The 55146-nt window shown below is 68.9% G+C and carries 60 protein-coding genes (1 of these 60 only partly in view); 22 read left to right on the forward strand and 38 right to left on the reverse strand.

Annotated elements, in window-relative coordinates; genetic code table 11:
* Positions 1 to 327: transposase (locus BLW84_RS15800; RefSeq protein WP_177226496.1), on the forward strand; the 327-nt coding region annotated here is incomplete at its 5' end.
* Between the two features lie 127 nt (positions 328 to 454).
* Here the strand turns inward: BLW84_RS15800 and BLW84_RS15805 are convergent.
* The 3 genes from BLW84_RS15805 to BLW84_RS15815 form a co-directional block, all read right to left on the reverse strand.
* Complete coding sequence (locus BLW84_RS15805; protein WP_143060964.1) at positions 455 to 715, reverse strand: DUF1737 domain-containing protein; 261 nt, start codon at positions 713 to 715, stop codon at positions 455 to 457.
* 95 nt (positions 716 to 810) lie between these two features.
* Positions 811 to 1941 carry an acyl-CoA dehydrogenase family protein gene (locus BLW84_RS15810; RefSeq protein ID WP_093266089.1) on the reverse strand — a complete coding sequence of 377 codons (1131 nt, stop codon included), beginning with the start codon at positions 1939 to 1941 and terminating at the stop codon, positions 811 to 813.
* On the reverse strand, positions 1938 to 4307 hold the full coding sequence (locus BLW84_RS15815; RefSeq protein WP_093266091.1) for a bifunctional salicylyl-CoA 5-hydroxylase/oxidoreductase: 2370 nt from the start codon (positions 4305 to 4307) through the stop codon (positions 1938 to 1940). Before BLW84_RS15815 ends, BLW84_RS15810 begins: the two co-directional genes overlap by 4 nt.
* Positions 4308 to 4390: 83 nt before the next feature.
* On the opposite strand from BLW84_RS15815, the gene BLW84_RS15820 reads away from it, so the two are divergent.
* Together BLW84_RS15820 and BLW84_RS15825 are read left to right on the forward strand one after the other, a co-directional pair.
* Positions 4391 to 5146, forward strand: a complete 756-nt coding sequence (locus BLW84_RS15820) for an SDR family NAD(P)-dependent oxidoreductase (protein WP_093266093.1) — start codon at positions 4391 to 4393, stop codon at positions 5144 to 5146.
* Positions 5143 to 5562 carry a RidA family protein gene (locus BLW84_RS15825; protein ID WP_093266095.1) on the forward strand — a complete coding sequence of 140 codons (420 nt, stop codon included), beginning with the start codon at positions 5143 to 5145 and terminating at the stop codon, positions 5560 to 5562. The genes BLW84_RS15820 and BLW84_RS15825 overlap by 4 nt, the downstream gene beginning before the upstream one ends.
* Here BLW84_RS15825 and BLW84_RS15830 read toward each other — a convergent pair.
* Positions 5549 to 6367, reverse strand: a complete 819-nt coding sequence (locus BLW84_RS15830) for a PaaX family transcriptional regulator (RefSeq protein ID WP_177226508.1) — start codon at positions 6365 to 6367, stop codon at positions 5549 to 5551. The genes BLW84_RS15825 and BLW84_RS15830 overlap by 14 nt on opposite strands.
* 217 nt (positions 6368 to 6584) lie before the next feature.
* On the opposite strand from BLW84_RS15830, the gene BLW84_RS15835 reads away from it, so the two are divergent.
* Together BLW84_RS15835 and BLW84_RS15840 are read left to right on the forward strand one after the other, a co-directional pair.
* A complete protein-coding gene (locus BLW84_RS15835; RefSeq protein ID WP_093266097.1) occupies positions 6585 to 7361 on the forward strand; it encodes a cyclase family protein in 777 nt (258 codons plus the stop codon).
* 22 nt (positions 7362 to 7383) lie between these two features.
* Positions 7384 to 9027, forward strand: coding sequence for a thiamine pyrophosphate-binding protein (locus tag BLW84_RS15840; RefSeq protein ID WP_093266098.1), 1644 nt, complete (start codon positions 7384 to 7386; stop codon positions 9025 to 9027).
* 317 nt (positions 9028 to 9344) lie between these two features.
* On the opposite strand, the gene BLW84_RS15845 is transcribed toward BLW84_RS15840, so the two are convergent.
* Positions 9345 to 10523: an RNA-guided endonuclease InsQ/TnpB family protein gene (locus BLW84_RS15845; protein WP_342743152.1), complete on the reverse strand. Its 1179-nt coding sequence runs from the start codon at positions 10521 to 10523 to the stop codon at positions 9345 to 9347.
* Here BLW84_RS15845 and tnpA point away from each other — a divergent pair.
* The 4 genes from tnpA (at position 10470) to BLW84_RS15865 (ending at position 12855) form a co-directional block, all read left to right on the forward strand.
* Complete coding sequence (tnpA, locus tag BLW84_RS15850) at positions 10470 to 10889, forward strand: IS200/IS605 family transposase (RefSeq protein WP_093266100.1); 420 nt, start codon at positions 10470 to 10472, stop codon at positions 10887 to 10889. The genes BLW84_RS15845 and tnpA overlap by 54 nt on opposite strands.
* Before the next feature lie 75 nt (positions 10890 to 10964).
* On the forward strand, positions 10965 to 11540 hold the full coding sequence (locus BLW84_RS15855) for an amino acid permease (protein WP_281247407.1): 576 nt from the start codon (positions 10965 to 10967) through the stop codon (positions 11538 to 11540).
* Positions 11541 to 11601: 61 nt separating this feature from the next.
* A complete protein-coding gene (locus BLW84_RS15860) occupies positions 11602 to 12534 on the forward strand; it encodes a lipid kinase (protein ID WP_093266101.1) in 933 nt (310 codons plus the stop codon).
* Between the two features lie 30 nt (positions 12535 to 12564).
* Entirely contained in the window at positions 12565 to 12855 is a 291-nt protein-coding gene (locus BLW84_RS15865; RefSeq protein ID WP_143060965.1) for a hypothetical protein, read from the forward strand.
* 45 nt (positions 12856 to 12900) lie between these two features.
* On the opposite strand, the gene BLW84_RS15870 is transcribed toward BLW84_RS15865, so the two are convergent.
* The 6 genes from BLW84_RS15870 to BLW84_RS15895 form a co-directional block, all read right to left on the reverse strand.
* Positions 12901 to 13866 carry an EamA family transporter gene (locus tag BLW84_RS15870; protein WP_245761173.1) on the reverse strand — a complete coding sequence of 322 codons (966 nt, stop codon included), beginning with the start codon at positions 13864 to 13866 and terminating at the stop codon, positions 12901 to 12903.
* Between the two features lie 303 nt (positions 13867 to 14169).
* Positions 14170 to 15105, reverse strand: coding sequence for an acyl-CoA desaturase (locus BLW84_RS15875; protein WP_093266105.1), 936 nt, complete (start codon positions 15103 to 15105; stop codon positions 14170 to 14172).
* A gap of 421 nt (positions 15106 to 15526) precedes the next feature.
* Positions 15527 to 16867, reverse strand: a complete 1341-nt coding sequence (locus BLW84_RS15880) for a M1 family metallopeptidase (protein WP_093266107.1) — start codon at positions 16865 to 16867, stop codon at positions 15527 to 15529.
* Positions 16864 to 20784 (reverse strand): Pls/PosA family non-ribosomal peptide synthetase, encoded by a 3921-nt coding sequence (locus tag BLW84_RS15885; protein ID WP_425441720.1) that lies wholly within the window; start codon positions 20782 to 20784, stop codon positions 16864 to 16866. Before BLW84_RS15885 ends, BLW84_RS15880 begins: the two co-directional genes overlap by 4 nt.
* Positions 20785 to 21170: 386 nt before the next feature.
* Complete coding sequence (locus BLW84_RS15890; protein ID WP_093266111.1) at positions 21171 to 22217, reverse strand: glucose 1-dehydrogenase; 1047 nt, start codon at positions 22215 to 22217, stop codon at positions 21171 to 21173.
* Positions 22218 to 22494: 277 nt separating this feature from the next.
* Complete coding sequence (locus BLW84_RS15895) at positions 22495 to 22992, reverse strand: Asp23/Gls24 family envelope stress response protein (protein WP_093266113.1); 498 nt, start codon at positions 22990 to 22992, stop codon at positions 22495 to 22497.
* A gap of 114 nt (positions 22993 to 23106) precedes the next feature.
* On the opposite strand from BLW84_RS15895, the gene BLW84_RS15900 reads away from it, so the two are divergent.
* Positions 23107 to 23358 carry a hypothetical protein gene (locus tag BLW84_RS15900; protein WP_093266115.1) on the forward strand — a complete coding sequence of 84 codons (252 nt, stop codon included), beginning with the start codon at positions 23107 to 23109 and terminating at the stop codon, positions 23356 to 23358.
* Between the two features lie 123 nt (positions 23359 to 23481).
* Here the strand turns inward: BLW84_RS15900 and BLW84_RS15905 are convergent, their stop codons facing one another.
* Together BLW84_RS15905 and BLW84_RS15910 are read right to left on the reverse strand one after the other, a co-directional pair.
* Positions 23482 to 23943, reverse strand: a complete 462-nt coding sequence (locus BLW84_RS15905) for a hypothetical protein (protein ID WP_093266117.1) — start codon at positions 23941 to 23943, stop codon at positions 23482 to 23484.
* A gap of 140 nt (positions 23944 to 24083) precedes the next feature.
* Positions 24084 to 24497 carry a hypothetical protein gene (locus tag BLW84_RS15910; protein WP_143060966.1) on the reverse strand — a complete coding sequence of 138 codons (414 nt, stop codon included), beginning with the start codon at positions 24495 to 24497 and terminating at the stop codon, positions 24084 to 24086.
* Between the two features lie 847 nt (positions 24498 to 25344).
* Between BLW84_RS15910 and BLW84_RS15915 the strand changes: the two genes are divergently transcribed.
* On the forward strand, positions 25345 to 25548 hold the full coding sequence (locus tag BLW84_RS15915; RefSeq protein WP_093266121.1) for a CsbD family protein: 204 nt from the start codon (positions 25345 to 25347) through the stop codon (positions 25546 to 25548).
* 97 nt (positions 25549 to 25645) lie between these two features.
* Here BLW84_RS15915 and BLW84_RS15920 read toward each other — a convergent pair whose 3' ends face one another.
* From BLW84_RS15920 to BLW84_RS15965, 11 genes are all read right to left on the reverse strand, one after another.
* Positions 25646 to 25972: a gas vesicle protein K gene (locus BLW84_RS15920; protein ID WP_093266123.1), complete on the reverse strand. Its 327-nt coding sequence runs from the start codon at positions 25970 to 25972 to the stop codon at positions 25646 to 25648.
* Positions 25965 to 26192, reverse strand: coding sequence for a gas vesicle protein (locus BLW84_RS15925; protein WP_093266352.1), 228 nt, complete (start codon positions 26190 to 26192; stop codon positions 25965 to 25967). Before BLW84_RS15925 ends, BLW84_RS15920 begins: the two co-directional genes overlap by 8 nt.
* An 8-nt stretch (positions 26193 to 26200) precedes the next feature.
* Entirely contained in the window at positions 26201 to 26977 is a 777-nt protein-coding gene (locus tag BLW84_RS15930) for a GvpL/GvpF family gas vesicle protein (protein ID WP_093266125.1), read from the reverse strand.
* Positions 26970 to 27440 carry a gas vesicle protein gene (locus tag BLW84_RS15935; protein ID WP_093266127.1) on the reverse strand — a complete coding sequence of 157 codons (471 nt, stop codon included), beginning with the start codon at positions 27438 to 27440 and terminating at the stop codon, positions 26970 to 26972. Before BLW84_RS15935 ends, BLW84_RS15930 begins: the two co-directional genes overlap by 8 nt.
* The gene (locus tag BLW84_RS15940; RefSeq protein WP_093266129.1) at positions 27437 to 27751 is read right to left on the reverse strand and encodes a gas vesicle protein GvpO; all 315 of its coding nucleotides are present in this window, start codon (positions 27749 to 27751) and stop codon (positions 27437 to 27439) included. Before BLW84_RS15940 ends, BLW84_RS15935 begins: the two co-directional genes overlap by 4 nt.
* 146 nt (positions 27752 to 27897) lie before the next feature.
* A complete protein-coding gene (locus tag BLW84_RS15945) occupies positions 27898 to 28149 on the reverse strand; it encodes a gas vesicle protein GvpG (protein WP_093266131.1) in 252 nt (83 codons plus the stop codon).
* Between the two features lies 1 nt (position 28150).
* A complete protein-coding gene (locus BLW84_RS15950; RefSeq protein WP_245761175.1) occupies positions 28151 to 28948 on the reverse strand; it encodes a GvpL/GvpF family gas vesicle protein in 798 nt (265 codons plus the stop codon).
* The gene (gene gvpJ / locus BLW84_RS15955; RefSeq protein WP_093266133.1) at positions 28945 to 29364 is read right to left on the reverse strand and encodes a gas vesicle protein GvpJ; all 420 of its coding nucleotides are present in this window, start codon (positions 29362 to 29364) and stop codon (positions 28945 to 28947) included. Before gvpJ ends, BLW84_RS15950 begins: the two co-directional genes overlap by 4 nt.
* A 4-nt stretch (positions 29365 to 29368) precedes the next feature.
* A complete protein-coding gene (locus tag BLW84_RS15960) occupies positions 29369 to 30556 on the reverse strand; it encodes an SRPBCC family protein (RefSeq protein ID WP_245761176.1) in 1188 nt (395 codons plus the stop codon).
* Between the two features lie 2 nt (positions 30557 to 30558).
* Entirely contained in the window at positions 30559 to 31311 is a 753-nt protein-coding gene (locus BLW84_RS46200) for a hypothetical protein (RefSeq protein ID WP_143060967.1), read from the reverse strand.
* Positions 31312 to 31632: 321 nt separating this feature from the next.
* The gene (locus BLW84_RS15965; RefSeq protein WP_143060968.1) at positions 31633 to 32154 is read right to left on the reverse strand and encodes a hypothetical protein; all 522 of its coding nucleotides are present in this window, start codon (positions 32152 to 32154) and stop codon (positions 31633 to 31635) included.
* A gap of 235 nt (positions 32155 to 32389) precedes the next feature.
* Here BLW84_RS15965 and BLW84_RS15970 point away from each other — a divergent pair, with 235 nt between their 5' ends.
* The gene (locus BLW84_RS15970) at positions 32390 to 32707 is read left to right on the forward strand and encodes a hypothetical protein (RefSeq protein ID WP_093266137.1); all 318 of its coding nucleotides are present in this window, start codon (positions 32390 to 32392) and stop codon (positions 32705 to 32707) included.
* Between the two features lie 387 nt (positions 32708 to 33094).
* Here BLW84_RS15970 and BLW84_RS15975 read toward each other — a convergent pair whose 3' ends face one another.
* Positions 33095 to 33367 carry a GlsB/YeaQ/YmgE family stress response membrane protein gene (locus BLW84_RS15975; RefSeq protein ID WP_093266139.1) on the reverse strand — a complete coding sequence of 91 codons (273 nt, stop codon included), beginning with the start codon at positions 33365 to 33367 and terminating at the stop codon, positions 33095 to 33097.
* Between the two features lie 711 nt (positions 33368 to 34078).
* Here BLW84_RS15975 and BLW84_RS50320 point away from each other — a divergent pair.
* Positions 34079 to 34405 (forward strand): MarR family transcriptional regulator, encoded by a 327-nt coding sequence (locus BLW84_RS50320; RefSeq protein WP_425441721.1) that lies wholly within the window; start codon positions 34079 to 34081, stop codon positions 34403 to 34405.
* A 47-nt stretch (positions 34406 to 34452) separates the two neighbouring features.
* Here BLW84_RS50320 and BLW84_RS15985 read toward each other — a convergent pair whose 3' ends face one another.
* The gene (locus tag BLW84_RS15985) at positions 34453 to 35649 is read right to left on the reverse strand and encodes a PP2C family protein-serine/threonine phosphatase (RefSeq protein WP_218157332.1); all 1197 of its coding nucleotides are present in this window, start codon (positions 35647 to 35649) and stop codon (positions 34453 to 34455) included.
* A gap of 313 nt (positions 35650 to 35962) precedes the next feature.
* On the opposite strand from BLW84_RS15985, the gene BLW84_RS48375 reads away from it, so the two are divergent.
* Together BLW84_RS48375 and BLW84_RS15990 are read left to right on the forward strand one after the other, a co-directional pair.
* A complete protein-coding gene (locus tag BLW84_RS48375; protein WP_218157333.1) occupies positions 35963 to 36133 on the forward strand; it encodes a hypothetical protein in 171 nt (56 codons plus the stop codon).
* A gap of 88 nt (positions 36134 to 36221) precedes the next feature.
* Entirely contained in the window at positions 36222 to 36719 is a 498-nt protein-coding gene (locus tag BLW84_RS15990) for a hypothetical protein (protein WP_143060969.1), read from the forward strand.
* A gap of 177 nt (positions 36720 to 36896) precedes the next feature.
* Here BLW84_RS15990 and BLW84_RS15995 read toward each other — a convergent pair whose 3' ends face one another.
* The 3 genes from BLW84_RS15995 to BLW84_RS16000 form a co-directional block, all read right to left on the reverse strand.
* Positions 36897 to 37295 carry a DUF6292 family protein gene (locus tag BLW84_RS15995; protein WP_245761178.1) on the reverse strand — a complete coding sequence of 133 codons (399 nt, stop codon included), beginning with the start codon at positions 37293 to 37295 and terminating at the stop codon, positions 36897 to 36899.
* Positions 37296 to 37584: 289 nt separating this feature from the next.
* Positions 37585 to 37710 carry a hypothetical protein gene (locus BLW84_RS49890; RefSeq protein ID WP_281247408.1) on the reverse strand — a complete coding sequence of 42 codons (126 nt, stop codon included), beginning with the start codon at positions 37708 to 37710 and terminating at the stop codon, positions 37585 to 37587.
* A 215-nt stretch (positions 37711 to 37925) separates the two neighbouring features.
* Positions 37926 to 38324, reverse strand: a complete 399-nt coding sequence (locus BLW84_RS16000; protein WP_093266146.1) for a hypothetical protein — start codon at positions 38322 to 38324, stop codon at positions 37926 to 37928.
* 400 nt (positions 38325 to 38724) lie between these two features.
* Between BLW84_RS16000 and BLW84_RS16005 the strand changes: the two genes are divergently transcribed.
* Positions 38725 to 39114, forward strand: coding sequence for a hypothetical protein (locus BLW84_RS16005; RefSeq protein ID WP_093266148.1), 390 nt, complete (start codon positions 38725 to 38727; stop codon positions 39112 to 39114).
* Positions 39115 to 39146: 32 nt separating this feature from the next.
* Here the strand turns inward: BLW84_RS16005 and BLW84_RS16010 are convergent, their stop codons facing one another.
* Positions 39147 to 41252 carry an EAL domain-containing protein gene (locus tag BLW84_RS16010; protein ID WP_245761179.1) on the reverse strand — a complete coding sequence of 702 codons (2106 nt, stop codon included), beginning with the start codon at positions 41250 to 41252 and terminating at the stop codon, positions 39147 to 39149.
* 367 nt (positions 41253 to 41619) lie between these two features.
* Here BLW84_RS16010 and BLW84_RS16015 point away from each other — a divergent pair, with 367 nt between their 5' ends.
* On the forward strand, positions 41620 to 42477 hold the full coding sequence (locus BLW84_RS16015) for an alpha/beta hydrolase (protein WP_093266150.1): 858 nt from the start codon (positions 41620 to 41622) through the stop codon (positions 42475 to 42477).
* Positions 42478 to 42860: 383 nt separating this feature from the next.
* On the opposite strand, the gene BLW84_RS16020 is transcribed toward BLW84_RS16015, so the two are convergent.
* Positions 42861 to 43877 (reverse strand): GlxA family transcriptional regulator, encoded by a 1017-nt coding sequence (locus BLW84_RS16020; RefSeq protein WP_093266152.1) that lies wholly within the window; start codon positions 43875 to 43877, stop codon positions 42861 to 42863.
* Between the two features lie 98 nt (positions 43878 to 43975).
* Between BLW84_RS16020 and BLW84_RS16025 the strand changes: the two genes are divergently transcribed.
* Positions 43976 to 44614 (forward strand): HD domain-containing protein, encoded by a 639-nt coding sequence (locus tag BLW84_RS16025; RefSeq protein ID WP_093266361.1) that lies wholly within the window; start codon positions 43976 to 43978, stop codon positions 44612 to 44614.
* Positions 44615 to 44882: 268 nt separating this feature from the next.
* Here BLW84_RS16025 and BLW84_RS16030 read toward each other — a convergent pair whose 3' ends face one another.
* A complete protein-coding gene (locus BLW84_RS16030; protein WP_093266153.1) occupies positions 44883 to 45626 on the reverse strand; it encodes a TetR/AcrR family transcriptional regulator in 744 nt (247 codons plus the stop codon).
* Positions 45627 to 45743: 117 nt separating this feature from the next.
* Here BLW84_RS16030 and BLW84_RS16035 point away from each other — a divergent pair, with 117 nt between their 5' ends.
* Positions 45744 to 47111, forward strand: a complete 1368-nt coding sequence (locus BLW84_RS16035) for a serine hydrolase domain-containing protein (RefSeq protein WP_093266155.1) — start codon at positions 45744 to 45746, stop codon at positions 47109 to 47111.
* 102 nt (positions 47112 to 47213) lie between these two features.
* On the opposite strand, the gene BLW84_RS16040 is transcribed toward BLW84_RS16035, so the two are convergent.
* Positions 47214 to 47759 carry a nitroreductase/quinone reductase family protein gene (locus BLW84_RS16040; protein ID WP_093266156.1) on the reverse strand — a complete coding sequence of 182 codons (546 nt, stop codon included), beginning with the start codon at positions 47757 to 47759 and terminating at the stop codon, positions 47214 to 47216.
* 89 nt (positions 47760 to 47848) lie between these two features.
* Here BLW84_RS16040 and BLW84_RS16045 point away from each other — a divergent pair, with 89 nt between their 5' ends.
* Positions 47849 to 48505, forward strand: a complete 657-nt coding sequence (locus BLW84_RS16045; RefSeq protein ID WP_093266158.1) for a TetR/AcrR family transcriptional regulator — start codon at positions 47849 to 47851, stop codon at positions 48503 to 48505.
* Between the two features lie 11 nt (positions 48506 to 48516).
* Here BLW84_RS16045 and BLW84_RS16050 read toward each other — a convergent pair whose 3' ends face one another.
* From BLW84_RS16050 to BLW84_RS16075, 5 genes are all read right to left on the reverse strand, one after another.
* On the reverse strand, positions 48517 to 49308 hold the full coding sequence (locus BLW84_RS16050; protein ID WP_093266363.1) for an SDR family NAD(P)-dependent oxidoreductase: 792 nt from the start codon (positions 49306 to 49308) through the stop codon (positions 48517 to 48519).
* A gap of 494 nt (positions 49309 to 49802) precedes the next feature.
* Positions 49803 to 50024, reverse strand: coding sequence for a hypothetical protein (locus tag BLW84_RS16060; protein ID WP_093266159.1), 222 nt, complete (start codon positions 50022 to 50024; stop codon positions 49803 to 49805).
* Positions 50025 to 50432: 408 nt separating this feature from the next.
* A complete protein-coding gene (locus BLW84_RS16065) occupies positions 50433 to 50867 on the reverse strand; it encodes a hypothetical protein (protein WP_245761180.1) in 435 nt (144 codons plus the stop codon).
* Between the two features lie 700 nt (positions 50868 to 51567).
* Positions 51568 to 52590 (reverse strand): TerC/Alx family metal homeostasis membrane protein, encoded by a 1023-nt coding sequence (locus tag BLW84_RS16070; protein WP_093266163.1) that lies wholly within the window; start codon positions 52588 to 52590, stop codon positions 51568 to 51570.
* A gap of 221 nt (positions 52591 to 52811) precedes the next feature.
* Positions 52812 to 53366 carry a TetR/AcrR family transcriptional regulator C-terminal domain-containing protein gene (locus BLW84_RS16075; RefSeq protein ID WP_093266165.1) on the reverse strand — a complete coding sequence of 185 codons (555 nt, stop codon included), beginning with the start codon at positions 53364 to 53366 and terminating at the stop codon, positions 52812 to 52814.
* A 100-nt stretch (positions 53367 to 53466) separates the two neighbouring features.
* Between BLW84_RS16075 and bioB the strand changes: the two genes are divergently transcribed.
* Complete coding sequence (bioB, locus tag BLW84_RS16080; protein ID WP_093266167.1) at positions 53467 to 54540, forward strand: biotin synthase BioB; 1074 nt, start codon at positions 53467 to 53469, stop codon at positions 54538 to 54540.
* 1 nt (position 54541) lies between these two features.
* A protein-coding gene (locus tag BLW84_RS16085) for an adenosylmethionine--8-amino-7-oxononanoate transaminase (RefSeq protein WP_093266169.1) crosses the window boundary here: on the forward strand, positions 54542 to 55146 show its start. Its footprint extends 655 nt past the window's final position; 605 of the gene's 1260 nt are visible here — the first part of the coding sequence; it begins with the start codon at positions 54542 to 54544; the stop codon falls past the right edge of the window.

Genomic DNA, 55146 nt, shown 5'->3' on the forward strand with positions numbered 1-55146 from the left:
CTCAAACGGCTCATCCGCCAGCTCGACCGCAAGATCCACCTCATCGCCGACCGTCACCCCGTGCACCGGGCGAGACTGCTCAAAGACTGGCTGGCCCGCCACCACGACCGGATCGAGATGCATTTCCTGCCCGGATACTGCCCCGAACTCAACCCCGTCGAACTGCTCAACGGTGACATCAAACATCACGTGACCGCAACGACAAGCCCTCGCACCAAGTCCGAGCTGGCCGCAGCGACACGCACCCACCTGCGCCGTCGCCAGAACCAGCCCGACCACGTGCGTGCCTTGTTCGGCAAGGAAGAAGTCCGCTACGCCGCCGACTAGACACGCCACAATTGCCCTACCCCCCAATAAATAGTGATCTGACCCCTTCGTCTGGACCAAACCCGCCGACGAAAGTCGCCCGCGGAAAAGCCACCCTCGACGGGATCACCAAATCCGCGACACACCACTAGCTCGCAGGCGCGTCGGCGGCACTCGGCCACAGGAGTGCTTGGGCGACGATCACGCGGTCGCCGTTGAAGGTCACCGCCGGGCCTTCGTGCAAGCGGCAGCCGAGCGCGATCGCCTCGCTGACCCGGCGTCGGAAAGGCTCCGCCCAATTCGTCCCGAAGGCGATCGGGCCGGACACCGGCGGCGATTTCGCGCGAAATCGCCGCCCCTCCCCCACGGCGAATGTCGATTTCGCGCGAAATCGCCGCTCTGCGTCCACCGCGTCACGTCGCGTGCGTGCCAACATCCTCAGCCCGAAAGCGCCCCTAGGCAGCTTCGGCCGGTCTGTTCTGGCGGAGGCGCCATTAGCCGGGATCAGCGGTAGAGGTCGCGGGCGATGATGGTGCGTTGGACTTCCGAGGCTCCTTCGTAGATTCGGGGTGCTCGGACCTCTCGGTAGAGGTGTTCCAGCAGGTGTCCTTTGTGGAGCGCTCGGGCTCCGTGGATCTGGACCGCCGCGTCCACCACGTACTGGGCCGTCTCCGTGGCGAAGAGCTTCGCCATCGCCGAGCGCCCGGCCAGGTTCTGCTCGCCCGCGTCGTAGGCCGACGCCGCCGAGTAGACCAGCAGGCGGGCCGCTTCGGTGCGGGTGGCCATCTCCGCCAGCGGGTGCGACACGGCTTGGAGGTCCTTGAGCGTTCCGCCGAAGGCGCGGCGCGCTCCGGCGTGCTCGACCGCCGCGTCCAGGGCCGCTTGCGCCATGCCCACCGCGAAGGCGCCGACGCTGGGGCGGAACAGGTCCAGGGTGCGCATCGCCACCCGGAAGCCCCGATCCTGCTCCCCCAGCAGCTCCGCGCGGTGCACCCGGACCCCGTCGAAGACCAGCCGGCCGATCGGGTGCGGGCTGATCATGTCCAGGTGCTCGCCGGAGAGCCCCGGGCGGTCGGCGGGCACCACGAACGCGCTCACACCCCTGGCACCGGCACCGGCCGTCGTGCGGGCGAACACCGCGTAGAAGTCGGCTTCCGGCGCGTTGGAGATCCAGACCTTCTCCCCGGTCAGCCGCCAGCCGTCGCCGTCCGGCTCGGCGACCAGTTCCAGCGCTGCAGCGTCGGACCCGGCCTCGGGCTCGGTGAGCGCGAACGCCGCGACCGCATCCCCGGCCGCGACAGCCGGAATCCAGCGCCGCACCTGCTCGTCCTGGCCGGACTGCAGGACCGGGTAGCTGCCCAGGCCCTGCAGCGCCAGCGCGGTCTCGGCCTCGGTGCACACTCGCGCCAGCGACTCGCGCAGCAGGCAGAGGTCCAGCGAGGCCGCCTCCCGCGATCCCGCACCGCCGGGGAAGAGCTTGGCCAGCAGGCCCTGCTCCCCCATCGCCTTGATCAGGTCCCGGTTGACCGAGCCGGGCGCGCCGGCCTCGGCCAAGGGGCGCAGCTGTTCCGCGGCGACCCGGCCCACCCGTTCGGCGAACTCGCGCTGCTGCGCGGTGAGTGCGAAGGCGCTCATTGCATCCCTTCCGGTTCTGCGGGGTTCCAGCGCGCGTGGGCGGTGCCCCGGCCGCCGCTGCGGATCAGCTCCAGGCGGGGTTTCGGCCCGTCGGTGCGCCCGGTCTGCGGCTTGCGCCGACCGGCCCGGAACTGCTTCGGCCACGCCGCACCCGGGCCGTCGTAGTCCTGCTCGATCGCCGCATGCAAAGTCCACTGTGGATCGTAGAGATGGGTCCGGCCGACCGCGCACAGATCGGCGCGGCCCGCCAGGATCAGCGAGTTGACGTCGTCGTAGGAGGAGATGGCGCCGACCGCGATCACCGCGATGTCGTGCTCGCGCGCGACCTCGTTGCGGATCCGGTCGGCGAACGGCGTCTGGTAGCTCCGGCCGAACGCCGGGCGCTCGGCCTTGACCACCTGCCCGGTGGAGACGTCGATGCCCGCCGCGCCGTGCTCGGCGAACGCGCGCGCGACGCGCACCGCCTCGTCGGCGTCCACCCCGCCCTCGTGCCAGTCGGTGGCCGAGATCCGCACCGTCATCGGCCGGTCGGCCGGCCACACCTCGCGGACCGCGTCGAAGACCTCCAGCGGGAACCGCAGCCTGCCCGCCAGATCGCCGCCGTAGTCGTCGGTGCGCTGGTTGGCCAGCGGGGAGATGAAGGACGACAGCAGGTAGCCGTGTGCGCAGTGCAGTTCGAGCACGTCGAACCCGGCCCGCGCGGCGGCTTGCGCGGCAGCGACGAACTGCTGCTTGATCTCGGCGAGCTCGGCCGCGGTGAGCTCGCGCGGCGTCTGGTTCGCGGGCGAGTACGGCAGCGGCGAGGGGCCGACGACCTCCCAGTTCCCCTCGTCCAGCGGGTCGTCGATGCCGTCCCACATCAGCTTCGTCGACCCCTTGCGGCCCGAGTGCCCCAGCTGGACGCCGATCTTCGCGGCGGTGTTCCCGTGCACGAAGTCCACCACCCGCCGCCAGGCCGCCTCCTGCTCCGGGGTGCACAGGCAGGCGCAGCCCGGCGTGATCCGCCCCTGCTCGGACACGCACAACATCTCGGTCATCACCAGCCCGGCCCCGCCGAGGGCCTTGCTGCCGAGGTGCACGAGGTGGAAGTCGTCCGGCACGCCATCGACCGCGCTGTACATGTCCATCGGCGAAACGACGACGCGGTTGGGCAGCTCCAGCGGGCCGAGCCGCACCGGCTGGAACATCGGCGGCCGGACCTCGCCCGCGCCGGCGAACCAGGAGTCGATCCCGGCCACGAACTCCGGGTCGCGCAGCCGCAGGTTGTCGTAGGTGACGCGGCGGCTGCGGGTCAGCAGGTTGAAGGCGAACTGCTCGGGATCCTGGTGCACGTACTGGCCGATGTTCTCGAACCACTCCAGGCTGGCCTGCGCCGCTCGCTGCGTGGAGGTCACCACCGCACGCCGCTCCGCTTCGTACGCCTCCAAGGCTTCCTCGACCGAGGGCCGCTCCTGCAGGCAGGCCACCAGCGCCAGCGCATCCTCCATGGCCAGCTTCGTGCCGGAGCCGATGGAGAAGTGCGCGGTGTGCGCGGCATCGCCGAGGAGCACGACGTTGCCGCGCCGCCACGAGTCGCAGCGCACGGTCCGGAAGTTCAGCCACTTCGAGTTGTTGGCGAAGACCTCGTGGCCGGCCAGGGTGTCGGCGAACAGCTCCCGGATCAGCTCGATGGACTTCTCGTCGCTGTCGCCGGGCCTGGTCGAAGCCGAGGCGGCGAAGTCGGCGAATCCGGCGCGCCGCCAGACGTCCTCGTGCATCTCGACGATGAAGGTGCTGGCGTCGCGGCTGTAGGGGTAGCCGTGCAGCTGCATGATGCCGTGCGGCGTGTCCTGGATGACGAACTTGAACGCGTCGAAGACCAGGTCGGTGCCCAGCCAGATGTACTTGCAGCGCCCGGTTTCCACGCCGGGCCGGAAGGCCTCCGGGTATCGCGCGCGCACCGCCGAGTTCGCGCCGTCGGCCGCGACCACCAGGTCGTAGTCGGCGGACAGCCGCTCGACGTCCGGCGCCTCGGCCTGGAAGTGCAGCGCCACGTCCAGTTCGCGGCACCGGTCCTGCAGGATGCGCAGCAGCCGCTTGCGGCTCATCGCGGCGAAGCCGTGGCCGCCGGAGGTGGCCGAGGCGCCCCGGTGGTGCACGTCGATGTCGTCCCACCTGGCGAATTCCCGTTGCATGGCGCGGAAGATCCCGGCGTCGGCGTGCTCGATGCCGCCGAGGGTCTCGTCGGAGAACACCACGCCGAATCCGAAGGTGTCGTCCGGCGCGTTGCGCTCCCACACCGCGATCTCGTGCTCCGGGCCGAGCTGCCGCAGCAGCGCGGAGAAGTACAGACCGCCTGGACCGCCACCGATGACCGCGATGCGCACCGCGGGCTCCTTCCGTCGGTTCCGCTCCCGGCAGCGTATGCCGCATTGCGCACGACCGTCAATTTTACGTAATATCGCTTCCCGTGACGACGAGAAACTGCCTGGTCACCGGAGCCGGTAGGGGCATCGGTCGCGCCATCGCCCAGCGACTTTCCGAGTCCGGCAACCGCGTCGCGCTCACCGCGCGAAGCGCCGGGGAGCTCGCCGAGGCCGCCACACAGCTACCCGGGCCGGCGCTCGACCTGCCCGCCGACCTCGCCGACCCACAGGCCCCGAACCGGGTTTTCGACGCGGTCGAACGCGACTGGGGGCCGGTCGAGGTCTTGGTGCTCAACGCGGGCACCGCGACCTCGGCGCCGCTGACCGCGACGACCGATGAGGACTGGGAACGCGCGCTGCAGATCAACCTGACCGCGCCGTTCCGCTTCCTGCGCCGCGCGGTTCCGCCGATGGTCGAACGCGGCTTCGGCCGGATCGTGGTGATCGCGTCGATGGCCGCCAAGCGCGGCGACCCCTACGTCAGCGCCTACACCGCCAGCAAGCACGGCGTGCTCGGGCTGGTGCGCTCGGCCGCCGCGGAGCTGGCCAGGACGGGTGTCACGGTCAACGCCGTGTGCCCCGGCTTCGTCGACACGCCGATGACCGAACGCACCATCGACAACATCACCGCCAAGACCGGGCGGAGCGCGCAACAGGCCCGCAGCGCGTTGGAGGGCAAGCAACCCATCGGCCGGCTGATCAGCCCGGACGAGGTCGCCGACGTCGTGGAGCTGTGCGTGCGCAACGCCGCGATCAACGGGCAAGGGATCACTGTGGACGGAGGAGCGGTGCAATCATGACCATCGAACGGATCAACCCCGCGGAACTGGCCCGCCCGGCGGGTTTCTCCCACGCCGTGGTGGCCTCGGACTGCCGCCTGGTGTTCCTGGCCGGGCAGACCGCGCTCGACGCCGACGGCAAGATCGCCGGGGACGGCGTCGTCGCGCAGTTCCGGCAGGCGCTGGGCAACCTGCTCACCGCGCTGCGCGCCGCCGGGGGCAGCCCCGAGCAGGTGACCGAGCTGACCGTCTACATCGTGGACGTGGACGACTACCGCGCGCACGCCCGGGAAATCGGCGCGGTGTGGCGCGAACTCGCCGGACGGGACTACCCGGCGATGGCCGGGATCGGCGTGCAGCGCCTCTGGGACGCCGAGGCGCTGGTCGAGATCAAGGGCACCGCCGCGATCCCCGCCGAAGCGGTCAGCGCGCCGTGACGGCGTCGACGTGGTCGTGGGCCTGCCGCTCCAGCAGGGCCTTCAGCTCGAAGAACACCTCCGCGGCCACCGCCCCGTTCCAGTCCTTCGGCAGCAGCTCGGCGGGCAGCCCGGGGTCCAGGTAAGGCAAGCGGCGCCAGTCGGTGAGCACGCGCACGTAGTCGGCGAAGGCCTCCGGCCCGCGCGGCGACCGGCGGCGCCGCCACCGCCGCAGCACCGGCTGGTGCACCCCGATGAACTCGCCGTAGAGCTCCTGCAGCTGCTCCAAGTCCCACCACTGGGCAACCTTGGTCCGCAGATCGCCGAAGGCGAGGTGCTCGGCGTGGAACAGATCCGCGTAACCGGCCAGCTCGTAGCGCTGCAGGACGCTGCTCGCCGCTTCGCGCAGGTCGGCCGGGGCGATCCACACCCCCGGCGCGGCGGTGCCGAAGCCCAGGCGCGTCAGTTGGGTGCGCAGCACGTGCCGCTTCTGCCGTTCGGACTCCGGGACCGAGAACACCGCCAGCACCCACCCATCGGTGAGGGTGGCGCGCTCGCGGCGGAAGATCCGCTCGTCGCCTTCGCGCAGGATCTCCAGCGCGGCACCGGACAGCTCGTAGCCCGCCGCCCCGCCGCGCCGCTCGGCCAGCAGGATGCCGCGCCGCTTCAGCCGCGAGATCGACGAGCGCACCGCGGGCTCGTCGACGCCGAGATCGGCGAGCAGCCGCACCAACGACGCCACCGACAGCCAGCCACCGGCCTCCCGCGCGTACAGGCCGTAGAGGGTGACGATCAGCTGCCTGGGCTGCATGCCGCGGCCGGTCATCTCGCTCACCACGGCATCGCCCACCGATGCGCCATCCGTCACGATGTCCGTCGTCACGTGAACACGATAACAGCGGTCGCGCGGGCCGACTCGATCCACAGTGCCGCACCCGAATTCCCCGCCGTACCGGACGAAATCCCGGCGCATTGGCAACGCCCCGGGCGCGAAGTAGGATCCCGCACGTCGTCGAAGTTCCCGGAATCCGGAGGCGAAGAACGTGGCCGTCCTCGACGAACTGCTGCGGGCGCTGACGTCCGGCCGGATCAGCGTCATCGACCTGACCGCGCCCCTGACGTCCGACGTGCCCGTCCTGCGGCTACCGGAGCCGTTCGCCAACACCATCGGCTTCAGCCTGGAGGAGATCAGCCGGTTCGACGACCGCGGTCCCGCCTGGTACTGGAACAACATCCACACCGGGGAGCACACCGGCACCCACTTCGACGCGCCGGTGCACTGGATCACCGGCCGCGACGGCCTCGACGTCGCCTCGGTCCCGCCCCGGCAGATGATCGGCCCGGCCGCGGTGCTGGACTGCTCCGCGCAAGTCGCCGACGACCCGGACTTCCTGCTGGAGACCGAGCACATCCGCGAGTGGGAATCCGCGCACGGCCCCCTGCCCGAGGGCGGCTGGTTGCTGATGCGGACCGGCTGGGACGCGCGCAGCGGCGATCAGGCGGAGTTCCTCAACGCCGACGACAGCGGCTCGCACACCCCGGGGATCTCGCCGGACTGCGCCCGCTGGCTGGCCGAGGAGAGCGCCCTGATCGGCATCGGCGTGGAGACGGTGGGCACCGACGCCGGGCTGGCGCCCACCTTCGAACCGGCCTTCCCTTGCCACTCGTTGCTGCTCGGCGCCGGCAAGTACGGACTCACCCAGCTGCAGAACCTCGCGCTGCTGCCACCCACCGGAGTGGTACTGATCGCCGCGCCGCTGCCGATCGTCAACGGCTCCGGCAGCCCGACGCGGGTCCTGGCGCTGATCGAGCAGGACTGACCCACCGGTAGGAGGGAACGCGATGAACGTCGCCGAGGTCGTCGGCCGCACGGTGGCCGCGCTGGGTGCCGACCACGTCTTCGGCGTCGTCGGCAGCGGCAACTTCCACGTCACCAACGCGCTGGTCGCCGCGGGTGCGCGGTTCGTGGCCGCCCGCCACGAGGGCGGCGCGGCGACGATGGCCGACGCATATGCGCGCACCAGTGGCCGCCTCGGGGTGCTCTCGGTGCACCAGGGCTGCGGGCTGACCAATGCGCTCACCGGCATCACCGAAGCGGCCAAGAGCCGGACCCCGCTGCTCGTGCTCGCCGCGGAAACGGCCTCCGCCGCCATCCGCTCGAACTTCCGGATCGACCAGGATGCGCTGGCCACCGCCGTCGGCGCCCGCGCGGAGCGGGTGCACGGCGCGGCCACCGCCGTCGACGACGTGGTGCGGGCGTTCCGGCTGGCCACCGAGTGCAGGCGGACCGTGGTGCTGAACCTGCCGCTGGACGTCCAGGCGGCGGAGTTCGACGGCGAGCCGCACGTCCCGCAGCCCCCGGCGCTGAACCCGGTCGCGCCGTCCGCCGCCGCGGTGCGGGAGCTGGCCGACCGGCTGGTCGCCGCGCAACGCCCGGTCTTCATCGCCGGTCGCGGTGCCCGGCACGCCGGCCCCGAGCTGCGGGCGCTGGCCGAGGACTGCGGGGCGCTGCTGGCCACCTCGGCGGTGGCGCGGGGCCTGTTCCACGACGACCCGTGGTCGCTGGACGTCTCCGGCGGTTTCGCCACGCCGCTGACCGCCGAGCTGATCTCCGGTGCGGACCTCATCGTCGGTTGGGGCACCGCGCTGAACATGTGGACCACGCGGCACGGCAACCTGATCGGCCCCGGGTCCGCGCTGGTGCAGGTCGACGTCGAGAGCGAGGCGATCGGCGCGCACCGCCCGGTCGACCTCGGGGTGCTCGGCGACGTCGCCGCGACCGCCGAGGCGGCCCGGGCCGAACTCACCGACCGCGGCACCCGGCTCGCCGGTTACCGCGATCCCGGGGTGCGGGAACGGATCGCGAGCGCCGGTTCCTGGCGCGACGTGGCATTCGCCGACGAGTCCACACCGGACGCCATCGACCCGCGCGCGCTGACCATCGCCCTGGACGCGCTGCTGCCCGAAGAGCGGGTGCTGGCGGTGGATTCCGGCAACTTCATGGGCTACCCGAGCATGTTCCTGCGGGTCCCCGACGAGCAGGGCTTCTGCTTCACCCAGGCCTTCCAGTCCATCGGCCTCGGCCTGGCCACCGCCATCGGCGCCGCGCTGGCCCGCCCGGACCGGCTGCCGGTCGCCGCGCTCGGCGACGGCGGCGCGCTGATGGGCATCGCCGAACTCGAAACGGCGGCCCGGCTGGGACTGCCGATGGTGATCGTGGTCTACAACGACCACGCCTACGGCGCGGAAGTCCACCACTTCGGCCCGGACGGCCACCGGTTGGACACCGTCGAGTTCCCGGACACCGACCTCGCCGCCGCCGCGCGCGGCTTCGGCTGCACCGGGCTCACGGTGCGCTCCGAAGCCGACCTCGCGCCGGTGCGCGACTGGCTGAACGGACCGCGTGCCACGCCGCTGCTGATCGACGCCAAGATCGCCCCGGGCGAAGGCGCCTGGTGGCTCGTCGAAGCATTCCGCGGCCACTGACACCAACTGATTCTTGACGGACGTCAAATAGACGGCATATCGGTTGGTCACCGGGGACCGATGGCTCCTCAACCCAGCGCTCTGCTCCAGCTCGAGCAAATCTCCCGCTATCGGGCGAATCGACCTCCATTGTGCCCAACGCCGTGAGCAGCACGCCACTTCCTGGTATCGGTGACCGTTCCTAAAGACTGAGCATGAGTTGTTCAGGCTCAGCCGCCTGCCCCGACCGGTGGTGGGCACACTGGTTCCCCGCGTTCGCTCCGCATCCGGCGTCGACGCATCGTGTGTGTGGTCCGGTGATGTGAGGTCGGGGTTCCTCACGCCCCGGGATCCCGCGGTCGGACCTGGACGGTCCGATGCCCGCATCCATCGCTCTGGTGGATGCGAGGCGGTGCCGTCCGTCGCCGGATCGGGTATCTGTGCTTCGGATCGACAAGCACCACCAGTCGGCCGTGCTTGCGCCCCATCATGATCAGTTCGTTTTTCGTGGCCGAGATCGCAGCATCAGCCGCTTTCTTGGCCATCGCGGTCTTCGCGAGAAATTTCGGGCGGAAGTCCTCCACCGCGATCGCATCGTGGTCGGTCACCACGCGCATGGCCCATTTACGGGCCGTGTCCTGACGCTGGCGGGCGACCTTCGCGTGCGCTTTCGCGGCCTGGCGTTTGGCTTTGCGATATCCCTGTGAAGCGGGCTTTCCCTTCGCCGGCCGACGCCGGGCCATCATCCGCTGGTAGCGGGCCAGCTTCACCGCCGCGCGCTTGCCGTGCTCGACATGCGGAAGATCGTGGGCAACGGATGTGGTCGTAGCGATCTCGGCCACACCCCAGTCGACGCCGATCACCTGACCGGTTTCCGGCAACGACTGCACCTCGGTCGCGACCACGAACGAGCAATACCAGTGCCCCTGGGCGTCCTGGTACACACGCACCGACGACGGTGCGGAGGGAAGCTCGCGGGACCACACCACCGTGCACACGATGCCACCCGCCAGGTGCAGGCGACCGTCCTTGATCCGGAACCCGCGCAGCGTGTAGTTCAAGCTCGGACGCGCCAGCTCCTTTTTCTTGAACTGCGGCATCCCCACCCGCTGCCGGATCGGCAACCGGGCCTTGACGTCCTTCAACGCCTTGGCGCGGGACTTGGCAAAGTCACGAATGATCTGCTGCTGCGGAACCGAACCGCCAGCACTCAGCCAGTCGTGTTCCCTCCGCCATCCAGTCAGCAGCTTGTCCAGGTGCGCGGGACCGCATTCCTCGCCCGCACGGTGCGCCTGACGGGAGGTGGCCACGCACTGGTTCCATAACCACCGGCACCGATCCCACTCGGCCAGCAGCGCACGCCGGGAGGTCGGCGATAAGCGAAGTCGATAGGCGTACCGAGCGTGCCCGGCCTCCTCGGTCTTCGCTGCCACTGCCATGTGGATCATCACAGCATTTGATTTATGACTACCGACGGCGAATTCCGTACAGGCAGACACGTAGTTTTCCTCATGCATGCTCACTTGGTTTTCGTCACGAAGTACCGGCACCTCGCCTTCACCAACACACACCTGACCCGCATGGAAGAAATCATGCGGGAGGTGTGCGGCGACTTCGAAACCAAACTCGAGGGGTTCAACGGCGAAGCCAACCACGTGCATCTGCTCGTCAGCTTCCCACCCAAGGTCGCGGTGTCGAAACTGGTCAACTCCCTCGATGGAGTATCCTCCCGGTTGTTGCGCAAGGAGTGCGAAGACCTGCGGTTCGCTTACTGGAAAGGTGCCCGGTTGTGGTCGGGCTCGTACTTCGCCGGGTCGGTCAGTGGCACACCGATTTCCGTGGTGCGCCAGTACATCGAACAGCAAGCCCGCCCCGCAGTTTGACCGGTCGACTCAAACACAGAGTCGATTTCCTTCCCCCCGCCGTAAAGAACGGGGCATCCGCGCTACGTTTCTTCCGTGACGGTCTTCGGCGCGGCGGGAATCCCGTTCGCCGCGCTGGTGATGAACTTCGTGGTGCTGACCGCGGCGCTCTCCAGCGCGAACACGAACCTCTACCTGTGCACCAGGATGCTGCACTCCCTCGCCGGGCACGGCTACGCGCCGCGCTGGACCGCCAAGTTGAGCAAGGGCGGCGTGCCGCGCAACGCGCTGCTGCTCAGCGCGGCCGGGCTGCTCGTCGCCACCGCGCTGTCGGCCGCGCAGGGCAACGCCGCGTACCTGGTGCTGTTCGGGTTGTCCATCTTCGGCGCCCTGGCGGTGTGGATCCTCATCCTCGTCACGCACCTGGCGTTCCGGCGAACCCGCGCCGCTGCGGGCCTACCGCTGCCGAAGGTCCGCCTGCGCGGCGCACCGGTCACTGCGATCGCAGCGATCCTGTTCCTGGCGGCGGTCCTGGTGTCCACGGCGTTCATCGACGACCTGGCGGTCGCCTGGTGGGCGGGCGTGCCGTTCTTCATCGTGCTGAGCGCGATCTACTTCGCGGTCGGCCGGAAGTCACGCAGAGGGTCATCCGCGCACCCGGAGCGCAGATGAGTCCCGCGCCGGATGCCTTTACACTGAAGGTGCAGGCAAGTTCTTCTCGTGAGGAGCGGTCATTCCAACCGACGGTTCCACCACGCGAGCAGCCCTGGTGGTCAATGCACGGGCCCGCACGGGCGCCAAGGCATACGTGCGGGCGGTCGAGAACCTGCGCAGCCTGGGCATGCCCCTGCACTCGACCTTTCCGCTGCACGATCCGGCCCGGCTCCCGGAAACCGTGAACTCGGCCGTGGACGCGGGCCACGATCTGATCATCCTCGGTGGCGGTGACGGCAGCGTCAGCTCGGTGGTCGACGTGCTCGCACACCGCGGAGTGCCGTTGGGCCTGCTGCCGCTGGGCACCGCCAACGACTTCGCACGCACCCTGCACATTCCCACGGACCTCGACCACGCGTGCCGCACCATCGCACACGGCAAAGTGGTCGACATCGACCTCGGCCTCTGCGGAAACAACTACTACGTCAACCGCGCATCGGTCGGTCTCGGCGCGGGCGTGGCCGAGGCGATGTCGCCGACGCTGAAGAGATGGACCGGCGTACTGGCATACCCGGTGGCTACTGTCAAGGCACTGCTGCGACACCGACCGTTCTCGGCGCATCTGACGTTCCCCGACGGAGACCACGAGCCGCAGGAACACCACGGATTGCTGCAACTCTCGATCGCCAACGGCCGCTACTTCGGCGGCGGGCAGCTCGCGGCGCACGACGCCGGGATCGACGACGCGACGCTGGACATATCCGTCATGCGGCACGGCAGCCTCCACGACCTGATCGTCGCCGCGCGTGATCTCAAACGCGGTGCGCTCGACAGCGAGCACGTCCGTCACTTCCGCACCAAGCGGGTCGACGTGTCGACCGGACCCGACCTCCCGATCAACGTCGATGGTGAACTCGTCGATAGCACGCCGCAACGCTTCTCGGTCGCGCGCAACGCTCTCCACGTCGTCGTTCCTCGAACCTGGAAGGACGCCAGCAACCCGGACTTCTAGGACGGCGGAAGTCGTTGCCCGGCAGCAGTGATGGCGCGCCGCTTCAATGCCCGTCCAGATCGCGTTCCGCGCAGCCTGGTAGGCCGGATCCGCGGCCGCACCCGCCGAGCGGCCTACCGGATGCCCGGCTGGCCGCTGCCCCCGCTGCTGCTCCTGGCGATGATGGTGGTGGTCGTCTACGAAAACCTGGTCAGCGACCGGATCCTGGTATCGATCACGCTCGCCATCCTCGCGATCGGCTACGCCTACTACTACGGATACATCCAACCCTGCCGAGAAGACCGCTGGACACTACCCGACCCGGCCGACGAGGAGCCCTGATCAGTCCACTTGGGACATGCCGCCGGCATCTCGACTCACCAGCGGTCAGCCAGGTCTGCACGAGATGGAGTCGTCCGGGAGCGGGTTCGGGTCGGCCAGTTGCACCAGCACCGCGCCGGCGAGCAGTACCGCCGCTCCGGCCAGTTGCGTCGGGCTGAGCTCTTGGCCGAGCAGCAGCCAGGCGAGTCCTGCGGCGACCAGCGGTTCCACCAGGGCCAGCACGCTGGCCAGGGCCGAAGGCAGATAGCGCAGCGCCCGCAGCCCGGCCAGGTAGGGCAGCGCGGTGCCGACCACTGCCAGCACCAGCAGTGCCAGCCACACCGGAGCCTGCAGCCCGCCGAGCACCGCGGGGGCGGTGAGCGAGCTCAAGTGCAACGTCCACGGCGCGGCGACCACGGCCACCACCACCGCCCCGATCGCCAGCCCGGCCGCGGTCAGGCCGAACGAGTCGTACCTGCTCGCGCCGCGCTCGCCGAGCAGGAAGTACCCGGCCGAGCAGATCGCCGCGGCCAGCCCGGCGGCGACACCGAGCAGGTCCAACTCGGATCCCTGCCAGATCTCCGCGACCAGGACCAATCCGGCCACGGCCAGCCCGATGCCCAGCCACACCAGCCCCGGCAACCGGGTGCGCCGCACCACCCGCACCCACAGCGCGACCAGCGCGGGAGCCAGGTTGACCAGCACCATCGCCACCCCGACCGGGACCCGGGCCACGGCCAGGAAGAAGAACAGCTGCACCCCGGCGACGCCGAGCAGGCCGTAGCCGAGCAGCAGCCACAGGTCGGCGCGGCGGAACCGCAGCGCCCGCGGCCGCAGCACCGCGACCACCGGCACCAGCAGCACCGCAGCCAGCGCGATCCGCACCGAGGTCACCGCGGCCGGGGACCAGCCCGCCGCCATCACCGCCTTGGCCAGCGGGCCGGAACTCGCGAACAGCACCCACGAGGTCAGGCTCAGACCCGTCGCCCACGCCCGGCCCGGCGCCCGCGCGCTCTCCTCCAGTACGACCACGCCTGCAGTCTGGCCGCACGACGACCACCCCGGCCAGCGGTTTTCCGGCGCACGAGCCCAGGTCTCGACATGCGCCCGGCGCCGACGGCGATTTCGCGCGAAACCGCCATCCCTCCCCCACATGAAGCGCCGGTTTCGCGCGAAAACGTCATCCAGCCCTCACGCAGAGCGCCGGTTTCGCGCGAAAACGACGCCCCGTGTCCCAGACGCCACGCTCCGCACCTGTCCGCGCACGATTCTGAAAAGACCCCCAGGGCCGGTGAAAGTTCAGATCCGCAGCGACGGTCCACACAGGACGTTGATTCAGCGGTCGGCCGCCAGGCGGGCGAGGCGTCGCGGGGTCGGCCAGCGGACGTGGGAGGCCCAGCCGAGCCTTTCGAAGATCCAGATCACCCGGGCCGAGATGTCGATCTCGCCGCGCCGGACCCCGTGCCGGGCGCACGTCGGGTCGGCGTGGTGCAGGTTGTGCCACGACTCCCCCATGCTCAGCACCGCTAGCGGCCAGAAGTTGCCCGCCTTGTCGCGGCTGCGGAACGGGCGATCCCCGACCAGGTGGCAGATCGAGTTCACCGACCACGTCACGTGGTGCAGGAGGGCCACCCGCACCAGCCCGGCCCAGAAGAACGCCGTCGCGGCGCCCCACCAGGTCCCCGTGATCACGCCGCCGCACAGCGCGGGCAGGGCGAACGTCGCCACCGTCAGCGGCCCGAACAACCGGTGCACCAACCGGATGTCGGAGTCGGCCAGCAGGTCGGGCGCGAACCGCCGCTGGTTCGTCAGGTCCCGCTCGAAGATCCAGCCCATGTGCGCGTGCCAGAACCCGCGCGCCAGCGCGGCGGGAGACGTGCCGAACGCCCACGGCGAGTGCGGATCGCCTTCCCTGTCGGCGAAAGCGTGGTGGCGGCGGTGATCGGCCACCCAGTGCAGGATCGGCCCCTGGACCGCCATGCTGCCCGCGACCGCCAGCGCGATGCGCAACCAGCGCTTGGCGCGGAACGCGCCGTGCGTGAAGTAGCGGTGGTAGCCCACCGTCACGCCGAGGATGGTGAACGCGTACCAGCCGGCCGCGAGCAGCGCGTCCCACCAGCGCAGCCCCCACCCCCACGCCAGCGGCACCGCCGCCACCAGCGCCAGGAACGGCAGGAGAATGAATACGTACACCGACAGGTGCGGGGCCAGCGGCCTGCGGCCGGCCAGCAGCGGTTGGGGCGTCGACCCGGACGGTTCGGTGGCGACCATCGCAGCGGGAACCTCGAATCTGCGTCTCAGGAAGTTCTGCCACCACACAACCGGTATCGCGCCCTGAGCACAACGAATCGGCCCGCAAGGATGGGTGAACGTCAGACGAGGGCGCGGTGTCGGTCCCCCGTCAGTCGGCGGGCTCAGGCCTCGATCCCGGCCGCTTTTGAGTAGGCAGCCGAGGTATTCGAAGTGCTGCTCGTCGGCCGCCACAACGGTGACCTCGTGGTAGCGACGACAGGTAGCGCGTCGCCGCACCGAGGATGTCCTCGCGGGCCTAGTCGTCGAGGTCGGTCATGCTTCGCCACCAGCTCATGCCGAAGCTCTTGTCAGGCCAGGTGTGCGGGATCGCCGACTTCGTCGTCGTAGCCTCCGGCCGGGCTCGCCCGACGCGGGATGCGGTGCTGCGTCGTCGGCGGTCTCAGCGCGGCAGCGGCGGCAACTCGGTGCTGTCCAGCCAGCTCGTGAATAACCCGGCGAGCGACCGGTCCGCGAATTCGTCGGCCAGCGCCCTGAAGTCCGCCGTGGTCGCCGTGCCGTGCCGGTGGTCGGCGACCCACTTACGCAGCAGCTCGAAGAACGGCTCGTCGCCCAGTTCGCGGCGCAGCGCGTGCAGCGTCAGCGCGCCGCGCTTGTAGACCTGTTCGTCGAACATCCTGGCCACGCCCGGATCGGCGATCCGGAGATCCGGCGGACCTGCGGCGATGTGCGCGTGCCAGTTCGCCGCGTGCTGCTGGGCCGACGGGCCGCCCGAGTACTCCGACCACAACCATTCGGCGTAGGTGGCGAAACCCTCGTTGAGCCAGATGTGCCGCCAGTCCGCGATCGTGACGCTGTTGCCGAACCACTGGTGCGCCAGCTCGTGCACGACGAGCCGCTCGTTCGTGCGCCGGCCGTCCAGGTGGCCCGCGCCGAAGATCGACATGCCCTGCGCCTCGACCGGTTCGTCCAGGTCGTCGTCGGTGACCACGACGACGTACTCGCCGAACGGGTAAGGGCCGAACAGCCGCTGCAGCACGTCCATGATCTGGCCGTGCCGCGCGAAATCCGCGGCGAAGAGCTCGCCCAGCCGCGCGGGGATCGCCGCCCGCTGCGGCGCCGGCCCACCGGCCAGCTCCACGTCGGTGTACTGGCCGACCTGGATGCTCATCAGGTACGTCGCGGTAGGTTCCGGCCGCTCGTAGACCCAGGTCGTGGTGCTGCCGCGGCGTTGCCGCGACACCATGTTCCCGGTCACCTGCACCGAGTACGGCGAGGCCGTGGTGAACGAGATCCGGTAGGCCGCCTTGTCCGCGAGGTGATCGTTGCAGGGAAACCACGACGGCGCGCCGACCGGCTGGGCGGCGACCAGGGAGCCATCGGTCAGCTCGTCCCAGCCGATCTCGCCCCACCGGCCGGAAATCGGCCGCGGATTGCCCGAATACCGGACGTCCACCCGGAATTCCGCCGCCGCGGCGACGGGACGCGCCGGTTTGATCCGGAGCTTCCCGCCGCCGTGCGTGAACTTGGCGGGCCGGCCGTCCACGAGCACCCGGCGAACCCGCAGGTCGGCGAGGTCCAGGCTGAACCGCGACAGGGCCTGCGTCGCCACCGCCGAGATCGTCGCCTGCCCGGCGAGCCGGTTCGGGCCGACCTGGTACTCCAGGTCCAGGTCGTAGTGCTCGACGCGATAGCCGCCGTTGCCGTGCTCGGGCAGGTAGGAATCCGTCGACCGATCCGCTCCCGGTGCCGCCGCACCCGACTGGTCAGCACCAGGCTTCACCGGCGACGTCCTCCCGCTTTCCGCCACGTCGAGATCGGGTTGCCGAGCCACCGCGAGTGCGCGGGCACCTCGTCTCCCCGGGTCACCAGCGACCCGGGGCCGATGGTGGTGTGCGCGCCGATGCTCGCACCGGGCAGCACGATTCCGTGCGGGCCCAGCGTAGCGCCGGCGTCCAGGCGCACCTCGTCCAACCGCATGACCCGATCATGGAAGAGGTGGGTCTGCACCACGCAACCGCGGTTGACCGATGCGCCGTCGCCGAGCCGCACCAGGTCCGACTCGGGCAGCCAGTAGGTCTCCAGCCACACCCCGCGGCCGATCTTCGCGCCCATGCTGCGCTGCCACGCCGTCAGCAGCGGCGTCCCGCCGACCGAGCCGATCAGCCACGGGACGGCCAGCACCTCCACGAACATGTCCGCGAGCTCGGTCCGCCACACGAAGGAGCTCCACAGCGGGCGTTCGTCCGCCCGGTAGCGCCCGACCAGCAGCCACTTCACGGCGGTCGTGACGGCGCACGCCAGCAGGCCCGCGGCGAGCAATACCGGCCCGGCCAGCAACGCCGCCAGCCACAGCCCGCCTTCGGCGTGCAGGAACGCCAGCGCCCCCAGCACCAGCACCGCCAGCGCCACGCTGAGAGCCACCGGCACGAACCGGAACAGCTCGACCACCGCGCGGGCGATCTTCAGCCGCAGCGGCGGGGCGAACGTCCGGCTCGCGTCGGCCTCGTCGATGGAACGGCGCAGCGGCATCGGCGGCATGCCCAGCCAGGACGAGCCCTTCTTGGCCTTGCGCGGCGTCGAGGACAGCACCCCGACCAGGCCGCGCTTGGGCACCGAACGCCCTGCCGCGGTCATGCCCGAGTTCCCGAGGAAGGCCTGCTTGCCGATGCGGGCCGGGGCCACGTGCAGCCAGCCACCGCCGAGCTCGTAGGTGGCGACCATGGTGTCGTCGGCGAGGAAGGCGCCGTCGGCGACCTTCGTCATCTTCGGCAGCGCCAGCACGGTGGAGGCTTCCACGTCGCGACCGACCTTGGCACCGAGCAGCCGCAGCCACACCGGCGTGAACAGGCTGGCGTACAACGGGAACAGGCCGATGCGGGCCATGTCCATCAGGCGTTCGGTCGCCCACACCTGCCACGCCATGCGGCCGTGCACCGGGTGGTAGCCCTCGCGCATGCCGATGCTCAGCGCGCGCACGCTCACCAGCACCAGCACCGCGTAGGCAACGAGGTAGCACGCGCTCGCCAGGGGCACCGCCAGCAGCGCCCGGGTCAGCGCCGAGCCGAGATCGGGTGCACCACCGAGCGCGAGGCCGAGCACCACGACGCCAGGCAGTGCCGCCAGCGCCGGCAGCAGCCCGAGCAGCACCGAGGTGATCCCGTAGACCGAGGCCCACACCTGCGAGCGGGGCGGCCGGCTCGACGGCCAGGTGCGGCCCGCTTCGCGCACCGGGACGGCCGGTGAGCCGGCCCACCGCTGCTCCGCCGGCACCGAGCCGCGCACCGTGGAGCCGGCCGCGATCTCCGCGGACTTGCCGATCCGGGCGCCGGGGATCAGCGTGCTGCGCGCGCCGACGCGCGCACCGGCCCCAATCCGGAGCTTGCCGATGTGCACCTCGTCGCCGTCGACCCAGTGACCGGCGAGGTCGACCTCGGGTTCGACGGCCGCGCCCTTGCCGATCTTGAGCATGCCGGTGACCGGCGGCGGCGAGTGCAGGTCGACGTCCTTGGCGACCTTGGCGCCCAGCGCCCGCGCGTAGTGGGTCATCCAGGAGGCGCCGGACACGCCCGCCGCGCCGCTGAACTCGGCGAGCCGCTCGGCGGTCCACAGTCTCAAGTGGACATTTCCGCCGCGCGGGTAGGTGCCCGGGCGAACCCCGGCGAGCAGCAGTCGCGCGCCACCGGCCGACAACGCGATCCGGCCCGCGGGGCTGAACAGGACCAGCCACGCCGCGGCGATCCACCACCACGACACCGTCGGCGCGAACGACGCGGATCCGGTCCACGCCAGCACGTTGGTCAGCGCCGCCAGCACCGTAGTCCAGCGCAGCCCGACGATGGCCAGCAGCGGCAGCATGATCAGGGCCTGCCACAGCCCGGTCAGCCGCGGCGTCGGCCGGACGACGCGCCGTGAGGTCTCGGTCATCGCCTCCAGCGCGTCGAGGTGCGCGGCCAGCGCACCGAGCGTCGGGTGCTGGTAGATGTCGGCGACCGACACCTGGGCGTGGCGCATCCGGATGCGCGCGATCAGCTGGGCGGCGGTGAGGCTGCCGCCGCCGGTCGCGAAGAAGTCCGCGGCGGGGTCGGTCACCTCCACGCCGAGGATCTCCGCCCAGCCCTCCGCGAGCCACGCCTCGGTCGACGACATCGCCGACCTCGCGGCCGGATCGCCGCCGGCGGTGGGCAGCGGCCACGGCAGCGCGGCCCGATCCACCTTCCCGGAGGTGCGAGTCGGCAGGTCGGACACGACCGCGAGCAGCGGCACCAGCGCGGCGGGCAGCTGCTCCTGCAGCCGCCGCACCGCGTGGTCGTGGTCGAACGTCGCCTCGGACTCGGCACGGGGCACCACGTAGCCGACGAGGATCTGGTTCCCGGCGGCGGTGGTCTGCACGGCGGAGGCCGCCCCGGCAACGCCGGGCAGGGCCTGCAGCACCGCGTCCACCTCACCGAGTTCGATGCGGCGGCCACCGAGCTTGATCTGTTCGTCGGCCCGACCGACGAACAGCAGCCCTTCGGGCTCGGCCCGCACCACGTCACCGCTGCGGTAGGCCCGCGACCAGCCGAGCGACGGCAGCGGCGCGAACTTCTCGGCGTCCTTGCCCGCGTCCAGGTACCGGGCGAGGCCGACGCCACCGATGATCAGCTCGCCGGTGTCGCCCATCGCGACCGGCTCGCCGCGCTCGTCGACGACCGCGAGTTGCCAGCCCGCCAACGGCAATCCGATCCGCACCGGCCCTTCGCCGGTGAGCCGGGCGGCGCAGGCGACGACGGTCGCTTCCGTGGGCCCGTAGGTGTTCCAGACCTCGCGGCCTTCGACGGCGAGTCGTTCGGCGAGCTCCGGCGGGCACGCCTCGCCGCCGAAGATGAGCAGCCGAACCTCTTCCAGCGCTTCGACCGGCCACAGCGCGGCCAGCGTCGGCACCGTCGACACGATGCTGATGTGCCGCGCCACCAGCCAGGGACCGAGGTCGACACCGGTGCGCACCAGGGCGCGCGGCGCGGGCACCAGGCAGGCCCCGTGCCGCCAGGCCAGCCACATCTCTTCGCACGAGGCGTCGAACGCCACGGACAGCCCGGCCAGCACCCGGTCCCCGGGGCCGATGGGTTCCTCGGTGCGGAACAGGCCGGCTTCGGCGTCGACGAAGGCCGCGGCGGCGGCGTGGCTCACCGCCACGCCCTTCGGCTTCCCGGTCGAACCGGAGGTGAAGATGATCCAGGCGTCGTCGGCGGGCGATGGTTCGCCCGGGCGCCCGAGCGGCTCGCGGCGCAGCGCGAACGAGCCCTCGTCGGAGAGCACGGCGCAGACCTCGGCTTCGCCGAACACGAGTTCGGCACGCTCGTAGGGGTCGTCCGCGTCCACCGGAACGTAGGCGGCGCCGGCGGCCAGCACGCCCAAGATCGAGACGTAGAGTTCCGCGGTGCCGGAGGAAATCCGGATTCCGACCCGGTCGCCGACGCCGATGCCGGCTTCGGCGAGCCGCCGCCGCACGACGTCGATCTCGGCGGTCAGGCGGCCGTAGCTGAGCACCGTGGTGCCGTCGTCGATCGCCGGGGCGTCCGGGAATCGACGGGCCGTGCTGTCGAGAACTTCGACCAGGGTGCGCTGATCGGGTGCGAAGTCCGACCAGAACACCGCGCTGGCAGCGGTTTCCGGAGATGCGGACGGGACGAGCTGTTCACCTGCTGCTGTCAGAGTCACCGAAGGCGCCGCCCTGCCGACGATCCGTTGCCCTGTGCCCCGCCGCATGGCAGGTCCCGTGAGATGTCGCAACTCCGAACAGGACGTGAAATCACTGTCTCGCTCCGCAGTAGTCCGGGCGCGTACTCCGATGACCCGCCCAGGGCAGACAGACCAGCTTACGGGTCGAACGAGTCATCGCATCCCGAAGCCCCTCGGGGAGTGCTTGCCATCACGCCTGGAGACGGCGCTCGAGGCCGACCGGTACCGAGATCTGCTCACCTGCGCCGGTGAGCAGCGACCGTCCAGCCATGCAAGCAGTTTCCGCTCGACGCATCGCCGATCGGATCCACAGTCGACAGAGCGGACGCGTGCCGGCTGTTCGGCCCCTCCGTCCCGGACGGGTGTCAGGCTTGGAGATCTACGACGACCTTCACCTCGTCAGGTCCCGTGTCGAAGACGTCGGTCCAGTTGCGCAACGGGATCCGGCGGCTGATCAAGGATTCCAGCCAGTTCCGATCTGCGGCGGCCAACGCCTGCACGGCCTGTTTGTAGTGGCGCAGGTTGGCGTTCACGCTGCTCACAACGACGTCGTTGTCCAGCATCAACTCGTTGTCGATCGCTGCCTCCGCGGGGAAGGGCATGGTGCGGTGGTGGCCCGCGAGACCGGTCAGCACGGTGATGGCGTTGCGCGCGGTGTGCTGCAGCACCTCGAACACCAGCCTGCCGGATCCGGTCGTCTCGATCACGACGTCCGGTTCGCAACGCAGATCGTCCAGCGAGGTGTGGTAGGTGGCGCCCAGTGCACGGACCAGATCGGGTCTCGGTCCCTCGGCGACCTGGTCGAGGACATGCACCTCCAAGCCGCGCTGGACGCCTAGCAGCGCGGCGAGCAGGCCGATCGGTCCAGCCCTGGTCACCAGCGCGCGGTGGGGAGCGAAGTAGGCGCGTCGACCGATCATGTCGACCTGCTCCCACGCCTTGGCCACCACCGATGCGGGCTCGGTCAGCACGCCCAGAGCGCCGAGCCCAGGACTGACCTTGATCGCGAACTGGGGCTCGACGGTCCATAGCTGAGCACCGAATCCGTCCAGGCCCCGGATGCCGCGTTCGGTGTACTCACCGTTGAGGCAGAAGTCCCACTGCCCGGCGGCGCACGCCTCGCACGGCTCCGGGTCCGGACGCCGGACGACACCGACCACGTAGTCGCCATCCTGGAATCCGCTGATCGCAGGAGCGTGGACCGCCTGGCCGACGGATTCGTGGAAGAGGACCATGCGGTCTTGCCCCGGTGGCAAGGCACCATGCGCGTGTTCGGTGACATCACGATCAATGCGGCAGAACCCCACCAGCAGTCCTCGCACGAGTAGCTCGCCCGGCTGTGGAACGGGATCGGGCAGCTCGGTGACCGCCGACAGCTCCGGCTTTCCGGGCACCACGGTGGCAGCCTTCACCGGAACGCTCCTCCCTCACAGCGTTGGCCGGGAACAAGCGGACCCCCCGGTCAGCAAGTCGTATCAACGCCGGCGAACCCGTACTGCAGGAGCTGGTTCGCTTGCCCCGCCTGTGCTGCAGGACACAGCCCCCACGTACAACTGTCAATGGTCTGCGGACGAATCGCAGGACACGAACCGCTCCCGTCAGTGTCATTCGAGGACGGCCGGCGCCACGCGCGCCCTTCCAGGTGGTCGTCAGTCCCTGTGTTCTGTGCTCCCGGCCCGACGGATGTCGTCACTCGACTCGGGTGGGCGCGGGGGCTTTCTCCTCACCGGGCAGGCGGATGTCGGTGACTGCGATGTTGACCTCCACGACCTGCAGTCCGGTCATGCGCTCCACCGCGGTGATGATGTTGCGGCGCACCGCCCGCGCCAGATCCACCAGCGCGGACCCGTACTCCACGGTGATGTCCAGGTCGATGGCAGCCTGCTTCCCCCCGACCTCCACCGCCACCCCCGACGTTTGCGAAGCGCTCGAGCCAGGGATCCGTTCCCGGATCGCGCCGAATGCCCGGGCCGCTCCCCCACCGAGTGCCGCCACTCCCGAGACTTCGCGAGTGGCGATTGCAGCGATCTTCTGCACCACCCCAGCGGCGATCGTCGTGCGACCGTGCTCGGTCTCGGCGACCTCAGCTGTCGGTGCAGCCTCTCTGGCTCGTCCCGACGTGGTTGCCCAGCTCCCTTCCGTGCTGACGTCCTCTCGACTCCGCTTCCCGGTCTCTTTCTTGGCCATCAACACCGCCTCCCCTCCTCCTTTCCTTCGCCGGCCGACCTCCTCGACTTCACGATCACGGAAACGGCGCGCCGCGGCGGTGTTGATGATCGCAGCCGCGGGTATGGCGTGGTCATGGCCAAGGACAACAAGACCAGCAAGATCGTCACCGATCCGGACCGAGCTCTTGCCCGGGCACGAGCGGCCGCCGAACAGATCAAGCCGAAGGATGAAGCGCTGTACTGGGCGACGATGGCGCAAGCCCTGCTCTTGAGCGAGATCCGCGACATGATTCGTGAAACCCGCACTCACCAAGGCGGGAGTGTGGAACTACCCGAACAAGCGCCGCCACGAGAAACAGCCAGGGTCACCGTCGTCGAGAAGTAGCACGGCGTGGCGTCGCTGGGCTTCTGCCGGTCTCATCCGATGGCAGCCGCACCGTGATCGCGTAGGCGTCTCGGTAGCACTGGTCGAACGCGTGGTTCCTGCAAGGTCGGCAATCGCCGGCCGTCAGCGGGAACCACGAAGCCGGGCCAGCCGACCTCGCTTCCCAGCACCAGTCGTTTCGGCTGCCCTGGCTGCCGGGATGGCGTCCTCGGGTGGGAACGTCTCCCCGGCCGGCCCAGCACCCTCGTCAGTCGATGCTTCGGCCTCTTCGGGGACTTCCTCCCGCCCGAGCGGACGTTCCTCCGGTTCCTTCGACGAACGCACCATGCGGTAAACGACGTACGCCATGGCAGCCGCCGCTGTGCTCCCCGCTGCCACCATGCTCGTGCGCCGCAAAAGCATCATCCGCCGCTCGTGGACCTTTGACCTCCGGGTAAACCTGCGCTTGCCGTGACGCCTCGACGCACGGGTTTTAAGCACGTCCTGGACAACCTTTCGAACGGGGCGCAATGCGATCTTGGCCATGCCCCAGAAGCGCAGCAAATAGCCAAGGAGCGTGGCCAGATAAGCCTTGATCTTTATCATGTCTCGAGCTCCAAATCAGCGATGCCACCACGCGGGCTAACGGTTGCAACCCATTCTTCTGCCGCAGGGAGCCGGACGCCATTCGCGAGTTCATACCTTCAAGCATCGCTCGATCCGGTGAGGCACGATCAAGCAGTGCCTCAACCTCTCTGCGTTGCCGCGCGGAACGCCACCACAACGGCACGCACGATCAGCACCAACAGGAGGACCACGCCCAACACGACCAGCAGGATGGGAAACAAGATCATTCCGGCCACCAAGATGAGTTTGGTCTGCCAGCTCATTCCGGCTATTGCACCCTTGATCGCCGCCCAGACCGGACTCTTCCCGAGGAGCGCTGCCCGCACCGCCCGAAGGGCAGCCCCAGGCACCGCCCCGGACTTGTCCGCGCGTTCGGCGAGTTTGCCGACCACTCTCTCGATCTTCGTCGAGATGAGCTGTACGCAGGCTTCGACCGCGGCGCGGACGAGGCGCAAGAGGCTGTTTTCCAACCGCTCCAGCGCAACTGCCATGCCCTCGCCGACCTCAGCGGGCGCACCACTGCGATCGGCCACGTCTCCGGCGGTCGACTCCGCCGACGCTATCGCCGGCAACCTACGGGCTCGCCCGGACGATGCGAGATCTCGGTGCGATCGGGACTCATCCCGCCCACTTCGATCGCCGATGACTTCCCCGGGCTGTTTCTTTCGCCGCCCCGGAGGGGCGCTTGCTTCTCTCACATCAACCCCGTTTTTCAGAATCGCCTCCGCCCTGGATTCCTCGGCCGATCGGAGGCGAACACGCGACTATCTCTTGCCGCCCAGGAGTTTCATTCGCTTCCCGTGATTCGCACCTGCCCCACCCGCGCCCCTTCCGCGACTGGAACGACGCCCGGGAACGTTTCCCGCTTTCTTGGCGCGCCCGGAGAATCCGAACCTTCGCCCGCGCACCACACCTGGCACTGCCTGTGAAAGCTTTCCGAAAGCACCCGCGAGTGTCGCGGACAACGTTCGAAGCCGTTGGAATGCTTTGCGACCGAGGCGCCCCAAGGCCGATTTCGCCCCACCCCACCAGCCGAGCAAGATCCTGACGAGGTTCGCCAGTGCCACCTTGATCCGAATCACGGCCATCACCGAGCCTTCAGTTCCCATCGGGTACCCGGGATCGCACAACCGGAATCGTCGGTCAGTCCGGGCAATGGACGAGTATCCGAATAGGTTGTCGAGCGACAACCTATTGCCTACTTCCGGCCTCGTAGCAATCCGTACACAACAGCAGTGTCACACGTCACATTGAAACAAGTACCTTCAGGTGTACGGATAACGCGTCGCGGGTAAGCGTGAAGCGACTTCGCAAGACCATCGGGTTGAGCTTTACGCGAAGGCGAGCGGGGTCTCAGCAGCCGCACCGAGGGAGCATGACATGGGCACAGGCGACAAGGCCAAGCACAAGGCCGAAGAAATTGCCGGCAAGGCGAAGGAGAAGCTCGGTCAAGCCACCGGCGACAAGGAGAAAGAAGCCGCGGGCAAGAGCGAACAGACCAAGGGTGCGCTGAAGCAGGCGGCGGACAAGGTAAAGGATGCCGTCACCGGGCACAAGGACAAGAAACCCGACCAAGACGGCTAGCCACAAGTTTCGTGGGCCGCGCACCCCCGCTGGTGTGCGGCCCACTTCGCTGTGTCCACACGAACGCGCTGCAACGACATCACAACGGAGGTGACCATCACTGGTCGTCCCGCGGCAGCAGGGGGCCGAGCGGACCGAGGTCGAGGTTGAGATCGTCGGTGGAGAGCTCAAATCGATCGCGCAGTTCCGTCATCGCCTGTTCCAGCTTCATGAGGGCCAGACCCAGCTCTTCGACCTGCTCATCATCGAGCGTGCCTTGGTCGACTCGGCGCAAGGCCTGGCGCTCCATGAGCTGGCGCAGCAACTCGACGATGGTCAGCACGAGCCGGACCAGATCGCGCTGGACCGACTCCGCATCGGTTTCGATGCGGTGCTGCAGTCTTCCCGACCTGCCGATCCGTTGTTCTCCGGACGGTTCACCCATCGCTGCCCCGCTCCCAGGAGTCGACGTTCATCGTGCTCTCTTGGATCGATGTGATGATGGCCCGCAACGAGACCCGCACCAGGTCTACTCCAGCCAAGGAGATGGTGACGTCTCCGGTGAGCACCACTCCGCCGGCCAACAGCCGGTCGAGAAGGTCGACGAGCGCGATCTCACGAGCATCCCGAACAGTTCGCGTGCTGACGTCGTGTCCTGTGGTCATCGCCGCGCTCACTGCCTCTCCGCGGATACCACCGCGAACGAGTACGGTGCCCAAGGTCCCGTGAGCTCGATCTGCAGGGAGCTTCCGCTCTTGATTTCGTCGATCGCGGAGGTGAACTCCTCGGTCCGCGAGTCGTCGACCAGGTAGGCACCGTTGAGCACCATCAAGCCTCGATAGGCCGCGAGGTCGCGATTCTGCGGCGGGTGCACGCGGTTCGCGTGAGCGAGCTTGCTCAAGGCATCGTGGATCTCGCTTGCTCGCTCCACTGCTTCATGCTCTGCCTCGGCTCGCCCCTTCCTCTGCTCTCGGATCTTGCGGAGGTAAGCCTGTCCCGGACGTTCACCCTCGCCGGTCTCCGGCTCAGCAGGTTCCCCGGACGTGCTCTTGACGAGGTCCGCGTATGCCTTGACTCCCCACTCCGTGCGGCCGGCTATCAGCGCCAGAACGTCGAGGAACATGGGCGCTTGTTCGGTCAATGCAGCCTGAACCCGAGCGTCGTTGTAGTAGACCGTGGCCAACGCCAGTGGCGCGACGGTCGAGGTGGCAGCTGCTGCGTCGACGACGCGATTGTGCTCGCGCACCGTTCTTTCCAGCCACCGCAGGTCTTCCAAGTTCTTCCGCAGCCCTTGCTCGCCGAACTCCTCAGCGGACACCGTGCTGACCAGCGCCGCCAACTCACCAGAGCTGACCAGCCGAACCCCCGACCCGGCGATCCCCGCGGCGCCGGGCTGCAGGTCGGCGTCCTTCCGGGAGATCGCGTAGACGTAGGACAGGGTTTCAGCCACGGTCCTGCTCCTCAGAGGTGCGCCGAGGAGGTGCGCTTCGACGACGCTCACGGCGTTGTTCGTCTTCGCCTTGCTCTATCGCACCCTGCGGTGTGCTGCGTTCGGACTCGAGCTCTCGGACCTGAGAGCGCAGCTGCCGGTTCTCTTCAGCCAGATCGCGGTGGCCGGACGAGAGAGTGGGGTCGTGCTCCCACCAGTCGATCCCCATCTCGCGGGCGCGTTCCACCGAGGCGACCACGAGCCGGAGTTTGATGGTCAGCAGCTCGATGTCGAGCAGGTTCACCTGGATGTCACCGGCGATGACGATTCCCTTGTCCAAGACGCGTTCGAGGATGTCCGCGAGGTTCGCGGACTCCTGCCTGGCAGGTGGTGCCGCGCGCTGTCCGTACCAGGCGGGTGCCCGCGCCCCGCCGCCTCGAACCTCCGGTGCCGTCATCCGCTCCTCGCGATCGTGTCCATTCATCGTTCGTCGCCTCGTCCCCTGGAGTAGCGATCGACCCGGCGGTAGGAAAGGAGGTCGCCGTCCTGGTCCAGCTCCGCTTCATACACCGCCAGGATGTCCGCCGTGTCCGGAACCCGGTGGCTCTCGACCACCTCGACGCTCACACGCCAACCGTTTTCCGCACGCTCGAGCGAGGTGACACCCTCTGGCTGCCTGCCCGTCAGTTCATGCACCTGGCGGACGGCCAGCTGCGCGGCCTCGGCGGCCTTGAGCGAACGTCCCCCATCATCACTACCTCGCCGGTCCTCTTCACCTTCCGGTTCCCGACGCACTCGCGGCGGCTTGCGGTCTTTCTCGGCACGATCGTCGCGTGGCGCCGACGCCTTCGATCCCGTTGGCCGTGGCCGAGGTCGCCGAGGGCGATCGGCAGGTGGCTCGCGGTCCCTGGCGTCGTCGTCCCGCGTGGTGGCCACCGGATTCACATCTCCCCAGCTTCACGTCGGCGTTGCGCTTCGAACAGCCTGGCCAGCAGGTCCGCTTGCAGCTCGTCGCGCTCGTGATCGGTCAGCTCGCCGGCGGCGTGCGCGTCATCGACGTCGGCTATCTGCCGCTGGATCAGGGCAGGGTCGTAGTACTGCTGCTCCGCGTGCTGCTTGATCTGCTCAGCCACCCATACGGCACCTCGAACCGGTGCCAGTGGAAGCGTGAGCAGTCCGGTGATGAGCCCCATGTCAGGTCTCCGGCAAGAAATCGTAGGGAGCGAGAGGCCCGATCAACCGCAAGTTGACGCGCCCATCCCACTGCCGTCCGAGATCATCCACTGATTGCTCGAACTGCGCTACCGCCTCGCGATCAACGAGAAACGCGACGTGCATGGCGTCGTCCTCACCCGCGACCGCATGTGAAGCGGAAGCAGCGGAGGACTTCCCGAGAGAGCTGATCAGCGTCTCGGCATCAATTTCACGTTTCCTGACCACCGCGTTGTTGACCAGCTCTCCTAGCCTCAAGCGCTCGGCGTAGCCCGCATCCTCGGGCAGCCCTTGAACGGCCGCGCGGAGTTCCTGGATCTCGGGCTCTTCGGAAACGATTTCACGGAGGTGTGCGTTGTTCGCGTACCGGCCGCGAACGGTGAACTGCACCAGCCCGGCAAGCTCTGCGAGCACTTCCTCGAAATGCCCCTGATGGGGCGCCAAGAGCTCGTCGACGACAGCTTCCCTGGTTCTCACGACGGATCCGAAACGCATTGGTATCACTGTCGCTTCCGCCGCTAAGGTGTCGAGTACCCGTTCATGTGCGAGCAAATCCTCGCGTGTCCCGAGCGGACGAGCGAGCTGCACCTCGCTGACCAAGGCGGAGAGCTTGCCGTACGAGGCCAGGTCCACCTCTTCCTTTCCATCTCCAACCGAGGGCAGATCGTCCGGAAGCTTCTCCCGGTGGTCGACGATCCCATACACGTACACGCCGCGATCGACGCCGTCTTGCTGTCCCGATTGGACCTGATCGCCTCGTTCTGCGCGTGTGGCCATCATTCACGCTCCCGACTGCGTGATTCCCTGCGCCGCACGGGTTGCTTCTCTCTCTTGTCTCCCGCGTCGGCGCCGCGGAACTCGTCGAACTTGTCCTTGGCCGCGTCGATCACTCCCTTGGTCTTGCCTTTCGCGCCGCTCTCCGTCATGCCCTGCATCAGCTCCGGAAGGTCCTTGCCGCCCTTCTGATCCAGGTCCAGCCTGTTGGTCGCTTCGGCGAAACGCAGGTAGGTGTCCACACTGGCCACGACGACGCGCGCATCGACCGTGAGGATCTCGATCCCCACGAGCGAGACACGCACGAACAGGTCGATGACCAGACCCTTGTCGAGGATGAGCTCGACTACGTCTGCAAGAGTCCCTCCAGTTCCCCGCTGTACCGGGGACCCACCGCCGCCTTGCATGCTTGCGACGGTCATGCGATCACCTTCTCCGGCTGGATGTCACACGTTCACTTCGACGCCCTCCGCGTTCCTCCTCATCTTCTTCGTCGCCCTCGTCACCTTCCCGGTACTCCTGGTCCTCGTCTCCGTACTCCTCTTCGTCCTCGTACCCTTCGTCCTCTTCGGCTTCGGCCCCTTCATCCGCTTCGCCGTAGTCCTCGTCTCGCTCGGCCTCGTCTTCCTCGTCGCCGTAACCTTCTTCTTCGCCCTCTTCTCCTTCGGGCTCCTCATCCACTTCGGCGCGCTCGCCTTCGTACTCCTCTTCTTCCTCGGCGGGTTCGCGGCCGTATCCTTCCTCCTCCTCGCGCAGGGCGTCCTCGTGAGTCCGGACGACCTCCCTGTCGCGGATCTCGCCGCGCCATCCTTCGATCTTGTCCTGTTCCAAGATCGTCCGCGTCATCATGTGGCGTTTGATGTACTTGAAGTCCGCTCGCACACGCCGCCCTTGCGCACGCCACATGTACGCCGTCTTCTCGAAGAATCCTTGCGGATAGTATTCGAGGACAAGCAGAATTCGCGTCATGTTCGGCGCGAGCTCGTGGAACGTGACCGATCCATCCACGGTCCCCTTCGCGCCTGTCGAAGTCCAGATGATTCTGTCGTCGGGCACCTGTTCGACGATAGTGGCTTCCCAGCTTCGCTTCGACAGGAAGATCTGCGCCTTCCAGTTGATCTTCTCGTCGGATTCCTGGTCCACGCTGAGAACTTTCTTCGTCATGTCAGGAAAATCTTCAAACCTGGTCCACTGGTCGTACACAACGCGAAGCGGCAATCCCACATCATTGTGCTCGATGATGTTGACAACCTTGGCCTTGCCCTTCTTCCCCCCTTTGCCTCCACCCATACCTAGCTTCTCTTTCGCCTTTTCCTTCAATCCGGAGAAGCCGGCCTTCAGCGCCGACTTGACCGGGGACCCTCCCGCAGCCAATTCCCTACCCCCCGTCACTGCGGCCATCAACCCGGCACCACCGTTTTCAGCTGACTCCACAAGCTTTTCGGTCATGCCCTCGACCTTGTCGCTGACGAAACCAGCCGCCCGCTCCCCGGCTGCGGTCAACAAATCCTGGAGCCCCGCTTTCAACGGTTCGAGCGGCAGCTCGCTCAACAACCCACCAGAACCGGAACGACGCCCATCGGGCTGCTCCGCCATGTTCATCACCTCAGCCACGCTCAAGACGACTTCTTAGTGGTGGACGACTTGGAACTCGTTCCCGACTTGTGCTGAGCCGACGTTCCAGAGCCGGTTCTGCTCCCTGCCCCTTCGCTCGAGCGGCCCGCAGCCTTGGCCGATGCCCCACTGCTGGCCGTCGACCTGGCGCGCTCGGTGGCCTTCGACCGTGACTCGGGTTCCTCATGCGCCGTGCCTTTCCGGCCACTCGGGTCAGAACGACGCGTGCTCGCGCGAGCCGATGCCGAACGTTCATCGGTCCGGCTGCGGGCATGTCGCGGTGACGGCACCGCAGCTCGCTCTTCCGCCTGCTCCTCGGTCGCCGTTTCACCCTCGTCCACGTCTTCCTCGGGAGTTTCTCCGGCGGCCCGCTTACCGAGGCCAGACGCTCGCTTGCCGAGTCCAGCGGCTTGCTCACCAAGACCAGACGCCTGTTCCCCGACGTTGGGAGTCCGCAAACCGGCGGCCCGCTTGGTCAGATTGTCGCCAATCGAGTCGATCTTGTTCGTCGCCGCCGCAATGGCAGCGGATTTCGCCGCATCCATCAGGCGTTCACGCGCCTCACCCGTCAACTTCTTCAACTCGGGGGACCCGGCGATCAGTTTGCCCCCCTGCGCGAGGAGATCCTTGGGATTGACCCCGAGGCGCCGCCCTGCCATCACCCCGGCGGTCGCGATCGCGAGCTTCATCTTCCGACTGCGCCCGAGGACGTAACCGATCGCAACTGCGAGCGCGATCTGAGGTCCAGATTTCATGATCAACCTCCTGCGGGCGTCTCCGGCGGGCCGGTCGCCCTTAAACGCAAACGGCTCACGAAGCTCCTGAGGCCAGCCAACGGCTATCACCACTCGCCCTCGTGTTGACCTATTACCGAGCCGCTACGGCAATTATTTTGAGTGGCTACCCTCCTACTAGTCGACCAAAACCCTTGCCACGGGACAATTTCGTGATCGACCGGGCTTCCCGCGAAAACAAGATCAAGCACCACGCCGAGGCATCCGAGATCGTTTTCCACGGCACGCGAAGCGTGACTTTCCAGTTCCATGAACAGCTTCGAGCGCAAACGTCGAGCGAGGTCAGTCGACCAAGTCCGCATCTCGAAGCTCCTCCTCGACAATCTCGCTCACCCAGCGCCGCAGGGGAGACATCCGGTCGGTCGCGCGCCCCTCTCGGTGACCTCTTCTCCACACGTAGGTCTGCTGGTCGTCTGCCGACTTCACGACTTCTTCGTCCGCTGCGTCCGAACGAATGGTCAGGCCGCTCAGCGCGCACAGCACACCGCGGCCGGCTGCCAACGTGGCCGCGATGCTTCGCGCCTGCGAATCGCCGGGCAGAAGGACCGCTGCGTCACCGAAGTCGGCCGTCGCACGGGCCACGACGGCCAGCCGCAGCGTGTCCGGACTCGGCGCAAAGGTCATTGCCAACCCGGAAAGTACGTCTCGTACACCGATGCCACGGCAGAGAACCGCGGTGGTCGGCGCGACGTTCCCGTCCGAATCACCCATCCCACAGGCACTCGCGAGGGCCTCTGGGCGTAGCACGACGACTGCGCCGGCCGCGGCCGTTCCGATGCCGAGCAGGCGAGGAAACCACGTCATGGCGCTGCACCTCTCCTCCAAGGATGTCGATGCCCTCCGGGCATCATCCTTGATCACTAGCGCCTCGCGGTGTCTACCACATCACGGACACCGCGCCCGCCACCAGTATTGCGCCCAACCCTGCATGCGGAAAGTTTCTCCTGCCGCTCCGATATGGTCACTTCCCCAAGGGGTATGCCCACGGTGGAATCGCTCGCACGATCCGGCAGCGCCAGGGCCTCGGAGGCGGCAGATCATGTCAAGCACGCACGACTCTGAGCATGTTCCAGAGCAGCCTCACGAGTACGAGACCGTTCAAATCGTGCTGGTCGCCCAGATCAACGCGCCCTGGGTGAGCCGAAGCCTGGTCGACGTTGGCGCACTGATCCGCACCCCGAACGTGGCAGCAGGCATCCGTGGGGGCCTGCACGCGATCGCAGACATCGTTAGAGCAACGGCGAAGATCCTCGCTGACGACCGCCTGGAGGATGTCTCGCCCGAGGAGCGTCCACGGTTGGTGGTCACCGCAGAACGTGCAGACATGTCGAAACCTGACGCGCGCCGGCAGCATTGACAACCCGTGCCCGTCCCGGCAGCCGCGAGCGTGTACTGCACCAACACCAACGCGAAGCTGCAGGGAGCGCGACAGTCACACGAGGATCACCAGCATCAGAGCAACGACGCGCAACTTCAGCGAGAGATGATTTCAGCATGGGTTTGCGTGGCGGTGCGGAATGGGCCGCCCACCTGGTCACGGGCGGCCCATTGAGAAATCCCGGCTGACGATCGTCCATTCAGGACCAGGAATGATCGAACAGCTCCCCGTTGCCCCGCTCGGGTGGATGCCATGTCCGCCTGGCAACCCGGTGGCGATGCTGTCGTCCGGTCGCTCGGTCGTTTGCCCTGGGGCAACGGGGTTGTTCCGGCAGACATGGCGACGAGCAACCCTGCACCTTCGGCGTCAGCCCCTGATTCCGCGGGTCTTGTGGAACGCCAGCCGGTAGACGGCCAGCAGGATCAGCGCCCCGATCACCGCCCACACGAAACTCATCAGGTTGAACCCGGAGATGCCCGCGCTGCCGAACACCGAGCTGCCCAGCCAGCCCCCGAGCAGGCCGCCTGCGATGCCGATGAGGATGGTGACGATGATGCCGCCCGGATCCTTTCCGGGCAGGATGAACTTCGCGATAGCGCCCGCGATGAGGCCGAACAGGATCCAACTGAGAATGCCCATGTGCCGCTCCTTCGGTTGCGCTCCGCCGATGGGTCGCGCGCTGTTGTTTCGAATGAAGAACCCGCACGGCCAGGACTTGGGCCGATCAGCATTATGATGCTCGCGCTCGGTGACCACGTCAACGCAGGTCGCTCGTCGCTCCGCCGACGGCTCCACGCCTTCCTCGTTCGACCCGCCCGCCAATCCGCGGCACCCCGGAGATGATCGTGCTCCCCGGTCTTGCGGCCCGCTTCTCCACGCGTGCAGGTCACTCCAGCGCAATTCGTGCAGTCGGACAACGAAGCCGAACACCTTGCTCACCAGCAACGAATTTCCCGGCGAGCAGAGGCTCCGGCGACCTCGTCCTGAACATCCAGCCGTGCACAACGCCTCGGCCGTAGGCGTGCCCATGCCGTCGGTTCATTGTTCGCGGAGGGCGTTGCTCCAGCTCCGCTGCGCATCTCGTTGCCTCTCTGCAACCTCCGGCGGACGCTTCACCTCGTCATTGCACGGGACTCTCCCGGGCCTTCGCGTGAGACAATGGATGCCTCACCTGAGTGATCGTGTGCTGAAGCAAGGGAGACGACCCTGGTACGTCAACCTGATCTACCACCAGCCGATCTCCTCGACGAGATCGAGACTGCAGCCCGGGCGCTCGTCGTGGTCTGGGCACGCAGTGCGGAACGCGTCCGGCCGAAGGTTTCGGCGTCGCAACTGCGCGCTCTGATCGTGGTGGATCGTCACTCTTCGATCAATCTCGCCGGGCTTTCCGACGAGCTCGGCTCGATCCCCTCTGTCACGAGTCGCTTGTGCGATCGCCTTCAGGCAGCCGGTCTGCTCGTACGTCGAAGCAGCGCCATCGACCGTCGTGAGATCGTCCTGCAGCTCTCCCCTGACGGACGGCGTTTCGTGCAGCGCTTCCGGCGTGCTCGGAAAGCTGACCTCGCCGCAGTACTTCAGCAGATGAGCGCGCGGAGCCGCAATGCCCTGCTCATGGGCTTGAACGCCTTCTACTCGGCGGCGATGGAACTCGGTCACGCAGACGAAGAGCTCGCTTGAGCGACCAGGTCAAGGTGTAGCGCTATCGACAGCCGGTGTCCGAGCTTTCACGACGTGGACGGCGGCAGGACCAGTTCCTCCGCCACGCGATGGGGACCGAGCCAGTCGAGGCACACCGCCACGGCGTCGTCGTCCAGTTCTTGATCACGCAGGAAAGCGCGCAGATCGCTCATCAGTGCCCGTACGGCTTCGGCCGGCGGCAGCAGGCGGCTGGATTGAAGTGCCCGTCTGAGCGAGGTCATGGTGTAGTTGCGATCCGCGAGAACGGCGCCGTATATGCCATCGGTGAGGATGAAGAGCCGATCGCCTGCCTCGAGCTCGAATTCTTGCGCCACGTACTCGGTGCCGTCGAACATCCCGAGCGGGAGCTGAGCCTCCAGCGAGATGGGGGTGACGCCGTCCTGGCGAACACGCCAGATCCGCGGGGAACCCGCGTCGATGGCGAGGACGCTGCCGCTCTGGAGGTCCAACTGGATCAGCAGGGTCGCGACGTACTCCGCGCCCGTGTGGTGCGACCAGACGGCTTGATCTGCCAATGCTGCCTGTTCGACCAGATCCGCACCGCTTCGACGAGCGTTGCGCAGAGCCGTGATCGCCAAGGTCGTCAGCATCGACGCCGTGACGCCTTCCCCCATGCCGTTGGTGACCGCGACGGTCAGGGTCTCCGCCTCCTGCGACCAGTCGAAGTTGTCACCTCGCACCGCGTAGGCAGGTTCGAGCTGGCCGGCCAGCCGGTAGGACTTGCCGTCGACGGCCCGCACCGGCAGCAGCTGCCATTGCATTTCCGCCGCGAGGGTCACCCGTTCAGGCCGTCGGGCTCGCCGGTATCGGTCCGTGGCCACCTCCGCGAGGGTGATCGCGTGCGCGGCCGTCCCGGCCAAGGCGACCAGTTCGTCCGTCCCGGTGGCATCCGGCAGTTCTGGCAAGCGAACGTTCAGCACGCCGATGCGGTCACCGCGGACCGCCATGGGGAGGTTCAGCACAACTCCGCCACCGGCGGCTTCCCGCACGGGGACTTGATCGCGGTAGGCCCGACCTGCGGGAGTCCCCACCAACGGCACCCCCGGTGCCGTCGATGCGAGCACCGGTTCCAGAAGTGCGAGCCGGAGGTCGATCAAGTAGATCTCCGAAGAGATGGCGAAGTAGTGCTTCCGAAGCACTTCGTCGAGAACTTCGGCCAGCTCGTGCGCTGGGGCCTCCTTCAAGGCACGGTCCACCAGCGCCAGTCGGGCGGGCTCAGTCACGATTGCTCCAGCGTTCATAGCCGCCACAGGACGTCGACGGGATCACCTGCGCGCGCCTTGACCTGCGCCATGGCGGACCCCTTCCTGTTGGTCATCCGGTCGGTCCGGTTCTGGTAGCACCTGATTGCCCGGGAGACGCAGATCGGCAAACCGCTAGCCCGGTTCGGCCCGCCGCGGTGGCGTCGACCTGGACACCTCCTTTCCCGTTCTTTCAGTCCTGGCATGCCCGGAACCCGACATGCACAGCCATCCGCGGCTTCAGCGGGCGACGACCGGGCGACTCGACGTGACTGTGAACGGAAGAGCTCAGCGGTTGTCCGAGATCGTCCGGATGCGCACCGCGTTCTGCTTCAAACCGGACGCCGTCGAAGGATTCCTCCACGGCTTGCGGGAAGCCGTAGGCGGCAGAACCCCGCCTCTCGCGCCGCGCGTCCCGGGAGGCCGCCTGCACGAGCTCGCCACGGGCGTCGGTCAACGCCCCTGAGCACCACGACGACGTGTGGTTGACGTCCGTTCCGGCGGGTAGCCGGTGGGTGTTCGGCCTGGCAGAACAGATCCTAAGAGGTGGCCCGGTGTCACATTCCCAGCACTCGAAGACCCGAGACCTGGTCCGCGCCGGGGCGCGGGGACTCGTCGGTGCCATGGCGATGACCGGCATCCGGACCCTCACCGGGAACGTCGGCCTCGTCGAGGAAACACCTCCGGAAGCGATAGTCGGCAAGCACGCACCGGAGTCCGTCCAGCAACTGCCCGTGGAAAGCCGCACCGCGCTCACCGAGGCCGCGCACTGGTCCTACGGCGCAGTCGCCGGGCTCGGGTACAATGTCCTGCCGCGGAAGATCAGGTCGCTCCCCTGGTCCGGCCCGGCGTACGGCCTGATCATCTGGCTGGCGTTCGAGGCCGTCATCGCGCCGTTGCTGGCCGTGCGTCCGACCCGTCGGCGGCTGCTCGGTCGTCTCGTCATCGCGCTCGACCACGCCGTCTACGGCATCGTGGTGGCCGGTCGGCTCGCGCCCGATCCCGATGCGGTCAAGCGGCCGGCCGATGAGCGGGGCACCGCCACGTCATGAGCGCGGTCCGTTGTAAAAGCAACGGGCCGCGGCCGTCCCGGCTTGAAACCTAGGCGACCGCCGGGCGGGACTTGCGCCTTCCTGCGCGCACACCCCATGCCGACTACCCGCGGACGGCACGAAGAACACCTTCCGGGCACCTCAACAGGCCACATTGGATTCCGGCCGCCGCCATCGTCAGCTGCAGAACCGCACGAGTCGTTGCTCCAAGTCGTCACACGCGTTCGGCAGCCGGAACGCGGGTGAGGCGAGCACGCCGGGGCTGTTCCCGCGGACCGCGTCCCAAAGGAACCGCCGCACCGACGCGGAGTCCGGCAGGATGTCCTCGCCCAAGAACTCCAGCGTCGCGGCCCCGCCGCCGGTGTCGATCCGCAGCGCCCACCCGCTCACCTCGTCCCAGGTCAGCAGGAGCGGGAACTCCTCGAACACCGGTACTTGGGAATCAACGAGAATGATCACGGTCGCGAGATCGACATCGAGGTTGATGTCGATCTCGAAGACGTCGACGCCGAGATCTTCCGCCACGGAGGTGGCGTAGCCGACCAATCCGTCTGCCGCGAGGCTCATCGTGTCCATCACCGATCCTCCCGCCCGACCTCACTTCCCGTTCGACATCAACAGGCTGCTGCCCACTGGGTAACCGGTATCGCGCCGGCCTAGTCCAGCCGGCGACGTGCCCGGCGGCCGTCGCGGGACGAGCCGGTAACCGCCGACTCGCCGGGCGTCCGCGAGTTGTGATCACGCTTCCCCGCAACGCCTCCGTGCGGAGATCGCGTTCCAGGGCGTCCACTCATGAGGGGAACCTCGTGCGGGGCCATCTCTCCTCCTTTGCAACGGCTACAGGCGTTCCCCGTTCCCGACCGGATCATGCTTGGCCCGGACTCCGCGGCGTGATGCCGCTCAGCGCACGGCCTTCCACCGGGAACGCCGAGATCTCCGGTGGGACGACCTGCTGCCGGTCCACGACCAGGGCCCCAGCCGCAGGGACCACGTCATCGCACCGCGTCGTCCGCGATGCCAGCTCAGCGGGCCGATCTTCCCGCGCCGGGCAACCGAGTTCTTCATCTCCTCCCCCCTTCCGATCGCGATGCTCCGACCGCCGACGCGCACCAGCGGCAGATGGTCTCCCCAATCCTGGTGCGGCGCCGATTTCTCCGGAGCAGGAACACTTCTCGGCCAAGGCGAGGAATCCCTCCGGCACTACCGCTAGCCCTGCTCGCGCGACTCCCCGCGGCGTTCGCGTTCCCGCCGGCTGCAGGTCGCCCGCCGGACGGCCGTCTCCGTTTCGAGGCTGGACCCCAGCGCACCCGTCACCGTGCCCATGGAACTCGCCAGCCAGGACAGGTTGACGTAGTCGATGAACGTCGCCGCATGCCCCAACTTCTTCCCCAGGTAGTCCACGCTGATCACGGCGGTGGACCCGATCGGGGTGATCACGAACAGCAGGGCGTACATGCAGGCCACCCCGATGGTCGGGGTGATCAGCGTGGTCGCGTTGTACAGCACGACCTTGTTGCGGTCCTCGCTGTTGCGCGGCCTTTCCCACAGGCTGTTGTGCAGCGTGATCCACGTGACCATGGCGAAGACCGCGACCAGGTTGATCACGACCAGGCGGACGGCGCTGAGGTTGTCCGCCAGCGACCAGATGGTCGGGAAGAAGATGCCGAACGCGGCGGTCGCGGTGGCGGCCGCGATCGCCTGCGAAAGCTCCGGTCACGATCAACTCGCGCGCAGAACTCGTCCGGGAGCCCGTCGGCGATCCGGTGCGCGATCTCCGTGGGCACGCCGGGGCCGGCGACCACGCCCACCGTGATCGCGCGGTTGCTGCCTCTCCCGGCCGACGACATGTCACCTCCCACTCAGGCACCACCCTTGCCATTCCCGGGGCGAGGCGGTTCCGAAACAACCGCCACCCGACGAGTTGCTCTCCACCATCGCGGGAGGCTGGCAGCGGCACGGGGTACTTCAGCGTTACCAGGCCTTCCGAGCCGAGGAGGCACCCGCCATGCCCGAGCACGAACACCCCTTGGAAGCTCTGCACCGCGGACGCGACGCCGTGGCGGAGGCCGTGAGCAAGCAGGCCCGGACGCTACAACCGTCCTTGACGGAGCTCCACGCCTTCGGCTCGGCGATCGTGTCCACGATCGCCCAGCTCAGCCAGCTGAGCGCCGTGCTGGTCGACCAGGTGGGACGCTTCGACGAACGCGAGCTGGAACGGGCCAAGACCAGCGATCACCCCGCCGACACGCTGAAGGTCGCCGGCACCCACCTGGCCAGGCTGAGCGATCAGCTGGACATGGCCGTCACGGATGCCATCCGGTACTGGACGGCGATCGAAAGAGTGGACCTGCACACCAGGGGCGACCTCAGAGCACGACCCGAACCCGAGGCGTAGCGATCACGAACGCCCCTGGCCCGCATAAGCCGTCACCGGAGCGCGGGACCAGGCGTGCTGAGGAGTGCGCGGAACTCCGGCGCCGGCAGGGGCCGCGAGAACAGGAACCCCTGGCAGGCGTCGACGCCGAGGCCTTCGAGCAGGCGGCGTTGGGTGGTGTTCTCGACGCCTTCGGCGATGCAGGTCCGCCGCATGGCCCTGGCGAGTTCGACCACGGCGCGGACGATCCCGAGGTCGGCCGGATCGCTCCCCATGCCGGAGACGAAGCGCTGGTCGAGCTTGACGATCTGGGTGGGCAGGTCCTTGAGGCGGGCTAGCGAGGAATAGCCCGTTCCGAAGTCGTCCATCGCGAACCGCACCCCGGTGCTGGCCAGGTCGCGCATCGTCTTGCAGGGCTTCGACGGCAGGTCCACCAGGGACGTCTCCACCACCTCGACGACGACCCGGTCCGGCGCGATGCCGGTGTCGCTGATCGCGGCGGAGATCTCGTCGGCGAAGTCCGGGGCCTCGGGGCGCAGGCCGGAGACGTTCACCGTCACGCCCACGGGATGGCCGTCGTACGACTCCCAGGTGGTCGCCTCGGCCAGCGCGGTGCGCAGGACCCAGCGGTCCAGCTCGGGCAGCAGCCCGCCCTTCTCCGCTACCGGCAGGATCACGTCCGGCGCCAGCGGTCCGAGCTCCCGGTGCGGCCACCGAACGAGCGCTTCCGCCAGAACGATGGACTGATCCCGGGTGACGATCGGCTGGTAGTGCAGCCGGAGCCGGTTGTGGCGCAGTGCATCGCGGAGGTCTTCCTCCAGGGCCATCTGCACCCCGCTGGTGGTCGGCGCGGTCCGCGTGTAGCGGCCGTGGCCGCGTTTGGCGTCGAACATCGCCGCGTCCGCGGCGCTGATGATCTCGTCGATCGTGGCACCGCCCTGGACGGTGACCGCTCCGATGGAGGCCATGATGGAGACCAGCCGGTCTCGCAGTGGGATGAGCGCGCTCAGGAGGTCCGAGACCGTCGTGGTGAGCGCGTCGATCCCGCCGCAGTCGGCCACGTCGGAGCAGACCACGAGGAATTCGTCCCCGTAGAGCCGGGCCGGTGTGCAAGATGCCGGGAGCTCGGTGGCCAGGCGCTGGGCCAAGGCCACGAGCAGCTCGTCGCCCGCGTCGTGGCCGAGCGAGTCGTTCACGCGCTTGAAGTTGTCCAGATCGCAGAACAGCACAGCCGCTTGGCCGGTGCCTCCACAGCCGGCGAGCATGGGGGCCAGCAGCTCGTTGACGCCCTGCCGGTTGAGCAGCCCGGTCGTCTGGTCATGCGTCGCCTGGAAGTGCAAGGTCTCGGCGTGCCGGACCTGCTCGGTGACGTCCTGGAACACCGCCAACCAGAACCGGTTCCCGTCGTCGTTCACCGACGCCGCGCACCGCACGTCGCAGAACACCGGTTGCCCATCGGAGCGGGCCAGAACGCGGGGCGGTACCGGCTCTCGGTCCGGTTCGGCCGGGTCCGCGGGACGCGAGATCAGTCCCGCCCCGGAATCGCTGGGGTGCATCAGGTCGGCGGCGCACTTGCCGTGCAGGCGGTCGCCCAGCAGGTCGCACAGGGCACCGTTGGCGTCCAGGATCCGTTCGTCCTGGTCGAGGAGGGCGATGCCCACCGGAGCGAGTTCGAAGAGGTCGGCGAATCGCCGTTCCGAGCGCTGCCGCTGGGCATGCGCCTCGGTCTCGTCGCGAACCACCTTGATGAAGCCCTCCGGGCTGCCGTCCGGCGCCCGCTGTGCCGTGATCACCACGTGCGCCCAGAACCGGGTCCCGTCCTTGCGTAGCCGCCATCCCCGGTCGATGAAGAACCCGTGTGCGATGGCTTGGCCCAGTTCCCAGTCCGGATACCCGGACTCGACCTGCTCGGGCGGGTAGAACACCGAGAAGTGCCGCCCGATGATCTCCTCGCTGTCGTAGCCCTTGACCCGCTGAGCGCCGGCGCTCCAGCTGCTCACCCGGCCGTCGGCGTCAAGGGCGAAGATGGCGTACTCGCGCAGGTCGGCGACGAGCTCCCCGATCAACTGATCTCGGGGCAGCGCCGCTGCCGGTCGCAGGAAGCCGCTGTCGGGCCGACCGCCGACCGCGCCCGTCACATGGCTGTCGGTGATGTCCACCAGATCTCCGTCCTGAGCTGCACCGCGGCGATCAGCCGACTCGCGCGGCGAGAAACCGCACAACGCTCCCGCAGCACAACCCGGGCGCCGACCCAACGCGCATGGGCGCTGAGCCACTCGAGCAACGAATGCCACGCACTGTACATCCCTCGAACGCGAAGACCGCTATTCGTCACCCACGTGGACCCTGGTCCATCACAGCAGGCACTCGCGAGGACAGAGGCCGTCGCCATCGGGTGCCGAGTCCGCTCGGCGACTGGACAGGTTGCCGAGCGCCGATCATCGGACGAGGCTTGCCCGGACGTATCGCCGCACCTGGGCACTCCGGGCGGCGAGCAGCGCACCCGACTGGACAGGAAGGCACTCGATGACGCAGTCCCACGACGACGCGCGGCCGAAGACCTCGCACTTCGAAGGCACCCTGCCCTCGGGGCAGTACTGGCAGAGCTGGGCGGTCGAGCGGCCCGTCGGCGCGGTCGTGCTCGTCCACGGCGTGCACGAGCACAGCGGTCGATACCGCCACGTCGCGGAGCGGCTCAACGCGGCCGGCTACGCCGTGTACGCCCTCGACCACCCCGGCCACGGCCGTTCGCCGGGGAAGCGCGGCAACATCGGCACCATGGCCGACGCCGTCGCGGGAGTCGACCTCCTGGCCCGGCTGGCCGGCGAGCGCCACGACGACGTGCCGATGTTCGTCTACGGGCACAGCCTCGGCGGGCTGATCTCCCTGCAGTACCTCACCGGGACGCCGCTCGACCGGATCGCCGGTGCCGTGATCTCCGCCCCCGCGCTCAACACCGGCGCGGTGTCGGCCGTCGAGCGGGCCGCCGCACCGCTGCTGTCCAAGCTGCTGCCCGACCTCGGCGTGCGCAGCCTCGACGCGAGCACCATCAGCCGCGATCCCGCGGTCGTCCGGGCCTACCTCACCGACCCGCTCTGCCACGACGGGAAGATGCGGGCGCGGACCGCGACCGAGATCATGCTGACGGTCGAAGCGATGCCGCAACGCCTGAAGTCGCTGACCATGCCGCTGTTCGTCCTGCACGGCGGCGCGGACCGGCTGATGCCGCCGGCCGCCAGCGAGCTGGTCCACGCCCACGCCGGATCGCCGGACCTCACCCTGCGGATCCACGAAGGGCTCTACCACGAGCCGCACAACGAACCGGAGCAGGACCGCGTGCTCGACGAGATCGTGGACTGGCTCGACGCCCATCTGAAGGCCTGAAACGCCGATCGGGACCGGCGGTGATGTTTCCCCGATCCTGCGGGCGTAAACCCTCGTGCCGAGGCAGCTGAACCCGCGCACGAGGAGGTCTTGGATCTCATGTGGAACAGGCGAATTCGGAGCATCTCGGCGCAGCTCCGCGAGCGGTTCGGACGATCGCGCACCGGGCCGGTGCCGGTGCCCGGCCGCGAATCCGATCCGCTGCTGCACAAGGGCCCCAGAGTTCCGCCGGAAGGGCTGCGCCGTGGGCGACGGCTGGGGTGAGGACCACGCGGGGGCCGGCGAACCGGGAGTTCGCCGGCCCCCGCTCAGTTGTCGTTGTGCCATCACGGAAAACGGCCGCTCGATCATTGCTGACCGCAAGATCGCACCCGCTCCAGTGGTCAGCCCGGATCCGGGTTCGCGTTGTGCGAAGCCGAAAACCCGGACTGGCCGGGAGCGTCGCGGTGCCGGTGCGTGGTGGCGAACCGCCGGCGGTAGTGGGTCGGTGTCGTGCCCAGGTGGCGTGCGAAGGCGCGGCGGAGGGATTCGTCGGTGCCCAGTCCGCTGTGGCGTGCGGCCGAGGTGACGCTGTGCCCGTCGAGGAGGAGTTGCTGGGCGCGGTCGAGCCGGACGCGTTCGACCCAGCGGGCCGGTGTGGTGCCGAGTTCGGCGCTGAACAGGCGGGTCAGGTGCCGGGTGCTGACGGCCGCCGCGACGGCCATGGCCGGCAGGCTGTGGTCGGCGGCCGGGTCGGCGACCACAGACGCGATCACCGAGCGCAGCACGTCGCTTCGCGCCGGCGGGGTGGCGAGGGCCGTGGAGAACTGCGACTGGCCGCCCGGGCGTTGCAGGAACACGACCATTTCCCGGGCGATGTCCCGGGCCACGCCCGCGCCGTGGTCGTCTTCCACGAGCGCGAGGGTCAGATCGATTCCCGCGCTGATGCCGGCCGAGGTGACGTAGCGGCCGTCGCGGATGTGGATGGCGTCCGGCTCGACGCGCACCCGGGGATAGCGGCGGGCTAGCGCTTCGGCGTGCCGCCAGTGCGTGGTCGCGCGGCGGCCGTCGAGCAGCCCCAGTTCGGCGAGGGCGAAGGCGCCGGTGCAGACCGACGCGACCCGTTTCGCCTGCGCGGCGAGCGTGCGCACGGCCGCCAGCAGGTCGTCTTCGGGCCGCTGCTCGGCGAGCCGATCGCCGCCGGCGACCACCACCGTGTCGACGGCACCAGCGTCCGCCGCCGCGACGGTGCCTGCCAGCCCCAGCCCGGCGGACGTGGCGACTTGCGCACCGCGCGGCGAGACCAGCACCAACTCGTACGGGTGGCCTAGCCGACCCGCCTGGTGCAGCACCTCCGAAGGGCCGCTGACATCGAGCATCGTCACACCGTCGAACACCACGACGGCCACCCGGTGCGTCATGTCCGGATCTGTGGTTCTTCTGGCCGGAAGGACATGGCACCAGGGTAGCCGCCGGGGCGAACCTGGAACCCGTCACAACCGAGCAGGAGGCAGTGGAGATGAAGGAATCCATCGCAGGCGTGCAGATCCCGGACAGCGCCCTGGCGCGGGAGGCCACCGAGCTGGTGCGCGAGGCCGCGTCGCCGTTGCTGTTCGACCACTCCCGGCGGGTGTTCCTGTGGGGCTCGTTGCGCGGCCGGGAGCAGGGGCTGCGGTTCGATCCCGAGCTGCTGTACGTGGGCGCCATGTTCCACGACCTGGGGCTGACCGAGCGGTTCCGCCGCGCGGACCAGCGCTTCGAGATCGACGGCGCCGACGAGGCCCGCAGGTTCCTGCAGGCCCACGGCATCGGCGGCGAGCCCGCCGACCGGGTCTGGACCGCCATCGCCCTGCACACCACGCCCGAGATCCCGCTGCACATGGCACCCGAGGTCGCCCTGGTCACCCGCGGTGTCGAGCTCGACGTCCTGGGCATCGGCTACCACGCGGTCTCCGACGAGCAGCGCGACGCCGTGGTCGCGGCGCACCCGCGCCCGGACTTCAAGAACCGGATCCTCGCGGCGTTCACCGAAGGCATCGAGGACCGGCCCGAGACGACGTTCGGCAACGTCAAGGCGGACGTGCTGGCCTACTACGTCCCGGGCTTCGTGCGCGGCGACTTCGTCGAGGTAATCAAGAACTCCGACTGGCCGGAGTGATCCCCCAACGAAGGGCGGACAACACCGCCGATTCGACGCTGGAATGCTCGCCCGTGCTTGTCCAAGAGTCGTTTCAGAACGACTCCGCCCGACTCGTCCCGAAGACACCCGGCGCCTGACACCGGCGGCGATTTCGCGCGAAATCGCCGCCCGCGTCCCGGACGGCCACATCCCGAGCACGCCCTCGCACCGCTCCGAAACGCTCTCCAAGTCCGGTTCAGCGCATCGCCAGGGCAGCGCGAGCATCAGTCCAAAGTGGAGCTCGGCGTCACGCGCCGGGTTCGAGAGCGAAGCGGGCCGCTAGGCCGTGCACGACGCAGTCCAGCCCGATGGCGAACTCGTCGTCGCGGGCGCCGCGCAGGTTCTGACCTCGCTGCGCGGCGTACAGCTCGCGCTGCCGCGGAAATTCCTGCACCGCTCGTTCGGCGGCGGGCCACAGGCGCTCGGCCCATTCCTGCTCGCCCTGCCCGCTGCGCGCGAGCATGGTCAGCCAGGCTGCCTCGCTGGTCGACACCCCGATGACGTAGGCGAAGACCGTCTTCAGCGCGCGGTCGGCCGCGTCCAGCGGGAAGCCCCCTTCCTCGAACACGGCGAGGATGGCCTCGTTCAGCCGCATCATGTTCGGCCCGAGGTAGGCCACGCCCGCCTCGCCGAGCACGGAGACGATCCACGGGTGGCGCAGCAGCGTCGACCGGATGCTGTGCGCGCAGCCGGTGATGGCCGCCTGCCAGCCCGCGGCGTCGCCGGGGACCGGCGCCTCGATCTCGCCGTAGACCTCGTCCACGACCAGTTCGATCAGCTCGTCCTTGTTGGCCACGTGCGTGTACATCGAGGTCGCCCCGGCGTTGAGCTGGGCGCCGAGCTTGCGCATGCTCAACGCCCCGATGCCCTCGGTGTCCAGCAGGCGCAGCGCCGCAGCCACGATCTGCTCCCGGCTCAGCGCCGGCTGCTCCCGCCGCTGTCGCTGCGGGCGGGCCCACACCGAGGGGAACGACTGCTCGTCGGCTGGCATGCGGTCTCCTCGCTCGCGATCTGCCCGAACAGTGTACGTCCTTGCGAACGACGCACGGTCTCAGTACGGTGTGCGGACATCCGCACACTGTTCGGTTCGCAGGTCAGAGGGGATCCAATGCCAGTAACGCACTTCGACGCCGACCGGTGGCAGGCCAGGCTCGACGAGCTGCGCGCCGCCCACCACGTCCCGGCAGCCACGCTCGCCGTGCTGGCCGACGGCCATGTCCACGAGCTGGCGAGCGGTGTTCTGCACCGGGGAACCGGGGTGTCCGCCACGCCCGATTCGGTGTTCCTGGCCGGATCGCTCGCCAAGGCCTACACCGCCACGCTGGTGATGCAGCTGGTCGACTCCGGCGGGCTGGACCTGGATGCGCCGGTGGTGGGCGTGCTGCCGGAGTTCGCGACCCCGGACCCGGAGGCCACCAGGACGATCACCGCCCGCCAGCTCCTGTCGCACACCGGCGGGGTGACCAACGACTTCTTCCACGACTCCGGCCGCGGCGACGACTGCCTGGCGAAGTACGTCGAGGCCGCCGGGGACGTAGCGCTGGACTGCCCGCCGGGCACGGCGTTCTCCTACGGGAGCCTCGGCTACGTCGTGCTGGGCCGCATCGTCGAGGTGCTCACCGGGCAGACCTGGGACCAGGCGCTTCGGGACCGACTGTTCGCCCCGCTAGGGCTGGAGCACTCGATGACGCTGCCGGAGGAAGCGCTGCGGTTCCGCACGGCCATGGGCCACGTGGGCCGGGAACCGGCGGCCGTCTGGGACATGATGCCGCGCTCGGCGGGGCCGTACGGCCGGGTGATCGTCTCGGCCGGCGACGTCGCCCGCTTCGCCAAGATGCACCTGGACGGCGGCATCGCCGCGGACGGCACCCGGGTCCTGTCCGCCGATGCGGTCGCCGCGATGCAGCGCCGCGAGGTGGACAGCCCGGACAAGTGGAGCATGTCCGCGGACGGCTGGGGTCTCGGCTGGACCTTGCACGACTGGAACGGCGTCTTCGGCTTCGGCCACGACGGCAACGCGGGCGCGCAGCAGTCCTACCTGCGCGTCATCCCGCAGGCGGGCGTGGCGGTCGTGCTGCTCACCAACGGCGGCAACTTCGCCCGGCTCTACGCCGATCTGTTCCGGGAACTGCTGGCCGAACTGGCCGACGCGCGCATGCCGGCCCCGTTCGCCCCGCCCGCGAACCCGCCCGAGGTGGATCTGACACCGCTGCTAGGCAGCTACCGGCGCGCCGGAACCATCACGACCATCAGCCGGGACGACGCGGGCGGCGCCCGGATCCGCTACGAGTTCGTCGACGAGCTGGAAGGCATTGCCCCGCCGATGGAAGCGAGCCTGGTGCCGGTATCGCCGACGGTCTTCGCCGCACCGTTCAACCTCGGCGGCGAGGCGTACAGCCCGGTGGTATTCGCCACGCTGGCCAACGGCACCCCGTGCGTGTACGTCAGCATGCGCGCCGCCCCCAAGGCCGCCTGATCGCGGGTTCGCCCGCGATCAGCAAGGTCGCTCCGGCGAGGGCGGTCGGGTGCCGAGCAGATTGATGCCGGGCTTGGCCAAGTAGTTCATCACACCGTGGGGTCATTTCTCGGGGAGGGGCGGGGTGGAGGCGTGTCCATGGACACGCTCCAGCACGACAACGGGGATCTGCCTGCCCGCCGCTGCCTCGAACTCGGCGAACTTCGGGACGAGCGCTACCTCTTTCGCCCAGAGTCGCTCGCGCTCCGCGCCCCGCGCGAGCCGAGCTACGACCGGCACTATCTCCGTGCCCACTTCGACGGTGGCCCGCGGGTTCGCCACGAGATTGCGATACCAGACCGGATGCCGCGGACTGCCACCGTGGGTTCCGAAGACGGCCCAGCTATCGCCGACCGGCTGGTAGAACAACGGGCTGATCCGCTCGCGCCCGGTCTTGGCCCCGATGTGGTGCACCAAGATCAGCGGCATGCCTCGCTCGTCGAACCCGGGAATCCGGGGCGGGACGGGGCGACCCGCAGCGAAATCCTCTTCGCTACTCCAAGACACGTACCCGGCGTTCGCCCGGAACTCGGCGATGATCCGGTCGTTCCAGCTGCCGACGGCAGGGGCCTTGGCCTCGGTCGCGGTGGTCGTGGTCGGGTCGGACATGACATCCCCTTCACTATCCGGAGCACTTGCTCCCAAAAAGTAGCACAGAGCGGAGCATGTGCTCCGGATAAGGAGGTACACTCGGCCGCATGGCAGTGGCTGAACCGGAAAACACCGCCCGGCGCCGCGCGCCGCGCGTGGACGCGATCCGCAACCGGGAAGCGATCGTCGAGGCCGCCGCCGAAGTGCTGGCCGAGCAGGGCACCGCGGTGGACGTGCGCGAGATCGCCCGCCGCAGCGGGGTGGGCATGGGCACCCTCTACCGGCACTTCCCGAAGAAGGAAGATCTCGTCCACACGGTCCTGCGCCAGGACTTCTCGAGGTGGGCGGAATCCGCGCACCAGGCGGCGATCGACGCCGAGGACCCCTGGGCGGCACTGACCGACTTCTACCAGCAGGCCCTGACCGGCTACGCACGCCACCGCGCGATCATGGAGAACTTCGCGCTGACCTGGTCGGTCCCCGATCTGGAGGGCATCCAGCAGCTTCGCCTCGTCATCGAGGAACTGTGCGCCCGCGCGGGCGCCACGGGCCTGCTGCGCCCCGGCGTGACCACCGACGACCTGCTGCTCCTGCTGGTCTCACTGGGCCATGCCGTCCAGATCACCGACGAGTGCCGCCCACAGATGTGGAACAGGCTGCTGCGCATCTCCCTCGACGGCCTGCGCGCCGACCACCGCGAACCACTTCCCACCGACACCGCACCGGACGTTCCTACGACTCACGATGGTCTCTCTCCTAATTGAGGACCGACCGCTTAGGTGAGATCGGCGAGTTCCGCGGCCACGGCGGTGAGCTTGCCGCTGATGCGGGCGACGGCGTCGGCGCCGAGCGGCAACCGCAGCGGCGGGTTCGTCCGGTCCACGACGGCGACGAGCCGGGTGGCGGCCCACGCCGGGTCGCCACCCGGCTCGCCGTCGTCGTACTCGGCGAGCGTCTCTTCCACCTGGCGGTAGTCGTCGATGGACCGGCCGGCCTGCGCCGAGCCGACCGACGCGAAGTCGGTCTGGAAGACCCCGGGTTCGGCGATCGTGACCGCGATCCCGAACGGCGCGAGCTCCTCCCGCAACGCCTCGGCCAGTCCTTCGACCGCGAACTTGCTCGCCGCGTAGACGCCGAACCCCGCCCCGGACGCGAACCCACCCATCGAACTCATCATCAGCACGTGCCCCGACCGCTGCGCGCGCATCACCGGCAGCACCTCGTTCGTCACCGACAACACCCCGAAAACATTGGTGTCGAACAGGGTTCTCGCCTCGTCCACGGAGGTTTCCTCGACGGCACCGAGGAGTCCGCTCGCGGCGTTGTTGACCAGCACGTCGATCCGGCCGAACCGCTCGACCGCGGCCGCGACCGCCCGCCGCACGGTGTCCGGATCGGTGACGTCGAGGCGATACCTGAGCAGACGCTCCTCGTGCTCCGGCCCGACACCGGCGATGCGCTCGGGAACCCGGGCTGTGGCCACCACTGCGTCCCCGCGCGCCAGCACCGCGGCGACGAGCGCCGCCCCCAACCCGCGTGACGCGCCGGTAACCAGCCAAATCCGCATGTCCCATCCCTTCTCGCCGGCCCGCCCATCGGGCTCCGGCATCACGGTAGGCCGTCGATGAGCCCGGGCGGGGTTCGAGGACCGCATTTCACCACTCCTTCGCAATGAACTGTCCACAGTGGCCATTCTGCGACGATGATCGCCGCGCCACGGGTCGTCGCCGCTGGACAGGGCGCTCGGATGCCGTTGTCTTGGGTGGGGCCCAGAGCGGCGGGGCGGTCATTCCGCCCTACTCGTTCCTGCGAGGAGGGTTTCGGACAGGTTCCACAGCCGTTCGGCGTTGTCCGGGTCGAGGGCGTAGCGGGCCACGCCGTGCAGGGGTCGTGCGTCGCCTCTCCGATCGATGGTCTCGGCCTCGTTGCAGTCGACGAAGTAGCGGCCGCCGACACCTTAGAGCCGGGGCGAGGTGGCGAGCAGCGTCGCGGTGGCCGCTCCCCGATGTGAACCCAACGTCCGAAGTGGCGTGTCGCTTCGGACGACCGGCATCCCTCGGATCATCTCCCGCGAGCGGCGCTTCGGCCGCTGCGCTTGGCGTACGACAGCGCGAACATGTACAGGCCGCTGAGCAGGAGCAGGGCGAGCGGGAGCAGCGGCACGTAGGACACCCAGACGACCGGCTCTTCCTGCGCCAGGGCGACGAAGGTGACGATCACGGTCACCGTGAAGGCGATGGCAAGCCAGCGGTGGCTCTGCCGAACCCACTTGTTCCAGTTCATGCGGACCTCCTGCGAAATCGGGAAACCCCTGGACCAGCCAGGGAAAAACGTTCGTGGTGGTCGGCCGGGTCCGGCCCGGTGACGCCCATGCCGGTAACGCTAGGTGCGGGCGCGCGGGCGGCGCTTCTCGATTCCTGACCGGTCTCGCCGCCCGCCTCGCGCCGCACGTAGGCGTCCCCGCCACTCGTTGGGCCGCCGAGGTGGTCGCACTCGGATACCTGACGCAGCGACCGGCAGTGCAGGCCGGTGGCGAGGGGGCCAGCTGACTTCGGAGCACTCTCGCACAATCGGCGCGCAGGCTCGGGCACGAGCCAAAGATCCTTCTAGGACACGACGTCGGCCGCATACGAGCCCGCACCGCGAGGAGCTCGGCCAGGCCTCGATGCGAGACGGCTGGGGGTCGGGGCGTCAGGCCGCCCGGACCTGCTGCGCGGCGCAGGCCCTGCGGCCGTCCAGCGCGACCGCCAGGCTCGCCCGGCAGGTCCGCAGGATCTGCCGCGTTGCCGCGGTGTCGGGGATGGTGCGGCAACGCGTGCAGACAACGGAAACCGCGCCGCTCACCTCGTCCACCGCCACGGACGCCTCGGCTTCGCAACTCCGGCACCACCGGTGCCCGGTGACGGCGATGACGTGCGCCGGGGAGCTGATGCACTCGTGCGCCCACCGCCGGTGGACGTGGCAGCTGATGCGCTCGTGGGGCGAAAGCTCCTCCCGCTCCACCGCCGCGTCTTCGCGGACCAGCGTGTGCGCGAGGCGGTCGTCACGCAGGTCCTCGTAGCGTCCGCCGAACCGGAGCGCATCCGCGGGAGCGGGGCTCGGGTGCCCGCGGCGGCGTCGGGGCACGGAAGCGGTTCGTTCGGGGTGGGGCTGGTGGACCATCGTTTCGCCTCGGATGTTCCGCTCGGCTGGACATGTCCAGTGTCTTTCGTCCCGGTTGCGGAAACATTCGTGGCACTACGTAGTTCACTACGTAGTTGTCGAGGCGTAGGTACCGACCGGCCGCGGGCGCCCACCCGGCGCGCAGCTCCGCTGGATCTGTCCGCATGCGACGGTTCGGCTGCCGCGCAGGCGGGCCGACCCCGTGGCAGCCGTCGCGAAAAAATCAGTTGCCCGGTTGGTGCGTCGCCCCCTAGCCTCCTCGGTACACAGGAAAGGAGGTGGTCCAACGTTGAATACCAACTGGACTTGTGAGGTGGCTGTCCGCTAGGACCGCCCAGGCACTCCAGCCGACCCGACGTGCGATGCCCCCTGTGGAAGTCGACGCGGGCAAGCGGTCGGCGAATACCAGGCAGCTACCCGACCCCGAAGCCCCGAACTGTGTCCGGTTCGGCCTGAGCGAACATCGCCAGGAAGCGGCTTCGGGGTCGCTGCTTTTCCGGCCGGGCTTCGGGAATCCCCACAGCGGCCGGGGCGGGAGTCACTGATGGGGCTGCGGAGCACCACTGCGGTCAGCGACGTGGCCCGCTGGGCGGGCGGGCGTCGAGCAGAACCGCGCAGGTGATCAGCAGGGCGGCCACCACTAGGACGGCCGCGGCGAGTTCGGTCAGGATTTCGGTGGACATGGTCGGCCCCCGGGCGTGGGTTCTTCGACGCCGCGGCGGGCGCGCAGGCTGGTCAGCGTGACGGCCGCCAGGACCACCACGATGACCGCGAGCGAGAGCGGGGTCGGGATTTCCGGGACGGCGGGCCAGATCCCGTGCGCCCAATGCAGGACCAGCTTCGCCCCGATGAACGCGAGGATGATCGCCAACCCGTGGTTGAGGTGGGTGAGCTTGGCGAGCGCCGTTGCCAGCACGAAGTACAGGGCGCGCAGTCCGAGCAGGGCGAACGCGTTGGTGGTGAACACCAGGTACGGGTCCGCGGTGATGCCGTAGACGGCGGGGACGGAATCGACGGCGAACACCACGTCGGTGGCGAAGACCGCGACGACCACGACCGTCAGCGGGGTCAAGGCGCGTCGGCCGCCCTCGCGAACCGTGAGCCGGGGGCCGCGGTAGTCGTCGGTGACGGGCATCAGCCGCCGCAGCAGTCGCACCGATCGCATCTGCGACACGTCGCGGTCGAAGCCGGATCCGGTGAGCGCCTCGTGCAGGATCTTGACGGCGGTGGCGAACAGGATCGCGCCGAAGACCAGGAACGCCCAGGTGCCCGCCTGCAGCAGGGCGGCCCCGGCCGCGATGAAGACCCCGCGCAGCACCAGAGCCCCGACGATGCCGTACAGCAGCACCCGCTGCTGCAGTTCCGCCGGCACGGCGAAACCCGCCAGCAGCAGCATGAAGACGAACAGGTTGTCGACGGACAGGGACTTCTCCACCACGAAGCCGGTGATGAACTCCAGCGCCTGGCCGCCGCCGAACGCGCTCCACAGGAAGAGCCCGAACACCAGCGGCAAGGCGAGGTAGAAGACCGACCAGCCGATGGCCTCGCGCATGGAGACCTCGTGCGGGCGGTGGGTGACCAGGAAATCGGCGCACAGCAGGGCCAGCAGCACGGCGATGCTGATGCCCCAGAGCCACGGCGAGCCGATCGAGTCCGATGAGGCGGCGAGAACGGCCGGACGAGACATGGAGGCTCCTCGAACTCAGTCGCGTTCGAGGTCTCCTTCGCCCGCCGAGGGCGGCCTGCCGGGGATGCCGACGGGCATCCGTCCTGACCGGTCAGACCCTGCGGAAGTACTCCCCTCGAGCCGAGTATCGAGCAGCGCCCGGGCGGCAGCCACCGCAAAGCGCTCGCCGGGCCTCCCGGCGATCGGTGCGGCGTGCGCGCCCCTGCGGTGCTAGCGCGGGGTCAGCCGTTGACCTTGGACCGGAGGCCGTCCAGGACGAGTTCGAGCCCGCGCTCGAAGTCCGCCGGTCCGCCGGGCGCCCGGTCGATCGCGCCGGCGCTCGCCGCCTGCAGCGCCATCTGCTCTTCCACCGTGTGGCCGAAGACGAGGTGCAGCAGCGCCCTGGTGCCGACGTCGACCAGGTCGTCGGACAGGCCGCCGTCGCGCAGGGCCGCCCGCAGCTGGTTCGCGGGCTCGGCGGCACCGAGGCCGAAGGTGTGCGCCGTGACGACCACCTCCGCGCCGTCGCGGTAGGCGAGCATCGCGTCCCGGAGCTCGGCGCAGACCTCGACCACGCGCCGGTCCCATTCCCGGGCCCGGTGCGCTCGCCGGCCCCTGGTCAGGATCTCGTCGGCGACCGCCGCCAGCAGCGTCTGCTTGTTCGGCACGTGGTGGTAGAGGGCGCTCGGTTGCACGCCGAGCTCGGCGGCCAGCCGGCGCATCGACAGCGACTCCAGCCCGTACTCGTCGAGGACCGCGATCGCGCGATCCACGACGTCGCTCCGGTGATACCGCACGCAGACCCCTCCCGTTTGACCGATCGCCCCGCCCAGTTTAACCTGAACGCCGTTCAGGTGAACACTGTTCAGGTTGCCGCCTGCCGACCCGGGAGAAGCGATGAACACCACCTTCCACCAGCTCGCCGATGCGATCCTCGCCGGGGTGCCGGCCACCCCTGAGGACGCCCTCGCGGTGCTGCGCGCCGACGACGCCGAGCTGATGTCCGTCGTCGCTGCCGCCGGCCGGCTGCGCCGCGCGCACTTCGGCAACGCGGTGAAGGTGAACTACCTGGTGAACCTGAAATCGGGGCTGTGCCCGGAGAACTGCAACTACTGCTCGCAGGCGCTGGGCTCCGACGCGCCCATCCTGAAGTACTCGTGGCTGTCCAAGGACGAGACCCTCCGGCAGGCCGGTGCCGGGCTCAAGGGCGGCGCCAGCCGGGTGTGCCTGGTCTCCTCCGGCCGCGGGCCGTCCACCCGGGACATCGACAAGGTCACCGAGATGGTCGGCGCGCTCAAGGAGGAGTACCCGGACGTCGAGGTCTGCGCGTGCCTGGGGCTGCTCAAGGACGGCCAGGCCGAGCGCCTGAAGGCCGCCGGGGTGGACGCCTACAACCACAACATCAACACCGCCGAGAGCAACCACGACAACATCGTCCAGACCCACACCTACGCGGACCGGGTCGACACCGTGGAGAAGGCGAAGGGCGCGGGGATCTCGCCCTGCTCCGGCCTGATCGCAGGCCTGGGCGAGACCGACGAGCAGCTCGTCGAGGCGCTGTTCGCGCTGCGGGAGCTGGGCTCGGACTCGATCCCGGTCAACTTCCTGATGCCCTTCGACGGCACGCCGTTCGAGAACACCTGGGAGCTCTCCCCCACCCGCTGCGTGAAGATCCTGGCGATGGCCCGTTTCGTGTGCCCGGACAAGGAGATCCGGATCGCCGGCGGCCGCGAGATGCACCTGCGTTCGCTGCAGCCGATCGCGCTGCACGTCGCGAACTCGATCTTCCTCGGCGACTACCTCACCTCGGAGGGCCAGGAAGCCAAGGCGGACCTCGAGATGATCCGCGACAACGGCTTCGTCGTCCTGGGTTCCGAGGAGGACATCGCGCAGCAGGCCGGGCGGCTGGAGCCGGTCGATCCGGCGATCCGGCGCCGCGGTGCGGGCACCGACGTCCTCCCCAACGCCTGACATGGCCGCCGAAACACTGCTCGCGTTCGACCGCGAGCACCTGTGGCACCCGTACACGTCGATGGCCGACCCGACGCCGACGCGCCTGGTCACCGGTGCCGTGGGCAGCCGGATCACCCTCGACGGCGTCGGCGAGGTGGTCGACGGGATGGCGTCGTGGTGGTCGGCGATCCACGGCTACCGGCACCCCGCGCTCGACGCGGCGGTGCGCCGGCAGGTCGAGCAGATGTCGCACGTGATGTTCGGCGGGCTCACCCACGAGCCGGCGGTCGAGCTGGCCCGGCGTCTGGTCGACCTCACGCCCGCCGGTCTCGACCGCGTCTTCCTGGCCGACTCCGGGTCGGTGAGCGTCGAGGTGGCGATGAAGATGGCGCTGCAGTACCAGCGCGGCGCCGGCCGGCCGGAACGGACCCGGTTCCTCACCGTCCGCGGCGGCTACCACGGCGACACCTTCGACTGCATGAGCGTGTGCGACCCCGACGGCGGCATGCACGCCATGTGGTCCGGCGTGCTGCCGGAGCAGGTGTTCGGCGAGCGCCCGCCACGGCAGGACGGCGACGTCGACGCCTGGGCTACCGGCTTCCGCGCCCTCGCGGCCGAGCACGC

This window comes from Saccharopolyspora shandongensis (assembly GCF_900106995.1).
Taxonomy (GTDB): domain Bacteria; phylum Actinomycetota; class Actinomycetes; order Mycobacteriales; family Pseudonocardiaceae; genus Saccharopolyspora; species Saccharopolyspora shandongensis.

Excerpts from the sequence above, each read along its gene's own strand:
- BLW84_RS15810 (WP_093266089.1), bottom strand. The coding sequence starts at position 1,941 with ATGAGCGCCTTCGCACTCACCGCGCAGCAGCGCGAGTTCGCCGAACGG.
- BLW84_RS15825 (WP_093266095.1), top strand. The coding sequence starts at position 5,143 with ATGACCATCGAACGGATCAACCCCGCGGAACTGGCCCGCCCGGCGGGT.
- BLW84_RS15830 (WP_177226508.1), bottom strand. The coding sequence starts at position 6,367 with ATGACCGGCCGCGGCATGCAGCCCAGGCAGCTGATCGTCACCCTCTAC.
- BLW84_RS15840 (WP_093266098.1), top strand. The coding sequence starts at position 7,384 with ATGAACGTCGCCGAGGTCGTCGGCCGCACGGTGGCCGCGCTGGGTGCC.
- tnpA (WP_093266100.1), top strand. The coding sequence starts at position 10,470 with ATGACTACCGACGGCGAATTCCGTACAGGCAGACACGTAGTTTTCCTC.
- BLW84_RS15845 (WP_342743152.1), bottom strand. The coding sequence starts at position 10,523 with ATGCATGAGGAAAACTACGTGTCTGCCTGTACGGAATTCGCCGTCGGT.
- BLW84_RS15865 (WP_143060965.1), top strand. The coding sequence starts at position 12,565 with ATGGCGCGCCGCTTCAATGCCCGTCCAGATCGCGTTCCGCGCAGCCTG.
- BLW84_RS15875 (WP_093266105.1), bottom strand. The coding sequence starts at position 15,105 with ATGGTCGCCACCGAACCGTCCGGGTCGACGCCCCAACCGCTGCTGGCC.
- BLW84_RS15895 (WP_093266113.1), bottom strand. The coding sequence starts at position 22,992 with ATGGCCAAGAAAGAGACCGGGAAGCGGAGTCGAGAGGACGTCAGCACG.
- BLW84_RS15900 (WP_093266115.1), top strand. The coding sequence starts at position 23,107 with ATGGCCAAGGACAACAAGACCAGCAAGATCGTCACCGATCCGGACCGA.
- BLW84_RS15905 (WP_093266117.1), bottom strand. The coding sequence starts at position 23,943 with ATGATAAAGATCAAGGCTTATCTGGCCACGCTCCTTGGCTATTTGCTG.
- BLW84_RS15915 (WP_093266121.1), top strand. The coding sequence starts at position 25,345 with ATGGGCACAGGCGACAAGGCCAAGCACAAGGCCGAAGAAATTGCCGGC.
- BLW84_RS15920 (WP_093266123.1), bottom strand. The coding sequence starts at position 25,972 with ATGGGTGAACCGTCCGGAGAACAACGGATCGGCAGGTCGGGAAGACTG.
- BLW84_RS15925 (WP_093266352.1), bottom strand. The coding sequence starts at position 26,192 with ATGACCACAGGACACGACGTCAGCACGCGAACTGTTCGGGATGCTCGT.
- BLW84_RS15935 (WP_093266127.1), bottom strand. The coding sequence starts at position 27,440 with ATGAATGGACACGATCGCGAGGAGCGGATGACGGCACCGGAGGTTCGA.
- BLW84_RS15945 (WP_093266131.1), bottom strand. The coding sequence starts at position 28,149 with ATGGGGCTCATCACCGGACTGCTCACGCTTCCACTGGCACCGGTTCGA.
- BLW84_RS15950 (WP_245761175.1), bottom strand. The coding sequence starts at position 28,948 with ATGATGGCCACACGCGCAGAACGAGGCGATCAGGTCCAATCGGGACAG.
- gvpJ (WP_093266133.1), bottom strand. The coding sequence starts at position 29,364 with ATGACCGTCGCAAGCATGCAAGGCGGCGGTGGGTCCCCGGTACAGCGG.
- BLW84_RS46200 (WP_143060967.1), bottom strand. The coding sequence starts at position 31,311 with ATGAAATCTGGACCTCAGATCGCGCTCGCAGTTGCGATCGGTTACGTC.
- BLW84_RS15965 (WP_143060968.1), bottom strand. The coding sequence starts at position 32,154 with ATGACGTGGTTTCCTCGCCTGCTCGGCATCGGAACGGCCGCGGCCGGC.
- BLW84_RS15970 (WP_093266137.1), top strand. The coding sequence starts at position 32,390 with ATGTCAAGCACGCACGACTCTGAGCATGTTCCAGAGCAGCCTCACGAG.
- BLW84_RS15975 (WP_093266139.1), bottom strand. The coding sequence starts at position 33,367 with ATGGGCATTCTCAGTTGGATCCTGTTCGGCCTCATCGCGGGCGCTATC.
- BLW84_RS15995 (WP_245761178.1), bottom strand. The coding sequence starts at position 37,295 with ATGGACACGATGAGCCTCGCGGCAGACGGATTGGTCGGCTACGCCACC.
- BLW84_RS16005 (WP_093266148.1), top strand. The coding sequence starts at position 38,725 with ATGCCCGAGCACGAACACCCCTTGGAAGCTCTGCACCGCGGACGCGAC.
- BLW84_RS16015 (WP_093266150.1), top strand. The coding sequence starts at position 41,620 with ATGACGCAGTCCCACGACGACGCGCGGCCGAAGACCTCGCACTTCGAA.
- BLW84_RS16020 (WP_093266152.1), bottom strand. The coding sequence starts at position 43,877 with ATGACGCACCGGGTGGCCGTCGTGGTGTTCGACGGTGTGACGATGCTC.
- BLW84_RS16025 (WP_093266361.1), top strand. The coding sequence starts at position 43,976 with ATGAAGGAATCCATCGCAGGCGTGCAGATCCCGGACAGCGCCCTGGCG.
- BLW84_RS16030 (WP_093266153.1), bottom strand. The coding sequence starts at position 45,626 with ATGCCAGCCGACGAGCAGTCGTTCCCCTCGGTGTGGGCCCGCCCGCAG.
- BLW84_RS16035 (WP_093266155.1), top strand. The coding sequence starts at position 45,744 with ATGCCAGTAACGCACTTCGACGCCGACCGGTGGCAGGCCAGGCTCGAC.
- BLW84_RS16040 (WP_093266156.1), bottom strand. The coding sequence starts at position 47,759 with ATGTCCGACCCGACCACGACCACCGCGACCGAGGCCAAGGCCCCTGCC.
- BLW84_RS16045 (WP_093266158.1), top strand. The coding sequence starts at position 47,849 with ATGGCAGTGGCTGAACCGGAAAACACCGCCCGGCGCCGCGCGCCGCGC.
- BLW84_RS16050 (WP_093266363.1), bottom strand. The coding sequence starts at position 49,308 with ATGCGGATTTGGCTGGTTACCGGCGCGTCACGCGGGTTGGGGGCGGCG.
- BLW84_RS16060 (WP_093266159.1), bottom strand. The coding sequence starts at position 50,024 with ATGAACTGGAACAAGTGGGTTCGGCAGAGCCACCGCTGGCTTGCCATC.
- BLW84_RS16070 (WP_093266163.1), bottom strand. The coding sequence starts at position 52,590 with ATGTCTCGTCCGGCCGTTCTCGCCGCCTCATCGGACTCGATCGGCTCG.
- bioB (WP_093266167.1), top strand. The coding sequence starts at position 53,467 with ATGAACACCACCTTCCACCAGCTCGCCGATGCGATCCTCGCCGGGGTG.